Source organism: Vibrio sp. 5S239, assembly GCF_041439575.1.
Taxonomy (GTDB): Bacteria; Pseudomonadota; Gammaproteobacteria; order Enterobacterales; family Vibrionaceae; genus Vibrio; species Vibrio kanaloae.
Window position 1 is genome coordinate 346,029 of sequence record NZ_JBGOOM010000001.1, and the last position, 57,671, is coordinate 403,699.

42 protein-coding genes (1 of these 42 only partly in view) are annotated in these 57,671 nt (G+C 43.3%); 24 read left to right on the plus strand and 18 right to left on the minus strand.

Annotation, left to right across the window (positions count from 1 at the left end; all coding sequences use genetic code 11):
* From ACED48_RS01505 to deoD, 3 genes are all read right to left on the minus strand, one after another.
* On the minus strand, nt 1–1,120 hold the 5' portion of the coding sequence (locus ACED48_RS01505; RefSeq protein ID WP_017057883.1) for a hypothetical protein. 350 nt of this gene lie to the left of the window's left edge; the window shows 1,120 of its 1,470 coding nt (coding positions 1–1,120); it begins with the start codon at nt 1,118–1,120; the stop codon falls past the left edge of the window.
* 186 nt (nt 1,121–1,306) lie between these two features.
* Nucleotides 1,307–2,776, minus strand: coding sequence for a lactate dehydrogenase (locus ACED48_RS01510; protein WP_017057884.1), 1,470 nt, complete (start codon nt 2,774–2,776; stop codon nt 1,307–1,309).
* Nucleotides 2,777–2,894: 118 nt separating this feature from the next.
* Nucleotides 2,895–3,605, minus strand: a complete 711-nt coding sequence (deoD, locus tag ACED48_RS01515; protein WP_017057885.1) for a purine-nucleoside phosphorylase — start codon at nt 3,603–3,605, stop codon at nt 2,895–2,897.
* A 346-nt stretch (nt 3,606–3,951) separates the two neighbouring features.
* Between deoD and ACED48_RS01520 the strand changes: the two genes are divergently transcribed.
* Complete coding sequence (locus ACED48_RS01520) at nt 3,952–4,929, plus strand: L,D-transpeptidase family protein (RefSeq protein ID WP_017057886.1); 978 nt, start codon at nt 3,952–3,954, stop codon at nt 4,927–4,929.
* Between the two features lie 166 nt (nt 4,930–5,095).
* Here the strand turns inward: ACED48_RS01520 and ACED48_RS01525 are convergent, their stop codons facing one another.
* Nucleotides 5,096–5,362 carry an Lpp/OprI family alanine-zipper lipoprotein gene (locus ACED48_RS01525; RefSeq protein ID WP_017057887.1) on the minus strand — a complete coding sequence of 89 codons (267 nt, stop codon included), beginning with the start codon at nt 5,360–5,362 and terminating at the stop codon, nt 5,096–5,098.
* A gap of 362 nt (nt 5,363–5,724) precedes the next feature.
* Here ACED48_RS01525 and ACED48_RS01530 point away from each other — a divergent pair, with 362 nt between their 5' ends.
* Nucleotides 5,725–7,056 carry a DEAD/DEAH box helicase gene (locus ACED48_RS01530; RefSeq protein ID WP_017057888.1) on the plus strand — a complete coding sequence of 444 codons (1,332 nt, stop codon included), beginning with the start codon at nt 5,725–5,727 and terminating at the stop codon, nt 7,054–7,056.
* Nucleotides 7,057–7,222: 166 nt separating this feature from the next.
* Here ACED48_RS01530 and ACED48_RS01535 read toward each other — a convergent pair whose 3' ends face one another.
* Complete coding sequence (locus ACED48_RS01535) at nt 7,223–8,470, minus strand: SGNH/GDSL hydrolase family protein (RefSeq protein WP_017057889.1); 1,248 nt, start codon at nt 8,468–8,470, stop codon at nt 7,223–7,225.
* A gap of 372 nt (nt 8,471–8,842) precedes the next feature.
* On the opposite strand from ACED48_RS01535, the gene ACED48_RS01540 reads away from it, so the two are divergent.
* The 7 genes from ACED48_RS01540 to ACED48_RS01570 all read left to right on the plus strand — a co-directional run bounded on the left by ACED48_RS01540 (nt 8,843) and on the right by ACED48_RS01570 (nt 19,522).
* Nucleotides 8,843–9,784 carry a triacylglycerol lipase gene (locus ACED48_RS01540; RefSeq protein WP_017057890.1) on the plus strand — a complete coding sequence of 314 codons (942 nt, stop codon included), beginning with the start codon at nt 8,843–8,845 and terminating at the stop codon, nt 9,782–9,784.
* A gap of 38 nt (nt 9,785–9,822) precedes the next feature.
* Entirely contained in the window at nt 9,823–10,716 is an 894-nt protein-coding gene (locus ACED48_RS01545; RefSeq protein ID WP_017057891.1) for a lipase secretion chaperone, read from the plus strand.
* Between the two features lie 256 nt (nt 10,717–10,972).
* Nucleotides 10,973–12,994: a prolyl oligopeptidase family serine peptidase gene (locus tag ACED48_RS01550; protein ID WP_017057892.1), complete on the plus strand. Its 2,022-nt coding sequence runs from the start codon at nt 10,973–10,975 to the stop codon at nt 12,992–12,994.
* Complete coding sequence (locus tag ACED48_RS01555; protein WP_017057893.1) at nt 12,995–15,136, plus strand: TonB-dependent hemoglobin/transferrin/lactoferrin family receptor; 2,142 nt, start codon at nt 12,995–12,997, stop codon at nt 15,134–15,136.
* A 9-nt stretch (nt 15,137–15,145) separates the two neighbouring features.
* Complete coding sequence (locus ACED48_RS01560) at nt 15,146–17,473, plus strand: proprotein convertase P-domain-containing protein (protein WP_017057894.1); 2,328 nt, start codon at nt 15,146–15,148, stop codon at nt 17,471–17,473.
* Nucleotides 17,474–17,477: 4 nt separating this feature from the next.
* Nucleotides 17,478–18,962 carry a DUF1566 domain-containing protein gene (locus ACED48_RS01565; protein WP_017057895.1) on the plus strand — a complete coding sequence of 495 codons (1,485 nt, stop codon included), beginning with the start codon at nt 17,478–17,480 and terminating at the stop codon, nt 18,960–18,962.
* A 2-nt stretch (nt 18,963–18,964) separates the two neighbouring features.
* Nucleotides 18,965–19,522, plus strand: coding sequence for a DUF1566 domain-containing protein (locus ACED48_RS01570; RefSeq protein WP_017057896.1), 558 nt, complete (start codon nt 18,965–18,967; stop codon nt 19,520–19,522).
* Nucleotides 19,523–19,607: 85 nt separating this feature from the next.
* Here the strand turns inward: ACED48_RS01570 and ACED48_RS01575 are convergent, their stop codons facing one another.
* Nucleotides 19,608–21,251: a methyl-accepting chemotaxis protein gene (locus ACED48_RS01575; RefSeq protein WP_017057897.1), complete on the minus strand. Its 1,644-nt coding sequence runs from the start codon at nt 21,249–21,251 to the stop codon at nt 19,608–19,610.
* A gap of 462 nt (nt 21,252–21,713) precedes the next feature.
* Between ACED48_RS01575 and ACED48_RS01580 the strand changes: the two genes are divergently transcribed.
* The 5 genes from ACED48_RS01580 to ACED48_RS01600 all read left to right on the plus strand — a co-directional run bounded on the left by ACED48_RS01580 (nt 21,714) and on the right by ACED48_RS01600 (nt 27,835).
* Entirely contained in the window at nt 21,714–22,535 is an 822-nt protein-coding gene (locus tag ACED48_RS01580) for a phosphate ABC transporter substrate-binding protein (RefSeq protein ID WP_017057898.1), read from the plus strand.
* Nucleotides 22,536–22,658: 123 nt separating this feature from the next.
* On the plus strand, nt 22,659–23,588 hold the full coding sequence (gene pstC / locus ACED48_RS01585) for a phosphate ABC transporter permease subunit PstC (RefSeq protein WP_017057899.1): 930 nt from the start codon (nt 22,659–22,661) through the stop codon (nt 23,586–23,588).
* Between the two features lie 65 nt (nt 23,589–23,653).
* Entirely contained in the window at nt 23,654–24,517 is an 864-nt protein-coding gene (pstA, locus tag ACED48_RS01590; protein ID WP_029627204.1) for a phosphate ABC transporter permease PstA, read from the plus strand.
* A gap of 75 nt (nt 24,518–24,592) precedes the next feature.
* The gene (gene pstB, locus ACED48_RS01595; protein ID WP_017057901.1) at nt 24,593–25,342 is read left to right on the plus strand and encodes a phosphate ABC transporter ATP-binding protein PstB; all 750 of its coding nucleotides are present in this window, start codon (nt 24,593–24,595) and stop codon (nt 25,340–25,342) included.
* 348 nt (nt 25,343–25,690) lie between these two features.
* The gene (locus ACED48_RS01600; RefSeq protein WP_017057902.1) at nt 25,691–27,835 is read left to right on the plus strand and encodes a GGDEF domain-containing protein; all 2,145 of its coding nucleotides are present in this window, start codon (nt 25,691–25,693) and stop codon (nt 27,833–27,835) included.
* 121 nt (nt 27,836–27,956) lie between these two features.
* Here the strand turns inward: ACED48_RS01600 and ACED48_RS01605 are convergent, their stop codons facing one another.
* From ACED48_RS01605 to ACED48_RS01630, 6 genes are read right to left on the minus strand one after another with little or no spacing between them, the layout of a single operon-like run.
* Nucleotides 27,957–29,636 carry a BatD family protein gene (locus ACED48_RS01605; RefSeq protein WP_017057903.1) on the minus strand — a complete coding sequence of 560 codons (1,680 nt, stop codon included), beginning with the start codon at nt 29,634–29,636 and terminating at the stop codon, nt 27,957–27,959.
* A gap of 2 nt (nt 29,637–29,638) precedes the next feature.
* On the minus strand, nt 29,639–31,534 hold the full coding sequence (locus ACED48_RS01610; protein ID WP_017057904.1) for a VWA domain-containing protein: 1,896 nt from the start codon (nt 31,532–31,534) through the stop codon (nt 29,639–29,641).
* Complete coding sequence (locus tag ACED48_RS01615) at nt 31,527–32,534, minus strand: VWA domain-containing protein (protein ID WP_017057905.1); 1,008 nt, start codon at nt 32,532–32,534, stop codon at nt 31,527–31,529. The genes ACED48_RS01610 and ACED48_RS01615 overlap by 8 nt, the downstream gene beginning before the upstream one ends.
* Entirely contained in the window at nt 32,527–33,012 is a 486-nt protein-coding gene (locus ACED48_RS01620) for a DUF4381 domain-containing protein (protein WP_017057906.1), read from the minus strand. Before ACED48_RS01620 ends, ACED48_RS01615 begins: the two co-directional genes overlap by 8 nt.
* Entirely contained in the window at nt 33,009–33,935 is a 927-nt protein-coding gene (locus ACED48_RS01625) for a DUF58 domain-containing protein (protein ID WP_017057907.1), read from the minus strand. Before ACED48_RS01625 ends, ACED48_RS01620 begins: the two co-directional genes overlap by 4 nt.
* A 10-nt stretch (nt 33,936–33,945) precedes the next feature.
* Nucleotides 33,946–34,902 (minus strand): MoxR family ATPase, encoded by a 957-nt coding sequence (locus tag ACED48_RS01630; protein WP_017057908.1) that lies wholly within the window; start codon nt 34,900–34,902, stop codon nt 33,946–33,948.
* Between the two features lie 454 nt (nt 34,903–35,356).
* Between ACED48_RS01630 and ACED48_RS01635 the strand changes: the two genes are divergently transcribed.
* Together ACED48_RS01635 and ACED48_RS01640 are read left to right on the plus strand one after the other, a co-directional pair.
* Nucleotides 35,357–37,273 (plus strand): methyl-accepting chemotaxis protein, encoded by a 1,917-nt coding sequence (locus ACED48_RS01635; RefSeq protein WP_017057909.1) that lies wholly within the window; start codon nt 35,357–35,359, stop codon nt 37,271–37,273.
* 207 nt (nt 37,274–37,480) lie between these two features.
* Complete coding sequence (locus tag ACED48_RS01640) at nt 37,481–37,681, plus strand: hypothetical protein (RefSeq protein ID WP_017057910.1); 201 nt, start codon at nt 37,481–37,483, stop codon at nt 37,679–37,681.
* A gap of 215 nt (nt 37,682–37,896) precedes the next feature.
* Here ACED48_RS01640 and malK read toward each other — a convergent pair whose 3' ends face one another.
* A complete protein-coding gene (gene malK / locus ACED48_RS01645; RefSeq protein WP_017057911.1) occupies nt 37,897–39,009 on the minus strand; it encodes a maltose/maltodextrin ABC transporter ATP-binding protein MalK in 1,113 nt (370 codons plus the stop codon).
* A 664-nt stretch (nt 39,010–39,673) separates the two neighbouring features.
* Here malK and malE point away from each other — a divergent pair.
* The 3 genes from malE to malG all read left to right on the plus strand — a co-directional run bounded on the left by malE (nt 39,674) and on the right by malG (nt 43,413).
* Nucleotides 39,674–40,858: a maltose/maltodextrin ABC transporter substrate-binding protein MalE gene (gene malE, locus ACED48_RS01650; protein WP_017057912.1), complete on the plus strand. Its 1,185-nt coding sequence runs from the start codon at nt 39,674–39,676 to the stop codon at nt 40,856–40,858.
* 81 nt (nt 40,859–40,939) lie between these two features.
* Nucleotides 40,940–42,511, plus strand: coding sequence for a maltose ABC transporter permease MalF (gene malF / locus ACED48_RS01655; RefSeq protein WP_017057913.1), 1,572 nt, complete (start codon nt 40,940–40,942; stop codon nt 42,509–42,511).
* Between the two features lie 11 nt (nt 42,512–42,522).
* Complete coding sequence (gene malG / locus ACED48_RS01660; protein ID WP_017057914.1) at nt 42,523–43,413, plus strand: maltose ABC transporter permease MalG; 891 nt, start codon at nt 42,523–42,525, stop codon at nt 43,411–43,413.
* Between the two features lie 584 nt (nt 43,414–43,997).
* Here malG and ACED48_RS01665 read toward each other — a convergent pair.
* From ACED48_RS01665 to ACED48_RS01675, 3 genes are all read right to left on the minus strand, one after another.
* The gene (locus ACED48_RS01665) at nt 43,998–44,243 is read right to left on the minus strand and encodes a hypothetical protein (RefSeq protein WP_017057915.1); all 246 of its coding nucleotides are present in this window, start codon (nt 44,241–44,243) and stop codon (nt 43,998–44,000) included.
* Between the two features lie 247 nt (nt 44,244–44,490).
* Nucleotides 44,491–44,994, minus strand: a complete 504-nt coding sequence (locus ACED48_RS01670; protein WP_017057916.1) for an acyl-CoA thioesterase — start codon at nt 44,992–44,994, stop codon at nt 44,491–44,493.
* A gap of 657 nt (nt 44,995–45,651) precedes the next feature.
* Nucleotides 45,652–46,545, minus strand: a complete 894-nt coding sequence (locus ACED48_RS01675; RefSeq protein ID WP_017057917.1) for a DMT family transporter — start codon at nt 46,543–46,545, stop codon at nt 45,652–45,654.
* A 98-nt stretch (nt 46,546–46,643) separates the two neighbouring features.
* Here ACED48_RS01675 and ACED48_RS01680 point away from each other — a divergent pair, with 98 nt between their 5' ends.
* The 3 genes from ACED48_RS01680 (at nt 46,644) to ACED48_RS01690 (ending at nt 50,131) form a co-directional block, all read left to right on the plus strand.
* Entirely contained in the window at nt 46,644–47,432 is a 789-nt protein-coding gene (locus ACED48_RS01680) for a helix-turn-helix domain-containing protein (protein ID WP_029627205.1), read from the plus strand.
* Nucleotides 47,433–47,825: 393 nt separating this feature from the next.
* Entirely contained in the window at nt 47,826–48,806 is a 981-nt protein-coding gene (locus ACED48_RS01685) for an ABC transporter substrate-binding protein (RefSeq protein ID WP_017057919.1), read from the plus strand.
* Nucleotides 48,803–50,131: a GGDEF domain-containing protein gene (locus tag ACED48_RS01690; protein WP_017057920.1), complete on the plus strand. Its 1,329-nt coding sequence runs from the start codon at nt 48,803–48,805 to the stop codon at nt 50,129–50,131. The genes ACED48_RS01685 and ACED48_RS01690 overlap by 4 nt, the downstream gene beginning before the upstream one ends.
* A gap of 195 nt (nt 50,132–50,326) precedes the next feature.
* Here ACED48_RS01690 and ACED48_RS01695 read toward each other — a convergent pair whose 3' ends face one another.
* Together ACED48_RS01695 and ACED48_RS01700 are read right to left on the minus strand one after the other, a co-directional pair.
* Nucleotides 50,327–52,897, minus strand: a complete 2,571-nt coding sequence (locus tag ACED48_RS01695) for a hybrid sensor histidine kinase/response regulator (RefSeq protein ID WP_017057921.1) — start codon at nt 52,895–52,897, stop codon at nt 50,327–50,329.
* Nucleotides 52,890–54,125, minus strand: coding sequence for an acyl-homoserine-lactone synthase (locus tag ACED48_RS01700; protein ID WP_017057922.1), 1,236 nt, complete (start codon nt 54,123–54,125; stop codon nt 52,890–52,892). The genes ACED48_RS01695 and ACED48_RS01700 overlap by 8 nt, the downstream gene beginning before the upstream one ends.
* 418 nt (nt 54,126–54,543) lie before the next feature.
* Between ACED48_RS01700 and ACED48_RS01705 the strand changes: the two genes are divergently transcribed.
* Both ACED48_RS01705 and ACED48_RS01710 read left to right on the plus strand, forming a co-directional pair.
* The gene (locus ACED48_RS01705; protein ID WP_029627206.1) at nt 54,544–57,003 is read left to right on the plus strand and encodes a M9 family metallopeptidase; all 2,460 of its coding nucleotides are present in this window, start codon (nt 54,544–54,546) and stop codon (nt 57,001–57,003) included.
* A gap of 250 nt (nt 57,004–57,253) precedes the next feature.
* A complete protein-coding gene (locus ACED48_RS01710; protein WP_017057924.1) occupies nt 57,254–57,628 on the plus strand; it encodes a cystatin domain-containing protein in 375 nt (124 codons plus the stop codon).
* Nucleotides 57,629–57,671: the final 43 nt, after the last annotated feature.

The following is a 57,671-nucleotide window of genomic DNA, read 5'->3' on the forward strand; positions in this document are numbered from 1 at the left end:
CCCACCAAAAGGTTTCAGAAACGACATGAGAAAGGTGTTTTTCGGGGTCATACTCATGTTGGCCACGAATACGATTAATCAGCTTTCGAGCTCTCTGCTCTAATTGACGCTTTGAACTGCGTGCTTTATCTAAACCGACTCGGGTTGTTTGCTCTCGAAGCATATCGATAGAATACTGGCGATACTTTTTAAAAGCGATTAACGCCACTTTAAACTCTTGGTTTTCTTCTGCAACTAGAGACTGTTGGTAACAAATTTGACTAAGTAACTCACCGTTATCGAATTCGTTCGCAGATTGTTCGGCGAGCCTGAGTAGTTCTGCCGCTTGCTCTGGCCTTTTTCTTAGGAGCTCTAATCGAGCTCGGCTGATGTAGGAGTGTGCCTTCATCCATACTAGATTGTGTTTTACTGCCAAATTATGTGCTTTGGCTGTCGCGCGTTCTGCGTCATCTATACGTTCAAGGCCAAGTAGTGCTAGACCTCTGAAATCCCATACCTCTGCATGCCAAGTATTGTCTTTATGATCTTTTAATGCTTCTTCTGCACCGTCGAGTACCGACAGCATTTCAACATAGTTGTTGAGCAGATAGTAATCCCAAGCGAGCAGTATCCTGGCTTTGCCCTCTAACCAACCAATACGTCTGTTGTTAGCGACTTTCACGGCGAGCTGGTGGGTAGAGCGTGCTAGTTTATACTCGTGGGTAATTCGCCAAATGTTACCTAGGCCAATGAGACATTCAATTTGTATCTCCACTTCATCAACTAGCGCTGATTGTTCTAATGCATTGATCCAGAATTGTTGGGCGGAGTAGTACTTGGCTTGCCCCCAAAATTGGAGAGCGTGTAAATGGAGTATTTCAGGGAGAAAAAGATCAGTATCTAATCGGCTTTGTCGTTTGAGGGCTTCTTTGATGTACTTTAAACCTTTTTGGTAGTCCATTAGGTTCCAGGAGCATCTGGCCATTAACATCAGTGACTGGATCGCGCCCTCTTCAAACAGAACTTGCTCTGACCTAACGAGGCATTGCTGTGCAATCTCTAAGATCACCAATGGTTCAGAGTCGACGCGAGTTTTGAGTTGTTCTAGTTCTGTTTCAAGAAGGTACTGATTTTTGTCCAAGGCTTAGATCCATAATTATCGAGCATATTGATAGCACAACCATTATAAGAGTGTGATTTAGGATAAACACTAATTATCTTTCTTAGAGCATTAAAGGAACATCTATCTTTTACAATTATGGGGGATACATCATGTTGCTACTTTTAAATCAACGAGTTCCCGAATAAATCGCTACATGTTCTATTTCTATGAAAGCAGTTGCTTTAGGGTCAATGGTTGCTCCGCGACACCTAAACGTTGCGCTGCAGTAAGCCCTTGCTTATCTTGGTAGCACAGATTGTGCCAAGCTCTAAATATGTCGAGTAATGGAAGAATTCCTCCAGGACGAAGTTTACGTCTAGGTTCATTAATGAAGCTATCAAATAAGACTTGAAAACGCTGTTGATAGAACTTAGTTTGCTGTATTGAGGCGATGTTAAACCACTGTTTTGGCTCGGGATTACTACCAGTTAGGTAGCAAATTCCTTTTTGATTATAACCTTGATTTGCGATAGCCCAACGATCACGCCACCAACTCATATGAACAATGTCGATTTTTTCAAAACTTTGACCATCTTGCCAACCCGAATCTTCCTCTACATACATAAGGTCAATATTTTGACTCTGGATGCGCGGCAAACATACGCTTAGGGCGGCAGACCTTAGTAATGGGTCTTGTGGCATATAGATAGCGACATGTTTATTCTCATCACACATATCAAGTACATGTAGAAAGTGAGCATAGGAGGTGTAGGGTGGTCGAACTAATGCCCCTTTCGAAGGGTAGCTAAACGTGGTGAGGTTGCCCATAGGATCTTCAACGTTTCCTCTGGCAAGAATTACTTGGTATTGCTGTTCAATGCGCTCTTTCAGTTTGTCTGAGGACTGAGGTATTTCTAGGTTAGCTTCTGAAGAGTGTTCTTTGGATACAAAGCGCGCAACATCATCATAAGGGTTATGATCAATATTCCCTGACGGTTCTTCATTTTGAGAGTAATTAACGTGTTGGCAAAGGATATAGCCGGAATGGGCCTCGCCAGTCGCGATCCAAACGACGCCATTATTACTTTGTGGCTGCAAGCGCTGATAATGGGAAGCGAATTGATAGTCTTGAGCATGGTTAACCCATCGTGCATCTATCATCGCTAACTTGCGACGACAACGGCTCGCGATATGGTCAACATGATCGTAGAAAGTCTTGGGGTTGATATCAAGCTTTCTACAGATTTCACGTACGGAATAGCCCATGAACAATAAGCCCATAAGGTTTTCTTGAAACTGAAGTTTTTTATTGGATCCAGACCACTTGTCAACGAAGGTGGATTGACAGTCTTTGCATCGATATCTTTGCTTGTCGCCACTATAGCCAAAGGCATGATAAAGGTGCTTGTGGGTATGGACCGATAAGCCGAAATTATCGCAATCATCATTGCGACAAGCAGGAAGGCCATCGCTGTGAAGTTGTCGTAGGCGATGAAGTTCGCTTAACACTTCACGATTGTTAAGTAAGGGGGGGAAAGCTCCACACTCACGACAAACCATCGCTGGACGCTTAGGATTCGCATGTTGCAAAACATATCGTTTTGCATCGCTCAAGCCAAAGTTGTCACACGCCAATGTTTTACAAAAGTTGAGTTGTAATCCATCCGCATCTTTTGGCAGCTTGTCGTTGGACACAATCGCCCCCTCGGGGTTATTTAGGCAGCCAAGCGAACTTGGCTGCGTGGTATTGCGTTTCAAACTATCTATTAGCAAAAATACAGTTAGTGTTAGAAATGCATCTATTGTCTAATGATTAGATGTTGATTGCAGTCTCTAAAGCGACTTTCATCATGTCGTTGAACGACTTTTGACGCTCTTCTGAGCTTAGTTTCTCACCACGAATTATATGATCAGAAACTGTCAGAATAGTCAGTGCTTTAGCACCTAGATCCGCAGCAACACCGTAAATACCAGCCGCTTCCATATCAACACCAAGAATGCCTAGTTTTTCCATTTTTTCGAAAAGGTCAGCTTCTGGTGTGTAGAAAAGGTCTGCAGAAAATACGTTACCTACTTTTACTGGAACTTCCTGCGCTCGTGCTTGATTTACCGCTTCTTCTAGAAGATCGAAATCAGCGATAGCTGCGAAGTCGTGGTTGTTGAAACGAATTCGGTTAACTTTTGAATCGGTAGATGCACCCATGCCAATAACAACGTCCATTAGTTTAACGTCGTCACGTACTGCGCCACAGCTACCAACACGAATAACATTTTTGACGCCGTACTCAGCAATAAGCTCGTGTACGTAGATGCAACATGATGGAATACCCATACCGTGACCCATTACAGAAACTTTTTTACCTTTGTAAGTGCCTGTGTAACCAAACATGTTACGAACGTCACAAACTTGCTTCACATCATCAAGGAATGTTTCAGCAATGTATTTTGCGCGAAGCGGATCGCCCGGCATAAGTACTGTTTCTGCGAAATCACCAGCTTGCGCGTTAATATGAGGTGTAGCCATGGTCGTTCTCCAAAGTTTAAACGGTAATGATAGGAACTAGATTGAGTAAATTACCGATTCTGTTGAATTGAATTCATTTTGTTGAGGCAATATTAGCGAGTTAAAACGAGGCTCCATGAGATGTTTGTCACAAAATGGTTCTGCACTTACAGTTTTATTATTATAGATAACTAAATATGTTGAAATCGTAAAGGCAATCGATTTTGTGTGGTTAAATCGCTTGGAATCAAAAGAAGAACACGCATATTAAGAGCAAGATGGATATGCATTTACGTCAACTAATCATTGTAGAGACGTTTTATCAGCGATAATCTAAACTTTGATAAAAGACAAACCAAGGAATTGTATGTCCTATTGCGCTAACTCGACGCTTTTGATCTCTATGAAAACACAACTACGTAAGATCGCGCTGTTTGCCGTGAAAACGACTTTGCTTGTAGGAGTGACGACGGCTTCATCGTGGGTGTCAGCGGCGACTTTTGAGTTACCTTCTGCTGAAAGTCGCATAGTAGGCAGAATACAGCAACATGAAGTCGTTGAGGGTGAAACGTTAGCGATTATTGCCAAGCAGTACGATATTGGCTTTCTTTCGTTGATGGCAGCAAACAAAGGTGTGGACCCTTTTCTCCCAAAGGTAGGTTATGTATTAAGTATTCCTAGCCGTTTTATTTTACCGGACACTCCAAGGGAAGGGATTGTCATTAACCTTGCAGAGCTAAGGTTGTATTATTTTGAGCCTACTAGAAATCTGGTCCATGTTTTCCCTGTCGGAATCGGGCGGGTGGGGCGTGATACTCCAGAAATGATTACCAAGATAAGCCAGAAAAGACCAAACCCGACTTGGACCCCTCCTAACTCAATTCGTAAAGAGTATCTAGAGAAGGGAATTGAGTTACCACGAGTGGTTCCCGCAGGGCCGGAAAATCCGCTTGGTGAATATGCATTGAGACTTGCATATGGTATCGGGGATTATTTGATACACGGCACGAACAAAGATTTTGGAATAGGCTTGCGAGTCAGTTCTGGGTGTATCCGTATGGAACCTAAAGATATTGAGTGGCTCTTTGAGCAGGTTAGCCGTGGTGAGCAAGTCACAATAATTGATGAGCCGATTAAAGTATCACTCGAACCAGACAGAAGTGTGTTCGTTGAAGCACACGAACCATTGACGAGAAGTGACGGTTCTAAGAAATCTCTACAAATCCCGGTCGAATTGAAATGGTGGCTTGAAGATGCAGAGCTGCCTAACTCAAAAGCGAAAGCTGTTATCTTTGCTCAAAACGGTGTGCCTGTTGAGATAGCACCACCTGTGATTGAGTTTTAATTCGATGGCTCCTGTGGAAAGCGATACGGCTTTTCTCTCTCCTTGACCTTCATTTTTCTTATTTCAAATAAAAGCACCACTTCCGTCAAGAGGTGGTGCTATCTAATTACTGCTTTTTATTTCTACGACTTATTTGATTTAAAGCGCAATAGCGCTTGTATCTCAATTACTTCGTGTAAGACTCTGCAATGTTGTCGATACGGTCGTTAGCACGATCCGCTTCTTCTTTTGCTGCCATAGCGGCTGCAGATGCTTCTTGAGCCTTCATTTCAGCGGCAGCCTTGTCACTCTTAAGCGCTTCAACTTCGTTGCTTAGTTCAGCAACTTGGTTAGTCAATTGATCCATTTCTGACATTGCAGCCTCTTCTGGCTCAGAAGAACAACCAGCTAGAATGAAAACTGAGGCTGCAGCTGCGATTAATGTCTTATTCATAAGAACTCCTTGCTTATTTATCATCAAAAGATGCGCTATACATTTTTTATCATATAGTCGCTTCATTAATGATTGTAGCGACTAATTTTTTAAGCGCAAAATCAATAACTAAAGAAATTGTTAAATTTTTGAGGTAATTAGCTAGCTATCACAGTCTGTTTCATTTTTGAGATGGCGGTATTGGAATCAATTTTTGTCTCATTTAGTAGAGCTATCCCTTTGTTAGCAATGTATACAATGCTCTAGTGAACTTATAGATAACGGGATAAATTTACTGTGATCTCTATCCTTAGAAAGTACTTTCGCGGTATCATGTCACGTTAAAATAATTTTATTCAATACCATCATGACTGGAGAGTCCTTTGCACTTTAAAGATTTAGGCTTAGATAATCGCTTACTGAAGAACTTAAAACATTATGACTTTAAGAAAGCGACAGAGATCCAATCGAAAGCGATCCCTGTTGTTATTGCCGGTAAGGATCTATTGGCTTCATCAAAAACGGGATCCGGCAAAACATTGGCGTTTGTGTTGCCGATGATACACAAAGCATTAAAAACCAAAGCGTTTTCTGCTCGTGATCCTCGTGGTGTAATTTTGGCTCCTACTCGTGAATTAGCGAAGCAAGTCTACGGCGAATTACGTAGCATGCTTGGTGGCTTGTCTTATGAAGCGGCACTGATCTTAGGTGGTGAAAACTTCAACGACCAAGTTAAAGCATTGCGTAAATACCCTCGCTTTATCGTGGCGACTCCAGGCCGTCTTGCTGATCACCTAGAACATCGCTCATTGTTCCTCGATGGTGTTGAAACGCTAATCCTTGATGAAGCTGACCGTATGCTGGATTTAGGTTTCGCACCTGAATTGCGTCGCATTGCGAATGCAGCTAAGCACCGTCGTCGTCAAACGTTGATGTTCTCTGCGACGCTTGATCACGCGGAAGTGAATGGCATTGCAAATGAAATGCTAGACGCACCTAAGCGAATCTCTGTAGGTGTTTCTAACGAGCAGCACCTTGATATTACTCAGAAGTTTTACCTGTGTGATCACCTCGACCACAAAGAAGCTATTTTAGATCGTGTATTAGAAGAAGCTGAGTACCGTCAAGTGATGATCTTTACAGCAACTCGTGCAGATACTGATCGTCTAACAGAAAAATTGAACGAGAAGAAGCTTAAAGCGGTGGCCCTGAGTGGTAATCTAAACCAAACGCAACGAAATGCCATCATGAGCCAGTTCGAGCGTGCGGTTTATAAGATCTTAGTAACAACAGACGTTGCTTCACGTGGTATTGATATTCCAAATGTAAGCCACGTTATCAACTTTGATATGCCTAAGCACACGGAAGAGTATGTTCACCGTGTTGGCCGTACTGGTCGTGCTGGCAATAAAGGTGACGCGATTTCTTTGGTTGGCCCAAAAGATTGGGATAGCTTTAAGCGTGTTGAACTATATTTGCAACAAGACCTGACTTTCTCTGTGCTAGAAGGCCTAAAAGGCAAATTCAAAGGCATTAAACCACGTAAACCTGCTTTTGCTAAAGGTGCTCCAGCGAAGAAGAAAGCGAACACTCAAGCTAAGAAAACACCTAAGAAACCGGTTAAGCGCGATAAGAGCTTCCACCAGAATGTGGCTGTGGGCGATACTGTCTTTATCCCTAAGAAGAAAGTCGCACCAAAATTGGACGACGAGTAACCAATCAGTGTGAGCTAAACTGACGTAAATAAAAACCGCCGATAATGGCGGTTTTTTGTATCTGAAGCTTATTTGTATCGACTTTCGCTATTGAAGGCACCCCCAATTGAAAAAGTGAACTAAAACAGTAGAACCTTTCATTTACGTCTGACGGTCATTTCAATGATTAGAAATCGAACGTCGAGAATGAATACGCCAAGATATGATCTGCGATGTATTTGTGCGTTGCTGTCGTTGGGTGTGTAACTCCCCAAAATACATAACTGTCAGAACCATATGTAGCACAATCGTTTGTTAGGTTATGGCTTTGCAAATAGTCGGTTGATGAGCTTCTGCGAATATCCAGGCAAGCGTCACTCGCGTTTCGAAATCCATGCTGCTCTGGGTTATCAGTAATACTTGCGAAGAGTGCATTTGCGTCAAACAGTACCACGTTTTTTCCCATGCTTTGGTAATACTCGGCTTGGGTTTTGATAAATTTATTGAACTCCAAAATCTTGCCACGAACTTTGATAATTTCTTGCTCTGTCGAGTATTTGAATTGCGGAGCCTCTGTGGCATCTGGCAATGTGAACAGCAAGATATTGTTTGCACCAGACTCTGTTAAGCGGATCAAAGCGCTGCTGAAATCGGCTTTGACATCAGCGACTTCTCGGTTGTAATTCATGAAATCATTGAGGCCAAACTCTAGAGTAAACAGTGAATTCTCCGGACGATAGTTTTTCGCTAATTTCATATAGGTTAAGTACGACGTTACCTGGTCATAAACGCCAGTCAGCGCAACGTATTGATTAGTCCCGGCCGCTCCACCGACAGCCCAATTATACAACGGGACATCTTTGGCTTTTGCTAAATACTCAGTCCAGACGAGCCCGTTTGAAAAATGGCCTAAAAACCATGAGTTAGCATTGGGGAAAATCCATTGAGAGCCATTAAATAGGTTCCCTGTATCTGAAAGGCTATCACCAAAAGTGACAATGCGATTAATGGCATTGGATTGAACAGCGTTATCGTTGGTCCAGATGGAGTGGTTGTAAGAGAAGCGATTGTCTGCCGCAAAGTAGGTGATATCTGCGACATCATGTTGGATGTCGAGAGTTTGTTCACAACGCTCTTTGATTTCGGATTGAGGTACATCGCTGTAGAACATGTTTTTGAAGGAAACAGAAGACCACCAATATCCGTTAATCGTGTAATCATCGCCATTTTCTTTTTTTGCCCATTGCCAATCTGTACCTGGAGAGTCGTGCGATGCATCGGTTCGGTACCAACATCGAACATACGAATAGGTTTCTGAACCCTGTGTGCTGAGAACCTGCGCGGATGTGATGGATTGCGGTATTGGCACCGAATCTTCAGTTGCATAAGCACCAAAAGGTATAGTTAACGCGAGTATTAAAGCGGTATTTTTCATCACTGGATCTCTTGTTGTATTTAGGTAAGCCAAACAAAGACGTTGTTGCTTGTTTATAATTGAACATCTGTGTAACTGGTACGACCTATACCTAAAATCAATAACTTACGTCAATGCATTCGGGCTTGTTTCGATTCATAACTGGCATAAACATCAAATTTTCAACGAGTTTTCAGTTGTGCAATTACCAAGGTAAGAGACGCAATGTGCCAATTTGTCTTTTGTCTTACGAGTAACAATTATCGATGTTAATTGCAGCTGTTTAATTTAAGTTAGAAGTCACAAATATCGATCCCTTATTTTTTATTTTACAAAATCATAACCTACGGTTCTTTTACTCATCAGAGGTCTAATCTGTTTAAGGAAAGAACGTTGAAAAAGATATTCATTTGGGCAATTACCTACCTATTTTGCTTTAGTGCCTATGCTGGTACGAGTGCTTCGGCATTGGAAGCAAGCGGTTACACTGAAACGAAATATCCTATTGTGTTAGTACATGGGTTATTTGGTTTTGATACCTTGGCTGGTGTTGATTACTTTTATGGCATACCAGAATCTCTAGCAAAAGATGGCGCGAGGGTATACGTCGCTCAGGTATCGGCGACCAACAGCTCTGAAGTTCGAGGAGAGCAGTTACTTGCTCAAGTTGAAACGCTTATAGCAGCGACGGGGGCGAGTAAGGTTAATTTGATAGGGCATAGTCATGGAGGACCGACAGCCCGTTATGTGGCATCAGTTCGCCCTGATCTCGTTTCGTCTGTTACGAGTATCGGTGGTGTCCATAAAGGCTCAAAAGTGGCCGACCTAGTACGTGGAACTGTCGCAGAAGGTTCACCAACAGAAGATATTGCCGTTAAGCTAGCTGGTGGGTTAACGACACTTATTAACTTGTTGTCTGGTGGTTCAGACCTAGACCAAGACGGGCTTGCTTCCCTAGAAGCCCTAACGACAGAGGGCTCATTGGCGTTTAATCAGTTTTACCCTGAGGGGGTTCCTACCTCTGAATGTGGTGATGGTGAGTGGCAGGCGAGTAATGGCGTTTATTACTATTCGTGGACAGGGTCATCCACTTTTACCAACCTTCTTGATCCTACCGACGGAGCGATGACAATCCTTGGCTTAGCCTTCAATGAACCGAATGACGGACTAGTGGGAGCATGCAGCGCGCATTTAGGCAAAGTGATAGGGGATGACTACAAAATGAATCACCTCGATGAGATCAATGGAATGCTGGGTATTCATCACCTCTTTGAAACCGATCCGGTGACTTTATATCGTCAACATGCTAATCGATTGAAGTTAAGTGGCCTGTAGTTCGCAGTGTCATTGATCAAGATAACAAGGAAACCATGATGACAAAGACCGCCATTTTTTCGATAACTACGATAGCCCTGATGAGTATAGCGGCGGTCTTTTTATATGTAGAAAAAGACGATTTGAAATCAAATAATAATAGGGGAAAAGAGGTCTCTCCATTGAAAATAGCTTCGCAGCAAGATACCGATATTGATACAGCTTCAATCAAAGACATGATGGAATATTTCGTATCAGGTAATACACAGTTAACCCTTGAAGATATTCGGACTAACGTCGAGAAACACTATGCGCAATCACAAGTTGCAGTTGTTGATGAAGCACTATTTTCAAAATATATAGCGTATAAGTCGGCACTGGCTTCACTGGATGTGGGGGTTAACATTGTCTCAATTTCCGTTGAGGATTTACGTCTGCTTAATCAAGCGCTACTCGACCTTCAAGATCAGTTCTTTACTGAGGGTGAGATAAGTATTCTGTTTACGCATGATAATCGAATGAGGGAGATCGCTCTTGAAAAGTTGTTACTTAAACAAGAGGGTTTACAAGGGGAGGAATACCAGCAGCGGCTTGAGTTATATATGTTAGATCAGCCTGATTATGTGCAGTCGAGTTTTACAAACCAGAGATTACTGCAACAGCTATCAAATTCCGAGGCCATGGATCAGCAGGACAAATATTTGCTGAGAAATGAACTCGTGGGTGAAAAGGCTGCTCTGCGGCTTGAAGCACTTGATAAGCAAAGAGCGGACTTTGAAGGAACCTTAGAAATATATCTTACAGAACGAAATGAGATTTTGGATGATTCAGCACTCTCGGCACTTGAACAACAAGAGAGGGTTACTCAACTCAGGAATACACATTTTCTGCCACAGGAGTTTAGAAGAGTAAAAGCGATTGAAAGAATCAGAGCAGCAGAGCTTAGCCAGTAAAATTTTCCCAGAATCAAATAGTCACTATTTTTCCTAAATGTTAGCTAATTAATTGATTATAAAAGGAGTAACCTCCCAACCACGTAGACTCATTACCCCTCCAATATTTCAGTTCATTGCAAGCCCAACCGATCGTTAATTGACACACTCCCTGTGATTTACGTCACATAATCATGTAAATGATAATTGATCTCATTATCGTTTGAGTGCAGTATACGCGAAATTTATTAAATTAGCGTGTGGATTTGTTGTATTTATGAAAGCGTTTGTGTTGTTAGTTTTTGTTCTCGCACTCTCGGGAACGGTTAGCGCTTCTGATGAGTTCTCTTGGCTTAAGGATGATTCACGTAGCGCTAGCAAAGTCCTCGATTATCTCTATAAGCAAAATGATAGGACTCATCTGTATCAAAAAAAAATTCGATCTCTGAGTGAATCTCTACAACAAGATTGGCAAGACAAGCGTCCGGTACGTGCCGATAAACCATGGCAGGAAATCAGTGGGTATGAGTATGCGATCCTAAACCGGAATGGTAAAAGAACCTTACTGTCTCGATTAGTTGGGAGTGAAGATTCAACCGAGTTGCTTAACATTGATGCTCGAGCTGCTGATCTCGACTATTACCAGCTCGGTGCTTGGGCATTAGACCCAACCAGAACAAAGCTTGCAATAGCAGAGGATGTAAGCGGTGCAGAACAGTACCGAGTGAGTGTTGTCGATCTTGAAACTCATCAAGTGACACCCATTGCTCAAAATGCAGACAGCTCACTGGCGTGGTCGAAAGGCGGTCAGTTTCTGTATTTGATTGAACTTGATAAGCAAACGTCTAGACCTTATGCGTTAACAAAATACTCCTTAAACAAGTCAAAGCCAATTCGCCTAATTGAAGAGGCAAATTCCGCATGGTTGCTTTCGTATTACCTTTCCAGTGATAAGCAATTTGCTGTGGTTCAGGCAAACAGTGAAAACTCCAGCGAGCAACGCTTACTAAATCTTGATAACGGTGAGGTCTCTGAACCAATTTTACCACGCAAAGCAGGAGTGGAATACTACGTTGATGTTGCGGGTTCTATGTTGTTTGCCAACAGCAATCACGAGCGCAATGATTTTGCTTTTTACTCTGCACCACTTACTCAGGCTACACATATCAACTTTTGGCGAACGGTTTTTGAACCAACGGACGAATCTAGAATCAGTAACTTTTACTTGTTTGAGTCTGGTACCGTGATTATTAGTCAAAGTGGAGCAATTCAGTCTCTACACTTTTTCGATACGGATAACCGCCATCGAGCAAGTCAGCTTTTAGCAAAGCCGGGTCAAGTTGCTTGGGTAAGCCAAGTGGGTGACTATCAAAGTAATAAATTGCACATTCGTAGTATGTCGCTGATTCAGCCAGCAAAGTGGGAACGGTTGAACACTGACACTCTAAAACGAGAAGTCTTCTCTCAGGATCGTTATCCGGAATACCAAAAATCTAAGTATCACACAGAGCAAGCTATGGTGAATTCTGATGGGGTAATGATCCCGGTCACTTTGGCTTATCGTAAAGATAAACTTACCGATACCACGCCAGTGTTTTTATACGGATACGGGGCTTATGGCATGACGATGAAGCCCTACTTTATGCCTCAAATCATTAGCCTACTTGATGAAGGTGTAATTTATGCGATTGCACATGTTCGAGGTGGTGGCTTCTATGGTGACGCTTGGTATCAAGCTGGGAAAGGAATAAACAAAAAGAATGCCATTTCGGATTTCGTTGCCACTGCGCGAGATTTGAAAATGTATCACCAAGGTCAGCGAGCTATTTACGCGATGGGGGGAAGTGCTGGAGGCACTCTGGTTGCTGCTGCATTAAATGAGGCTCCTGACTTGTTTGATGGTGCGGTCCTGAAAGTGCCATTTGTTGATGTTGTGAATAGCATGTCTGACTCGTCGTTACCTTTAACTGCTCAGCAGTACGGTGAATGGGGAAATCCACACATTGCTGACGAATTGAAAGTGATGCAGCAATACGATCCTTATTTAAACCTTCGTGAAAAAAACTACCCACCGATATTGATTCAAGTTGGCCTTAACGACCGCCGCGTTCCCTATTGGGAAGGGGCTAAATATTACGCAAGATTAAGCGAGCTAACGACTGGAAGCGGGCCTTATCTATTGTCGACAAACTTTACTCAAGGGCATTCGACAGACAGGCGACAGTCCCAATCGCAACAAGCGTTTGAGTACGCATTTCTTTTATCACTTACCCTGAAAGACATTAAAGCGGAGCAGTAAATGAAGCTTTCCCCCCTATCAGTGGCAGTACTGAGTGTACTTGCTGCCAACCTCGTGCACGCTGAATCTGAGGTTTATCACTTTGAAGAAGTGATTGTAACAGCCAATAAAATAGAGCAACCATTATCTGAAGTCGCGGGCTCAGTTGCCGTGATTACTGGTGAAGATCTAGAAAGAAAAGGCGCAACGGAGCTTTATGACGCAATAAAGAGCGAGCCTGGAGTCAGTGTTTCTGGGGGAGCTGGTCGACCTCAAAACATTACGATCCGTGGGATGACAGGCAACCGGATTTTGATTGTGAAAGACGGAATAAAGTCTGCTGATGGCTTTGGCGCCAACGACATCAATGACAAGGTAGGGCGTAACTCGTTTGATATGTCTAACTTGGAAAGTATTGAGGTTATAAAAGGGGCGAGTTCATCCGTATATGGTTCAGGCGCTATTGGTGGCGTGGTGGTTGTTAGGACAAAAAAACCGGGAGATTACCTCGGAGATAAAGATTTCTACAGCGACGTATCTGCAACCTATACCGGTATCAGTAATAAATACAAAGGCGCGACAAACCTTGCCTTCCGTTCGGGGAAATTCGAAAGCTTGGTCAATCTTTCTTATTGGGAAGGTGAAGAAACCCGTAATTTTGATGAAGACCGATATAACCGAAGTATCGATGGCGTCGGTGGTGGCTATACCCTGAATTACTGGTCAAGTGATGCCTTGATGCTCAAAGGCAATGTTGAGTACTACAAAGATAATCTAAGTCGAAAAGAAGGATCCTCTAAGATCCAAAAAGACGGAAAATGGGACACTGAAGATTTTGACCAACAGTCTTATACCGAGACGTTTTCTGCGTATGCGGGGTTTGAGTACCTACCTGCCAATACTTGGTTTGAAGAATTAGATGCCAAGATCTATTGGCGTGATATGACTAATGAAGATACCACCAATCGTTTGATGTCTCGAACCAACAACAACGTTTCTGAGTTACGTAGAACGATTGATTTTCGTGGTTTTACGGATCAACTTCTGGGTGCAAACGCTGATTTTATTAGCGCATTTCAACATCACGACATGAGTCATACGCTGTCTTATGGTTTGAATATGGAGTCTAACCTTCATGAGCGCCCTAGCCAATCTTCTGTTTTAGACTGGAATGGAGTGTCACTTAACGCGGATGTGCCTTTTGCTCCAGCTCGTTCGTACAATTTTGCTACTTTTATCCGTGATGCGATTGAGATCGATGATTGGACTGTGACAGCAGGTGCCCGTTTTGATTTACACCAGTTGAAGCCTGAATCACAGAACTCGATTAATGGCTATGAAGTGAAGGAGCAAAATTCGAGTGAGTTTTCTCCTAGCTTATCGGTTGGCTATCAGCTAACGGAATCATTAAATACCTACCTTTCGTACGACCACGGGTTTAGAGCTCCAGGCTATGACAAAATTTATGGTTATCAGAACCATGATTTTGTCCCAATTACCCCATTTGTCATTGTGCCAAATATGGATTTAGAGGCCGAAACCAGTGATTCATTTGAATTAGGCAGTAAGTTTGACAATGGACAGACGCAATTATACGCCGCCGTTTTTTATCAGAAGTTCGATAATTTTATCGACGTGAAGCAGGTTACATTTGTCCCAGACTCAAATACGGGTAACTACTACAAGCAATACCAAAATGTAAATGGAGTCGAGACATATGGCATTGAGGCTTCTATCGCGCACCGCTTAAGCGAGTTTTGGAGTGTGGGGACCAAAGCCGGCTATGTTGATGGGGAAGATGAGGATGGCGAAAAAGTTCGCACACTAACGCCTTGGGAAGGCAATGCCAGCGTTACTTATGATGACAACGCATTATCAGCGTATGCACAAGTTAATTGGGCGCAAGCGATGAGCAGCGTGCCTCAATGTGAAAATGATTTAGGTATCGTTACTGACTGTGCGACTACTTCTGGTTGGGCGAGTGTTGACCTTGGCGTAAGTTACTCTTGGAACTCTGGCTTGGATATCAGCGCCAATGTGATGAACTTATTCGACAAAGAATATATTCGTTACCAAGACGTTGCGGGTATTGCGAACAGCAATAAAACCTACTCCACAGAACCTGGTCGTTACTTCACCGTCAACGCCAAGTATGCGTTTTAAGGAGGATATATGAAAAAGAGTCCTCTTTACTTAGCACTATTATTAGCATCAGTAACCAGCTCTGCTGCTGAGTGGGATTACCCGAGTGGCAATACGGTAGTGACAACGCAACAGGAAGCTAAAGCCTATTTAGAACAAGCTTACCCAGAGGTGGGTACTTTTAGGTTTCGCTATGAAACCCTGTCTAAATTAGGGCATCACTATAACTTTGATGTGCTAATTGAAGGTGAATATCAACCGCAACAGTCCGTTGTTTTATCAACTGACACAGATGAACAGGTCTCACGAGTTTTCAGAAGTTTAGAAAATACCGTGTTACTGAATGGAAAGCCAACAACGGCTGCTGAGCTGGAAGTTCCTCGTTTATTAGAAGCAGAGCGAGCGCCGAGCTTAAGCAGTGGACAAGTTGTGTCGACTCACGTGAATGTGTTCAGCCCTGATTTGAGAACCATGGACAGAGCGGCACCACCAGAAACTTTATTAACCGATGTCAGACAATACCCGAGTCTTCCACATTATGTACAAACTGATGTGGAGGTATTGAACCACAACGATGGTATCTACCTTACCAATGCTCGTGTATCTCAGGTTGATGCAACAGCCTTGTATTCACTTGACCCAGACTCAGGTGCGACAACGAACCGTGACTCTTCAAATTTTCTCGCAGCTGAAGGTCTCACAAAGTTTGCCGATCTGAACGAGCTGCAAAATGTGGATTGGCAAGATACTCGATTCTCGCAATTAATGGTTTTTGCTCATCTTGACCAGTCTTTACGCTATATCAGTAGTTTAGGTTTTGATGTGTTTGATTCACCTCTTGAGTTTGATGGCAGAGGCTTATCAGCTGACAATTCAACCTATTATTACGGTCCTAAAGCGGTCTTGTTTGGTATCGGCGGTGGCTCTCCAGATGCATTAGACGGTGATGTGATTCTGCATGAGCTGGGGCATGGGATTCACTATCACATCGTGAAAGATTGGGCATATGGGCATACAGGTGCCATCGGTGAAGGGTTTGGAGACTACTGGGCGGGGAGTTTTAGCTTTCGTACTCAGTATGAAAATGCCCAGACTCGAGGACAAGAGTTTGAGATAGATACTGTCTTTAACTGGGATGGTTACTTTGGCGTAAGGAATACCACTCGTAGCCTATGGAACCAAAGAGCACGTTACTTTAGACAAGCGGAATATCGCCCTCATGAAAGTGTTGCTGGTGAACTAGGTGATGAGCTTTGGTCAACGCCTTTATTCCAGGCTCTGAAAGCCTCGGTTGAGCAGTATGGTGAGAGCGCTTTTAAAGAGTTTGATTCAATCATACTCGAGTCTATGTACGGGTTAGGTCGTGGATTGAAAATGCACGACCTAGCTGAGAGCACACTGTTTGTGGCTCAAAAGCTGTATCCGAATCGAGATTATGCAGAAATATTGAAGCAAAAGTTCGATGTGCATGGATTGATCATTGAGCCATTTAAAGTAGAGGTTCCTGATCGTTATGTTAATCCAAAGAAGCCGTTGACGATGGAATTGTACCCGACGTTAAGACAGGCTCAAGTGGATGGCCAAATCAATATTTCAGAATTAGTGAAGTCGTTCGTTAGCGAGCCTGTTGATCAATTGTCGATAGAGGCGACACTTCCAACAGGCGAGATGTGTGGTTCTTCAGTCATCATGAATACGAGTGTTGACTATCGATACAGCGACGAACTGAAATTACAAAACTGGCAACATGATTTGTCACTTGTTTATGGCTTACCTGTATTCGAATCCGATATTAAAGAAGTAAACAGCTACCTTCCCGATAGCCGGTTTAGCTCAACCAATCAGCCGATCGTTGGCTTTAAAACATTCAATTTCATTCTAAATGGAATGGGTCAGATCGCAGACGAGAATTTCGGTCTGTATTTAGATATCGACCACCCTCGGTTGAGCGATTTAGTGGTGACCCTTATTTCCCCGAAGGGAACACGAGTTGATTTACTTAACCATAAATCGACGCGATTTTCTGGCTTTGATGGTTATTTCACACTTAAGCATGACTCGGTTCTTGATTCGTTTAAGGGGGAGCCTATTAACGGGTCTTGGCGTTTAGAGATCGCCGATTATGTGAATGGTGAAACTGGGAACCTAAAGCGTTGGGGACTCGGCACTATTTCGAAATACGAATGCGGCGAAACGACGGTTCCACCTCAAGAACCAACAGTTACCAGTGGCTCTTCTGGTGGTTCAGCTTCACCCATATTGATTCTATTCATGTCCTTGCTCTCGTTCGGCAGGTCATTTGGTACGCGTTACTTGTCTTTAATGGCAAGGCTCTTTAAAAACAAAACAAGAAGATAACTCTATGAAACCTCAATTGACAATTTTGGCCATCTCTTTGGCTCTTGCTGGCTGCGGTGGTTCAGGCGGTTCCGATACCTCTGCATCAGCAGCACCAACCTATACAGTGTCAGGTACAGTGACAGCACAGAATATAGATTTACAAAGTAAGGTCTGCGCAGACTTAAATCAAAACTACATGTGTGATAGTGGGGAACCAAGTTCGACGGCAAACACGAGTGGCGAATTTAGTATCACCAGCACTAAGAAATCGATTTTATCGGTTCCTTTATTAGCTCAAGTGGATTCGGGTATAGCAGCCAATAGCTCAGGTGGTTCTGCATCGTCTTACGCTTACATTGCCGCTCCCGGTCTTCAAAAAAATACGGGGAATCAGATTAATGGTATCAGTTCACTATTGGCGGGTTATGTTGCTGACGGATTGACGGTAGCTGAAGCTAACAAAAAATTAAAAGCGCAGTTGGCGAAAAGTGGCATCACTATATCTGGCGATATTCAAGACGATTTATCTGCGTCTGAACTCGCGAGTCTGGAACAAAATATCGTATCAACAATTAAGGCGTTTAAGCACTCTAATCGTGCGTTCATGTTGGCTCAATTGAGTGCGAAATTTGATAAGAGTGCGTCCGATTATGTGGGGGGAATCCTAGATACTGACCAAATTACGGCTTTTGCAAATTTCCTCGAAGGAGAGCTAAAAGCTGCGACAGCATTGAATGATACGGGTGTTTTACGCTATTTCTCAGATATCGATGACACACAAAATGTCGTTGAACCACAGAGTTCATTCCCAGGTCAAGATGCAGAATACGGCTTTGATAAAACAGAGCTGAATGCCAATACCGGTAATGGTTTCCAGTTCGCAAAGTTAGATTCAAGTGGTCAGGTGCTTGCTGATGATGCGACCCAGTGGTCTTGTGTTCTGGATCAACGCAGTGGTTTGGTGTGGGAATCTAAAACGGACGATGAAAATTCACTGCAATACAAAGACCGTCTATTAGCACTTGAATTACCTGGGTTAGTAACACCTTATGATCAGGATGTTGCCCTAGCCACGTGTCACACAAAAGGCGATCACGTTTGTACTACCCAAGACTATGTTGAATATATTAATTCCATTAATTTGTGTGGTAAGTCAGACTGGCGTTTGCCAAAGTTCCATGAGTTCTACAACCTTCTCGATTTTGGCGAAACCGAAAAAAATAAAGATGGTGAAGTTTACGGTTTAACTTACAAGTACTTCCCACATCAGACTCTTGGTATTGAAAATACGACTTATACTGGCTCGGTATGGACTCAATCCATTACTTATAACCTATATACGAACACTGCCGTTGAAGGTGGCTTCTATTATAACGAAATTGGTACCCAGGGAGCCGATAGAGGAAACGTTGGTCCTGTTGAAATCTATTCAGGTGATGTTGATTCTTCAGCCAATAATGACTCGTACCAATTCCCTGCTCGTCTAGTTTCACTACAAGGTAAATAGCGATGAAAAACTTACTAACTATAACTTTACTTGGTCTATTTTCTGCGGGTGTAATGGCACAAGAGTGCAGTTTAGATATGGAGAAATCTGCGGCTAGTTCGCGTTACATCGCGAATGATAACGGTACGTTTAGCGATGAATCGACGGGGTTGACTTGGATGCGTTGTCAACTGGGAAAAACCTGGGATGCAAAGTCTTTATCCTGTGAAGGAACTGCCGAAACGTATCACTGGCAGAGTGCTCTCGTGATGGTCGAATCTATTAATGATAAGAGCGGTCATCATGCTTTGCATCAGTTTGCTGGGCAGAAAGAGTGGCGTATGCCAAATATTAAAGAGTTGGTATCTTTAAAAGAAGTGGCTTGCCATTCTCCTGCAATGAGTACCAAAGTGTTTGGTGATACGTTCAATTTTGAAACAGGTAACCTAGCCGCTTATTTATGGAGTTCGACTCCTGCGGGTGATGGACAAAACATAGTGACGCTTGATTCAATTAATGGTGAGGTTTACCAGTACAACGCTGCGGAATATAAGTTTAGTGTTTTGTTGGTAGCTGAATGATCATCGAGTAATGTTCTACTACAGAGGCCGTGGTTTACCACGGCCTTTTTGTTCTATAGGTTTGGCTACACCTGAGCCTCGAATTTTATACTTTAAAAAAGCCTAACTGCTGCTTCTGCTGTTCAGCTAGGTTAGACAGCTCGTAGCTTGCTGCTGCGGCTTGAGTAATACCGGTTACGTTTTGGCTCACCAAATTATAGATGTTTGAGATATTGCGGTTGATGTCTGACGTCACCTGGCTTTGCTCTTCGGCAGCAGAGGCTACTTGAGTGTTAATTTCTGTCATGTCGGTTACTGAGTTGGCAATGCCTGAAAGCGCTGTGCTTACTTCCGCTGCCAGTGTTTGGTTGTGCTCTAGCATTGCCAGTGAGCTGCTCATGCTCTCGTTAGCGTTGCCAGATTGAACCTGCAAACCTTCAATAATGGTTTGGATCTCTTTGGTTGAATCTTGAGTACGTGCCGCTAGCATTCGAACTTCATCAGCAACCACTGCGAAACCACGACCGCTTTCACCTGCACGAGCGGCTTCAATTGCTGCGTTAAGCGCCAGCAGGTTAGTTTGTTCAGAGATACTTTGAATCACCTCAATCACTTTACCAATCTGTTCAGAGTGCTCTTTTAGCGTGCCCACAACATTTGCAGCTTCGCTGAGTTGAATCGCCATTTGCTCATTAGCTTGGTTGCTCTCATTAAACAAGCTCATGCTATGTGTCGCCATTTCGTCGGCTTGCTTGGAAGCTGAATCGGCTTGTACCGCATTCTCGTTTACGTGCGATGCTGTGCTCTCAAGTTGGTTCACGGCAGAAGCCACTTGCTCCACTTCTTGCTTCTCTTGATCTGAGTTAGCACTTGATTGAGTCATCACAGTTGCCAATTCCGTCGATGCTGAGGCGACCTCGATACTGATTCGAGACAGTGAGCTGACGGTTTCTCTTAATTGTTCAATGGATGTGTTTACGTTTTGTGCAAGGCGTGATACTTCGTTATCTCCACACTCTTCGGCTTTAACCAGTAGGTTGCCTTTGGCTACTTCGCGCATGGTTTCTTGAATATTGCTAAGCGGCTTAACAATGATGCCAGCTAGCGTCCAACTGATGACCAATGCGATAGAAAGAACCACTGGCAGGGCTATGGTCGCGGTATCCAGTGTGTTGGTGTGTTGCTGACCATTCACGCTGATTGCTTGAGTAGCGAGGTGGTTAAGTTGTGTTGAAAGCAGGTTGATTGATTTGACCATTTCATTGCCAGCGTGACGGTATTGGTCAGTGGCAGCTTGATAACGAGCATCGAAATCGGAAGTCTGGGCGTCAGTATTGTGTTTCATTCTTAATAGAGGAAGCATCGTATTACGTGAGAAATCAACGTAATGTTCCATGGCCTTACGCATGCCCGCGACTTCGTTTTGCATTCCTGGTACGGTGTCCAATGAATCCAATAGGCGAGTATTCTGATCACGCTTTTGGTTAAGCGTTTCTACTAGAGTTTTTACATCATCGGCGTTAAATAAACTGTAAATTGCTTTAATGCGCATACCGTAGCTGTTGTCGACGATTTCGCTAAGCTCTTCTTTATGTAGGATGAGTTGGTCCGTTGCTGTTGATACATCTTTAAATGCGCTTTCCAGCTTATCACCACCGATAATGACGCCCGCTAAAAGTACTACAACGGAAAATAGCACTGGAATAAGAATCTGTATTTTTATAGATAAGCCACTGAGTAGTTGGCGCATGTATTGTCCCTCTTTGAATAAACGAATAAATGAGAATTGTTCTTATTAGAATTGATTGGCGATTTTAACTAATAAGATTGATAATTCAATCAGTAATGGCTTCTGCTTTGATAAATGCGATAGATATTTGATATGTATTATTATTTCTCGTTTTAAATGGCAGTTTGGTAAATCTTTCCATCATTCATGGCTGTTTAGTAAGAAATAGTGGCAGCGTTCGAGATAAGTCAAGCCGTTACTTGAAGTTGAGCGCTTAAATTTTTTGTGAGGAGTGGATGGAATAAGTGAATCAATGGCTATGACTATCAAGTGGTGGAGTAGGGGAGAAATTAGTCATTCATCTGTAGTTGTCATATAGGCTTCAATTTAGTGAAACACAACTGTCACATTCAGATTCTAAAGTGGGCACCGTTCAAGCAAAACATAACATTACGGCAATAACGCCACTAAAGGAAATTTGTGATGAAAAAGACAGTTATCGGTGCAATCGCCCTTCTAGGTGCACTAACAGTGACTCCGGCTTCAGCTAAAGAAACTATTTCAGCAGTTGGTTCAAGCAGCGTGACTCCACTGATGGAAGTTTTCTCTGAAACATACATGAAAACGAATTCAAATGTATTTATTGAAGTGCAAGGCCCTGGTTCTTCCGCTGGTGTTAAAGCGGCTAAGAACGGCAGTGCAGATTTAGGCATGTCTTCTCGTAACCTTAAAGACAGCGAGAAAGAAGCAACTTTAGTTGAAGAAGTGGTTGCTCGTGATGGTATTGCAGTCGTCGTTAACCCTAAGAATAGCCTTCCGGGTCTAACCGCTGAGCAAGTTACAGCTATCTACAAAGGCGAAGTAACAAACTGGAAAGACGTTGGTGGTGCAGACAAGCCAATCGTAGCAATCACTCGTGACACAGCATCTGGTACTCGCGGTGCATTCGAAGACATCATGTCTCTTAAAATGAAGATTTCTGGTAAGAAAGTGTCAGCAATCTCTCAACGTGCTCAAGTTGCTAACGGTAACGGTGCACTAAAAACAATGGTTGCATCTAACCCTTATGCAATCGGCTACATCTCTCTAGGTACAGTAGATAACTCAGTAAACGCGCTTGCAATTGACGGTACTGAAGCATCTGTGGACAACGTTAAGAACGGCTCTTACAAAGTAGCTCGCCCTTTCTTAGTTCTCTATAAAGAAGGCCAACCTTCTTCTGAAACTCAAAAGTTCCTAGATTGGATGCTAACAGACGAAGCTCAGTCTTTAGTTGAGAGCAACGGCTACATCTCAATTAACTAATCTAAACCTAAATTAATAATATTGCTCAGCCTACCTTTTCAGGCTGAGCCTTTTCTATCCCACTTCGAGTTAACCCGGTACCTCATGTTACGTGCTAGGGATTATCGATATGTGAGACTTGTTATGACCATCGCAACGAATAGTGAACAGCTTATGAATAGCGAAGCGACTCAACTGAAACGCAGCTTACGTCAAAAGAAGCGTGTAGATTGGAAAGAGCGTATTTTTCACGGCTTATTTCTTACAAGTGCAATTATCGGCATCGTATCTCTTGCTGTTATTGCTTACTTCATCGTTAAAGAAAGTATCCCCGCATTCCAAGAAGCGGGCCTATCAGGTATCGTTTTAGGGCAAAACTGGTTACCACCTGCACTTTACGGCGTTGCTACCATGATTGTAGCTTCTGTTGTGTCGACATTAGGTGCGGTCGTTGTTGGTGTCCCTATTGGTGTACTAACGGCAATATTTATTGCGGAAATTGCACCAAAGCGTCTCGCGGACATCATTCGCCCTGCTGTTGAATTGTTAGCGGGTATACCATCGGTAGTTTACGGCTTCTTCGGCCTAGTCATTATTGTCCCTTTGATTCAAAACGTCTTTCAAGTCCCTGCGGGCAACACCATCTTGGCGGGAATCATTGTACTCGGCGTGATGATCCTTCCGACGGTAATCACGGTGTCAGAAACGTCCATTCGTGCAGTGCCAAGAACATATAAAGAAGGATCTTTAGCGTTAGGTGCTTCAAAGATCTTTACCATCTTTAAGTTGCTCGTTCCTGCTGCTCGTTCAGGCATTATGACTGGTGTTATTTTGGGTATCGGTCGTGCGCTAGGTGAAACGATGGCAATCATCATGGTGATGGGTAATGCGCCAGCTATGCCGGAAGGTATTTTGGATTCTGCTCGTACACTTACCGCGAATATTGCGATTGAAATGTCTTACGCAAGTGGTGTTCACGCAAGTGCGCTATACGCAACGGGTGTTGTTCTTCTTATTTTCATCATGTCTCTAAATGCGATTCTCCTTTACTTGAACCGTGAGAAGGCGAGGTAAACATTATGTCTTTAGAAAATAACGTAACACCTCAAGCTAAAACAATAATGTCACAAGGTAGCAAGATGGATAGAGTCGCATTGAAGAAAGCACGTGTACGTACAGATGTCGTTCTAAGTGGCTTTATTTGGGCGGCAGCCGCTTTAACAGTTGGCTTCCTGTTCTGGATTATGTGGTACATCCTTTCTAACGGTTTACAACACGTAGATTGGAAGTTCATTACTGATGACTACACTCGTACTGGCGATGAGCACGGTATTTTCCCGATGATAATCTCTACGATTTATATGGTTATCGCTTCGATTGCTGTTGCCGCTCCACTTGGCATTATGACGGCAATTTATCTAACGGAGTATGCAAAAGTTGGCAGTCGTTTGGTTAAGATCATTCGTTTTTGCACAGAATCGTTAGCGGGTATCCCGTCGATCATTTTCGGTTTGTTTGGTATGACATTCTTCGTAGCTATTTTAGGTTTAGGCTTCTCTATCCTATCGGGTGCGTTGACCTTGAGTATCCTGATTCTCCCGGTGATTATTCGAACCACAGAAGAAGCGTTGATGGCTGTTTCTCAAACTTACCGTGAAGGTTCGTATGGTTTGGGAGCTTCTAAAATATATACAATCTGGCGTTTGATTCTTCCAAGCGCAATGCCAGGTATCTTAACTTCGGTCATTCTTAGTATTGGTCGTGTAATTGGTGAATCTGCGCCAGTATTTTTGACCGCAGGTATGGTTGCTCGTATCCCAGATTCATTATTGGATTCTGGTCGTACACTAACGGTTCACTTATATAAATTAACGACCGAACTGTTTACCATTGAAGAATGGAATCAAGCATACGGCACAGCAACAGTACTGATTGTTCTTGTACTGCTGATCAACACACTCACTAAGTTGATCGCAAGACGTTTTAATACTGCAACTTACTAAGCAGGTTTTTCTAGAGCTAAATGAGCTCATAAAACAAACACAGTACAGACTTTGACGAATTACGAGATTACGAACATGAACAAATTTAATATTAAAGATCTAGACCTTTTTTATGGTGACAACCAAGCACTTAAGTCAATCAATTTACCCGTACCTGAGCGTCAAGTTACCGCGCTTATTGGCCCGTCTGGTTGTGGAAAATCAACGCTATTACGCTGTCTTAACCGCATGAATGACCTAATTGAAGGTGTTAAGATTACAGGCCTTCTTGAGATGGACGGTACCAATATCTACGGTAACATTGATGTTGCAGACTTACGCATTAAAGTGGGCATGGTATTCCAAAAGCCAAACCCATTCCCAATGAGCATTTATGAAAATGTAGCTTACGGGTTACGTGCTCAAGGCATTAAAGATAAAAAGCACATTGATGAAGTTGTTGAAAGCTCACTTCGCGGTGCAGCATTGTGGGATGAAGTAAAGGACCGACTGAAGTCGCACGCTTTCGGTCTATCTGGTGGTCAGCAACAGCGTCTATGTATCGCTCGTACCATTGCAATGGAACCGGATGTAATCCTGATGGATGAACCAACATCGGCTTTAGACCCAATCGCGACACACAAGATTGAAGAATTGATGGAAGACCTGAAGAAAGATTTCACTATCGTAATCGTAACGCACTCAATGCAGCAAGCGCGTCGTATTTCAGACCGTACAGCTTTCTTCCTAATGGGAGAGCTTGTAGAGCACAACGAAACAAGTGTTATCTTCAGCGAACCCAAAGATGATCGTACCAAAGGTTACGTAAACGGTGACTTTGGTTAATTGAGTATTTAAGTGTTGTATTTGACCTTTTGTTTCCGCTGTCAAATACCCAAGCACGCTAACTGAAACGCAGGCTAGATAATCGAATAGATCGACAGAATTATCACTATAACTATAAGCGATGGAAGTTTTGCCCCACTTTGGTTGGGGCTTTTTTGTGCTTCTAAAAAAGCACCAATGTCGATGTAACTTTGGGCAAGAAATCCCATTTTTGTAGTGCTTCTCATGTCTGTAATAATGTTAAAAGTGAAATTGCGATCCGCTTAACATCTCATTTTTAGTTATATTGATTGCATATTAAGGCTTCGGTATTTTTGCTTCATTCTTAATAGCCAATGGACGATCGCTGTGTCTGTAAAAGCCTTTGCAAAGCAAATATCTGCTATTCGTGATCATCGTTTATTGGCTGAATCTCTTTTTGAGTACCTTGTTGAAGTGCTTATTCCCAAAGGGATTGGAATATTTTCTGAGCCGAAACCGGAAAGTGAATCGTTGCTGCTATTTTCTTGCGGTAACCTAACTCCATTGTCGAGCTACCCCGCGCCATTTTGGTCATGGATTTCACAATTTGATACTGCTGATGGAATGTTGCCTATGGCCGCTAATCCATGTCAATGGGAGCATGTGGACGTATCGAGTCGTGAGTCATTCATCATGGTACTCGACAATGCTCCTGATTGTAGAACTTATTTAATGGTTCAGAATTGCAATACTGAAACACTCAATCAGGCTTTTGAGCAGAAGTTTGATGTTCTTCAGTTAGCTGCAGCCCGTTGGCAGTGTATTCGCGCAGAAAAAAATACGGCGATTGAGATGAAGCACAGAGATATTCGTGAAGCTCAATACCTTGATGAGATCAAGCTACGTGATCTATTTGTCGATAACATGAAGTTAGTCCATCAGGTGGCGTTAGAGCTTTCTAACCCTGAGTCATTGGATGCGTTGTACAAGGCTTCAGTTGAAGCGGTTCGCGACCGATTAGGCTTTGATCGTGCCATTTTCATGCTACTCGATATGAAGAAGCGTTGTTTCAGTGGTACTTATGGCACTGACGAATCTGGTAAAACAAACAGCGAACACCATACTCAGTACGATTTACATCAATTAGAAGCTGAATACATCGAGGCGTTGTCAGATAATCACACTAATCTGGTTGTCATCGAACAGGCCCCCTTATATACAGAAGGAAACGTGGTCGGGCAGGGATGGAACGGTATGCTTATATTGCGTGAAGGGGACAAACCTGTCGGCTGGATCGCCATGGATAACTACATTCACCGCTCGCCAATTACTAACTATCAAAAGCAGATGCTCGAATCCTTCGGCTCTCTGTTGTCTCAGATCTACATTCGCAAACGCCAAGAGCAGAACATACGCATGTTGCATTCGAGTATGGTTGAACTGTCTCGTTGCGACAGCGTCAGTGAAGTGTGTAAATCAGCCGTCAGTTTTGCGATTCAGCACTTAGGCATTGACCGATTAGCGGTTTTTCTCACGGATAAAAACTGTAGCTATATGCAAGGCACGTGGGGCACCGACATTAAGGGCGATATTGTCGATGAATCCTATTATCGTTCAGAACTGGTGGAGCGTGACATCGTAGCTGCGGCTCGTGCTTGTCCGAATCAAGTCGCGTTCGAAGAGTCTGTACCTATTTATCACGATTTCAATATTGTCGGAGTCGGTTGGACGGCAATGACCATGCTCACCACAAACACCGGTGAGCCGATTGCGTTTATTGCCGCCGATAACTTGTTAACACGTAGCCCTTTAACTTCTCAACTACGCGAAGTGATTCGTATCTTTGCCTCTAGCCTAGCAGAGGTGTTGCAAAGAACTATGGCGCAAGAAGAGCTCAAAAAGCTCAATGAAACGCTAGAGCAAGAAGTCAGTAAGCGAACTCAAGAGCTGGAATTAGCCAATGAACAGTTGGATATCATTTCTAAATTAGACCCACTGACTCGCCTTGGCAACCGCCGAATGTTGGCTCAGGTTCTAGATGATTTAAATTGCGACGATCAAGGCGCATTCGCCACGCAATGCGAAGTCACATTTGGATTAGTTTTAGTCGACCTCGATCACTTTGGTTTGTACAACAGCGTATATGGTCATACTGAAGGGGACGCAGCTCTACGCACCATTGGCAAGATACTTAATGCTCATGTTCATAGTGACAAGGAAACCTTCTGTCGTATTGGGGGAGAGGAGTTTATGTTGTTGATGATTGGCACCAACCACTCTGAGACCAAGCGGCGAGCAGAGTCGATCAGAAAATGCATTGAAGAGGCGAAGATCCTCCATTGTGAAAGCAGTATCAGCCAGTATTTAACTGCGTCTGTCGGGTATGCCTCGATAACTTCTGATCAGCACCAGTTTGACTTCGACTTACTGTATGGCAAGGCGGATAAAGCTTTGTATCAAGCCAAAGACTCAGGGCGAAATCGGATCGTTTCTGCGTTGAAACGTAAAAAGGTCGCAGTTTCAATTTCTTAGTGCGGTATTTGTTTCTTCCTAGCGTAAAAACGAATGAAGCCGTGATGGTCACAAGGTGGTCATCACGGCTTCGTTCATTTTTATTTACTTAGATTTTCTGCTTACTTAGATTGCTGGTTAACTAAAGCGTTTCTAGTGAGCTTTTACGCGTTTTGCTTGTGACTCGCTTTGGTTTTTTAACTGCTTTGAGCACCTCAGAAGGGTCCCATGACTGAATTGGTGAACCTGCTTCACCATAGAGGCTCTGATTGAGCTTCGTTAGCTCAGTTTCAATCACTTCTATTGTCTCGTCACTCAAGTCTGGATTTTCTGCTTTCCATTGATCAAACAAGGTTCTGGTCATCACACCATTTTTCGCCTTCAGCGCTTCAATAAGAGCGTCTGCCGTATCTGATTGATGTTGAACTGGGCGCTTTGGTTTTACTGCTGCGCCGCGGCGTGACCAGAAGTAGAAAGCAACCGCAGAGCTGATTACCCATAAGACTGTAAATAGCGCGGTTAGGTAAGGCCATATCCCAGGGCTATCCACAGTAACAACCGTCGGGCTTACTTGTTGGGCGGGCGTAGCAGTAACTGGTGGAGTGCTTGACGCTGTGCGATCACTTGCTTTTGCAGCTAACTCTAGCCCCTGCGCTTTGCTGGTTTGTTCTGATTGCGAATCGGTGTTAAACCAAGTTTGAGACACATCAGGGAGCGAGATAGTTCCCGCCTCTTTCGGAATCAGGACTTGCTTGTAAACAACGACAGCATCACCTGACTGAGTTGTGCCAAATTGCGGCTTTTCTTCATAAACACGTACCGAATTAGGGTACGTGATATTCAGTTTTGGCAGCTGGTGTTGCGTTAAATTGCTAGCGGTCATGGTGATGGTTCGAGTTAACGAATCACCGGCTTCCATTTCAATGGTTGGGTTACCGCCTTCTAAACCATTACTATTTCCCAGTTGATTGCCTTGGCTATCTGACCATTGTTGAATCAGTTTAAAGTTTGATGTTGGTAACCACTCACCTTGGTAGCCTTTTGGCACCTCTTTGACGGTGACATCTAAGGTTTCAACAGGTGTATCGAGCTGGAACAGACGCGTTGTACTGGAGTTGTTGGTTGAGTAAACAACGGCTCCAGTCAGCTTCGGTCCGTTCAACATAAACTGTCCGGCCTTTTGTGAAGAGATACGGAAAGACTGTTGAACTACCGTCACCTCTTGTCCATTGAGAACATCTTGAAATTGCTTCGATTCACCAATAGGTTCCACATCTAAACCCGGCGAGCTCGGTGGTGCTATTTTAGGATCTTGCAGCCTTCTTGGGTCAGCTTTGATGATGAGTTTTACATCAAGCTCTGCCACTTCTTGTGGGTAGAGCGAGTCTTTACTCAGATTAAGTTGGAACTCAGCCATATCATGTTGAGTAGGCGCAGCTTTATTAACGGCAACATTGATGGTGATTGGCTTGGTTTTCGCCCCTTCAATATCGAAGCTAGGAATTTGTATCTTGCCCAAGCGCAGTGGAGCAAGGCTGATGTTCCATTCACTTGACACCGAACGGCTGCCATTGACGATCCGCATCGACGACCCAAAGTTTGGTGTGCCGACATAGAAATCCTGCTGGAGCGCTGTTAGATCTAGAGCATTAGAAGATACCTTTTCATCGGTTGTGACTCTAAGAAGGAATACTTCATCTTTGGTGACACTGTTATGTGAAACACTCGCCACGGCGTTTGCAGCCAAGGCTGAGAAGGACGAGAAAGCTCCCAACAACAATGTTAGGAGGACGGATAAAAATGGCTTGTTTAGAAATCGCATGGTTACCACTTTTTGTTCTGGTTGTTAGGAGCACTTTTTTGTTGTGCTTGTAAAATCATTTGTGCTTTAAGCAGCTGGCTTGGGTCACGGGCGCTTTCTACTTGCTCAAGCTTTCGCATATCTGGGTCACTCGATAGCGGTTGCCCCGAAGTTTGTGCTACAGCTTGTTGACCATTTTGCTCACCATCTTTTTTTGAAGCTTGTTGTGCGCTAGCATTTTGAGGTTTAGCGCTTTCTTGGTCACTCTGTTTCGGCTGATCACTCTTACTTTGTTGAGCGGCTTGCTTGTCGTCTTGTTTAGACTTTTCAGAGTCAGAGTGATTTTCAGGTTGGCTTTGAGATGAGTTTTGGTCTTGGCTATCGCGCTGCTCTTGGTTACTACTTTGATCTTGTGACTTGCCATTGTCAGCAGGGCTTTGTTGTTGATCCTGAGAGCTTTGCGAAGAATCATTTTGCTGACCTTGCTGACCTTGCTGACCTTGCTGGTTTTGGTCTTTCTGGTCTTTGGAGTCAGAATCGCCTTGTTGTTGTTGTTGTTGTTGTTGTTGTTGTTGTTGCTGTTGCTTCTTCTGGGCTTGTTCGACGACCTCTAAGTTCTTCTTGGCATAAGCATGCTCAGGGTTGCTTTCGAGAATACGTTGATACTCTTTTATCGCTTGGTCGAACTTGCCTTGTTTGGCTTGGGCGTTAGCAAGGTTGTAGCGAGCATCTTCACCAGAAAGCTCTTGCAGCGTCTGTTCTGCGGCTTCGAAATCACCGGCTTTATATTGAGCAATGCCTTTCCACTCTTGCTGGGTAAATTGTTCAGCAGCTTGTTGGAAGTCCTCGTCCTGATACAGCTGGTAGCCTATTTGATCATCGGTTTTCCACGGATTTGCAAACGCAGTATTTGGTTGGCTGAAAGAGATAACCACGGCTAAAGCACACCAAATAACCCCTTTTCTGAATAATCCAAGAGCCGAAAGTAATAGCAAAGGCAGTAACCAGAAACCGTTGTTCACTCTGGTGTTGAGTGAGTTATTGGTCTTGGTTACTTCCGATGTTGTTGCCACTCGATCGAGGTAGTTCGCGATATGCTCAACATCTGAGTTATCGAATTGCACCTCAGTGAACGTGCCACCATAACTGCGAGTCAGGTCGCTCATGTTCTCTAAGTGGGTTCTCGCGACCACGGTTTGCCCGGAGCCGGTTAGCAGCATCGACCCGCTTGGCAAAGAGATTGGGGCACCGCTTTCAGTACCGACGGCTAAAATTGACAATGTCCAATCGTTGCCAGAGAGTAGGGAATCGATCGCTTCCTTCTCTTGAGCATCAATATCGTCAGCAATCAGCACTAGATCGCCTTGGTAGATATGAGCGCGAGTCATCATATCAATCGCTAGCTTAACGGCTGATGCGGCATCACCGCCTTGGTAAGGCATGATATCCGGAGACAAGTTTGGTACTTGGCTCTTGATAGTGTTGATGTCGGACGTTAGCGGGCTAATGGTGTAAGCATCTCCAGCATATGCCACCATGCCTGTTAGCCCCTCCTTCCATAATGAAAGCAGATCCAGAGCCTTGTATCGGGCTTGCGTTAAACGATTCGGCTTAATGTCGGTGGCATACATAGACATCGACATATCCATGATCACAACTCGTGCCTGCGTTTTTTCGAAGCTCGGCTGTTCGTTTTTCTCAAAGCTTGGTCCAGCTAATGCAATAACGCCGACCAGCCACCAAATACCGAAGTAAGTACTGCGATTTTTCGATGGCTTGCTTGATTCTGGCGCCAAGTAACGAGCGATATGAGAGGCCAGTAACCCTTGTTTAGATTGCTTCCTACTAAGCCACCAAATCGCGGGCACCGCGACAAGCGCCAAGAACCAATATGGGTAGATAAAAGTAAAGTTAGACATTGCTTCTCCTAATGGCTAACAGCATAAATGCGAAGAACATTGCCGCAGACAAAGGCCATACAAACCACTCTTGTTGTGGTCGCCAAACCTTGGTGGCATTTGTCACGGGTTCTAATTGATTGATGGTGTCGTAAATGGTCGCCAGCTCTTTACTATCACGCGCACGGAAGTACTGACCGCCAGTGCGTTTGGCAATTTCCATTAGTGTGCGTTCATCCAAATCTTGAGCAGTATTGACCTTACGCGTCATGAAGAACTCTTTGACCATCATCTCGCCTGCACCGACACCCACGGTGTAAATCGTCGCGTCGTATTTTTTTGCAATATCCGCCGCTTCTAATGGGTCTAATACCCCAGCAGTATTACTGCCGTCGCTGAGTAGAATCATTACACGTTGGGGCGCATCGCTATCGACAAAGGTTTTGGTGGCAAGGCCAATACCATCACCAATCGCGGTTTGAGTACCAATCAGCTTTAACACCGCTTGATTGAGTTGTTGTGAAAGCGTATCTCTATCTAGCGTAAGTGGGGTCTGCAAGTAGGCGTGATCGGCAAATAGCACCAATCCGACTCGGTCGCCTTTTCGTCGCTCAATAAAGTCACTCAATACGCGTTTCACAGCCGACAAGCGGTCGATGTACTCGCCATTGAACTGCATGTCTTCTTGGCTCATCGAGTAGGAGAGGTCGACAACCAGCATCAAATCACGATGTTTCGGTTGAAACTCCACCGGTTCGCCATACCATACAGGGCGTGCGCTCGCCGTAACCAGCAGAAGCCAGATAATCACGGACAACGCCTTTGGTAAGCGACTGCTCGGTGTTTTGGTATTGCTGTCTTCGGGCAGAAATGGAAGCCTTAGGGCATTGCTTGATTCTGACTTTGGTGAGAACAAGTAAACGAGCAACGGCAGTGGCGCGAGGAACAACATCCACCACCAAACGAACTCGATGTTTAACAAGTCCCTGCTTAGAAACATAGGGCTTAGAAAATCACTCATAACGACCTCGCTTAGGAGGAAGGGCTTTACGAAGCCATATTTCGCAGTCATTAATCAATTGCTGCTGAGCCTTTTTCTGTTCGTCGTTCATTAGGGCTACATCTTGATAGAGCGCTTGTTGCCACTGGGATTGTTTTGCGGCGAACAACGGCTTCGCCAATTGCGCATCTAAGAACGTCAACCAATCATCACCAGACAAGCCTGCAATTTTTTCACGAGGGAAATAGCTCAGTGCTGCTTGACGAACGATGTCTTGAGCTTTGCTCGGAGACAAGCCATCTTGGGACTGACTATTACTAAAGTAGGACAGCGCTTCTTGCTTCGCCTGTTGATTGTTTTTTCTACGTTTTACAATGAAAAATACCAAGGCAATCAGGGCAATGGCTGTGATAATCACGGCCCACCAACCCCACGCCAAAGGCCACCAAGTCGGTGCGTCTGGCGCAATAACCGGACTTAAATCTAAGGGCTGTTTCATGACTGAGCTCCTGATATCTGGCTCATGAGTGACTGCGCACTCGACAGCGAGCTATAAGGTATCGCGAGAGACAACCCCATCTGTTGCAGCTGCTGTTTCTTAAGCGAAAAAGCATGGTTAAGCTTTTGCTTTTCTTTATTAGAAGAGAAATTAAACCATTGAGTTTTGCTGCCATCGGTGACCTGTTTAGAACCTTTATAGGAGGTTTCACCTTGCTCTAGCGGATCGTAGAAATGCACCAGACGTACTCTGTTGTGTCGGCGAATTTGACTGATAAGTGAGTAGTCACTTTCTTGGTAACGCACAAAGTCACTGAGCATAATAATATCGCTTCCTTTAGGGCAAAGCTGGTGCAGAGATTTCAGCCCATGCTCTAAGGTCGTGTCATTATGATTGTCGTGATTAGATAGTGCCGCATTATTGATTTCTATGACTTTTTGCAAAATACGCAGTGGAGCATGGTTGCTTGCACTTGGCTTAATCTCAATGATCTCTTTGCCCGTATCAATCACAGCACCAATTCGGTCTTTTTGAGCCACAGTTAGCCAACACAGTTGACTGGCAAAGTGCGCAAGTTGAACCGATTTAAGCAACAAGGTTGAACCAAAAATCATACTGCTTGATAGATCCAAGAACAAAATGACAGGCAGCTCCCTTTCTTCAGAGAACAATTTGGTATGCGCCTTGCCCGTTCTGGCTGTCACGCGCCAATCAATGCTACGAATGTCATCGCCCGCTTGGTACTGACGAACTTCCGAGAAATTCATCCCGCGACCTTTGCGGTTGCTTTCGTGTTGACCATTGAGCTGTGACCATAGGCTCTTCGCCGGAGGCAACCATCGAACAGACTGCGCCTTGTATTGCAGCAGCTCATCCAGATTCAGCATCACGCCGTCACTGTGGTTAGGTAGTTGATTATTCATGCGCGTATCCCTATGCGCTACCAACCAGTGAAATAAGGTGTGCGATCACTTGGTTTGCAGTGACACCTTCAGCTTGTGCGTGGTAGCTACGAAGTAGGCGGTGACGCAGCACAGGGTATGCCATCGCTTGAACGTCTTGTGGCGTTACATAATCGCGGCCAGCAAGCCATGCGTGAGCACGCGCGCAGCGATCCAAAGCAATAGTTGCGCGTGGGCTGACACCCATATCTAACCATTGATCAAGTTGATCGCTGTATTGCTTAGGTTGGCGAGTCGCCATAACCAGTCTGATTATGTACTGCTCAATGGTGTCTGCCATGTGAATATTGAGTACTTCTTGGCGAGCTTCAAAGATCGTTTGCTGGGATATCTCTTGTGGCTGAATCGACTCGTTGCCTTGAGCTTCACCGCGGTTGAGTCGCAGGATATTAAGTTCACTTTCCATATCTGGGTATTCAACTTCTAGGTGAAGTAAGAAACGGTCTAACTGAGCTTCCGGCAGCGGATAAGTCCCTTCTTGTTCAATCGGGTTCTGTGTTGCCATGACCAAAAAAAGTTCAGGCAGAGCATAGGTTTTTCGACCTGCAGTGACCTGTTTCTCTGCCATTGCTTCTAGCATAGCCGCTTGTACTTTCGCCGGAGCACGGTTGATCTCATCCGCTAGAATGAGTGAGTTAAAAATCGGGCCAGATTGGAAGGTAAACTCTCCTGTCTCTGGCCGGAAAATGTCGGTACCCGTTAAGTCAGCAGGCAGTAAGTCAGGGGTAAATTGAATGCGGTGAAAGTCGCCCTCGACACAGTCTGCCAGTGATTTTACCGCACGGGTCTTTGCTAACCCGGGAGGCCCTTCGACTAGGATGTGACCATCCGCCAGCAGGGCGATCATCAGTTGTTTCACTAGTTCTTGTTGACCAATGATTTGAGACTCTAAATAGCTTTGAAGGACTTCGAAATTTGTTTTGTGCATTTTGGACTCTCTGGGTATCCATTTGATTTTTATTTTGAGTATTAGTCACTGATTTGTTGGAAAAAGTTCCAGTACATTTGCGGAATTTATTTTTCCAAAATTAGAGTGGTTTAAGCGCGGTTAGCTAAAATACCGTTAGCAATGATTTTTATCATATCAATCGCTTTTTATATACTAAAGCTCAAAAAAGTGCATCGTTGTGTGAGTTAGGTGAAATCTAAAGTTCAGATTAGAAATTCATAACAAAAATCATTATATTTGCCTTGGTTATCATAACTTAAGAATAAGCGGAGCCTGTTGTTACATCATATTTGCAAATTTTTGCGAGAATCCTCTCCAGTTTTATAGGCTTTGGCCGATATATTGCTCAGGTTGTGCATTGCTTATTGGAGTGCACTAAACAAGTCCTGTTCAGGGTATACCAATAACGAGCGATTCTTTTAAAGGTCCAAATATGTTGAAAACTAACTCTCTGAGTATCAAACAAAAAGTTGTACTTGGAATTACCTTTGCGGTTCTTGCATCGACAGTGATTGTTGGTGCGATGGCCCAGCAACAAGCAAGAGATGTATTGAGTCATCGATTGATCGATATTGAGCTTCCAGGGATGCTAGAGCGAATCAATGGTGAAGTTGATCGCGAAGTCTCTCAGCTGTTGTTGGCGGCGGAACAAATTGCTTCAAATGAATTTGTTTCTGATGCTATCGAATCGACCGATCGCGATGCAGCATTAGAGAATAAGCTGGTTAAACAACTGAATAATGTTCGTAACCAATATCAGTTGAACGATGCCTCGGTAGCTAACCGCGAAACGGCTTACTACTGGAATCAAGATGGTTTTTTACGTCAACTTAATCAACAGCAAGATGACTGGTTCTTTGGCTTTACACAATCTGGTCAGAAGACAATGGTCAGTATGTTCCAAGAAGCCAATGGTGATGTGAAAATGTTCGCTAATTACCAACAGCCTTCAGGTTTGGCAATGTCTGGCTTATCAAAATCGATGGATGACATGGTTAGCCTACTTAACAGTTTTAAGATTGAAGATACAGGTTTTGTGTTTTTAACGGATAGTCAAGGTGACGTACAAATTCACCGCGAACGTTCTCGTAGTGATTCTTCACTCCAACAACTTTACGGTTCTCAATCAAGCCAATTATTGAACAAGTCGGGTTTCAACCTGATTACCACTGAAAGCCAGGGACAAGAGTTGTTCGTTGCGAGTTTATACGTGTCGTCAATGGACTGGTTTGTTGTTGGCGTAGTACCAACCGATGAAGTCTTTGCTGAGCTCGATGCCACCGCGCAAAAGATGCTGATCATGACTGCTATCGTTGCTTTAGTCTTTATCCTAATGGGCGTAGTGCTAGCAAACAGCATTACTCAACCGATTAAGCTGTTGGCTAAGCGTTTTGGTGATCTTGGTGAAGGTGATGGCGATCTTGCACAGCGTATTGAAGTGAAAGGCAATGATGAAATTGCACAGCTTTCTGCTGGCTTTAATGGATTCATTGAAAAAATCCATGAGTCGATGAAAGAGGTATGCTCAACCAGTCAAGCACTTCAAGTGGCGGCGGAGAGCGTTTCTAACAAAGCACATATCACTCATGACAACAGCCAAGAGCAGCGCGACCAAACCCTTCAAGTGGTTGCTGCTATTAACCAAATGGGCATGACCATCAGTGAGATTGCATCAAATGCAGCAACAGCAGCAGAAACAGCCACGCAAGCTTCGGGTAATACTGAAGTGGGTCGCTCTGTTGTGAACAAAGCAAAAGACGCGATTAGCCGTTTAGCTCAAGACATTGAAAGTACAGGTCAAGTGGTTGAGCAGCTTGCTTCAACAACGCAAGACATTGGCTCTATTCTGGGTGTTATCCGTGATATTTCAGAGCAAACTAACTTACTTGCACTGAACGCAGCGATTGAAGCAGCTCGTGCGGGTGAGCAAGGTCGTGGTTTTGCCGTGGTAGCAGATGAAGTACGAAACCTAGCAAGCCGTACTGCAGATTCAACGGAAGAGATTCAGAAGATGATCAACCAATTGCAAAGCGATGCGAAAGATGCGGTAACTGCAATGAGTGCAGGCAAGGTTATTACTCTAGAGGGTGTATCTGCATCGGATGAAGCGGTAGACGTGCTGGGTGGTATCTCAGACCGTATCGTTGATATTACCGACCGCAACACGCAAGTTGCTACGGCAACGGAAGAGCAATCGACTGTGGTTCACACCATCAACCAGAACATTGAAGAGATCAATGCGATCAACGAAGTGACGACGGGCACTGCTGAGCAACTTGCAGAAGCGAGCCAAGAGCTTCGCGACCTTTCTTCTCGTCTAGATAAGATGGTTGGTTCATTCAAGCTTTAACCCCTTAGGTCATAGAATGGCTTAGATAGTTACATAGACGAAGAGCTGGATTCATTTAATCGTGACTCCAGCTCTTTTTATTTACGGGCTTGTTTTCTTCTAACTGGCCTTAGCTTGATCTGGTTTCGGGCTTTAAACTCAATCACCCTAGCATCACAGGGCGTAAATGAGTAAAATCTGATTAGGTTTAATATTTAGGTAAGTATCATGAGCGATTTTGAAAAAGAACTAGAGCAGATGACTCAAGAGATGGGCGATGAGCCCGAAGTGAAACTGCCATCACTTGAAGAGCAAAAAGCGATCGTTGCTGAATTTAAGCGACTAGAAGCGGAAGGCAAGCTAACACCTGAAGTGTTAGAAAAGCATTTTGGCCAGTTCAATAAAAAAAGTGATACGCCAATCCACTAAGCTCAAAACAAACCATAGTGCTTAAAGTACCTGGTTGTGCTGAAGCTCAAATTAAACAGATAAAGGTCTAGCACATGCTAGACCTTTTTTATTGCCGTTATCAAAAACCGCCTATTCAATGAAAAAGAAATGAGTTTTAGAAAATGAAAAAATCCCCCTTGTACTAAGTAAGAGGGATTTGATATGGGCAAGTTATATCTTAAAAGGCGAACTGGTTAATCTGTACCGTACTCTTTGTACAAACGACGACATCCGCGGCCATCGCTGTGGAACAGGTGACAACGGTGCGCTGGAATACCAATCGCCAACTTGTCACCTGATTCGATTGTTAACGTGTCTGGCTGGCGATAGATAACGTCAGCATCGGCACTTTCAAGGTTTAGGTAAACCTGAGTTTCGTTACCTAGCTTCTCAACCATCATCACTTCAGCTTCAATTGTCGCATCACCAGATTCAGCAGACATCAAGTGTTCAGGACGAACACCCAGAGACATACGGTCACCAGCATTAACGGTTGTACCATCAACAGGGACCCAGAAAGTCATGCCGTTTGAAAGCTGTACCAATACGCGTTCTGCTTCAGCCTGTTCAATGTGTACAGACATAAAGTTCATCTTCGGGGAACCAATAAAACCAGCAACGAAACGGTTTTGAGGGTAGTGATAAAGGTCTAGCGGCTTACCTACTTGAGATACGGAACCACCGTCAAGAACAACGATCTTATCTGCCATTGTCATCGCTTCGACTTGATCGTGGGTCACGTAAATCATGGTACAACCAAGTTGACGTTGCAGCTTAGTGATTTGCGAACGCATTTGAACACGTAGTGCAGCATCAAGGTTTGATAGCGGCTCATCAAGTAGGAATACGTTTGGTTGAGAAACCAGAGTACGACCAATCGCAACACGTTGACGTTGACCACCAGAAAGTGCTTTAGGTTGGCGCTCTAGTAAGTGACCAAGCTGAAGAATCTCAGCAGCATGTTCAACACGCTTATCAATTTCGGCTTTGTTAGCGTTTGCTAGCTTCAGGCCAAAAGACATGTTGTCGTAAAGGTTTAGGTGAGGGTAAAGCGCGTAAGACTGAAACACCATACCTACGCCACGTTTGGAAGGTTCAACGTCATTCATGCGTTGGTCACCAATGTACAAATCACCAGACGTAATGTCCTCTAGACCTGCGATACAGCGTAATAGCGTCGATTTACCACAACCTGATGGTCCCACGAATACTACGAACTCACCTTCGTTGATGTCTAAGGTTACGTCCTTAGAAATCTGTACATCACCATATGATTTATAAACGTTTTTTAACGTGACATTCGCCATCTAGCTAGTCCTCGATCGATCAAATTTTAAGTTTTACTGCTTATCATTATAAGAAATTTTTGGGTCAGCAGTAACTGTAGGAATTGGTAAGTATTGAATGAGTAAGAAAAAAGTGGGTGAGACTTGGATTCTGTAACCAAGCCCACCCGTCATAGCCAAACTGGTGCCTATTTCCCCCACATCCAGCTAAATCTCCCCCGTGATTCAATCACAGATTTAGCTCGATGCTTAATAAAGACACCAGCGGGCAGTGAAGCCAACTAAATGAACAATGCTTAAACGCATAACATCTGCTGGTAAAGGGTTCTTACTATCCACTCTTGGATGAATGCAGTTTCGGTGAATTGGTGCAATCGTACATCCTCCCAATGAAAATTTAACGAGGGGGAGTAGGAGGGGAGGAGTAGATAAATGAGGTTATTGATAATAGCCGATCCAGTTCAAATAAATCCACGGCATAACGGTGACTGTGATCACGATGAGTATGTGTTTTGTGATTTTAGTCTCTAATCTGACCGGATGATGATCACGAAATTAAGCCATAATAGCTAGGGCGTAGTGGCTAGGATGATGAGTTAAAGTCTATTTTCTCAGATCATAAGCGCTGAAAACTGGCTCGTCTTGGTTGATGTGCCCTACGTATAAATATAAAAAGGATATTCACATGAAAAACGCTCTAAGCGCTGTAGCTCTAGGTACATTAGTTGCTCTGGGTTCTTTTGGTGCAAATGCTGCTATCGAAGAAGGACAACTAACAATCTGGGTAGGTGGTGACAAAGCTTATGAAGGCATGGCTGAAGTAGGTAAACGCTTCGAAGAAGATACTGGTGTTAAAGTAACAGTGGCTTTCCCTGACAAACTAGAAGAGAAATTCTCTCAAGTTGCAGCAGCTGGTGATGGCCCAGACATGATCTTCTACGCACATGACCGTTTTGGCGGCTATGCAGAAGCAGGGCTTCTTGTTGATATTAAACCTTCTAAAGAAACGAAAGAAGGTATCGTAGATTTCGCATGGGACGCTGTTTCATACGAAGGTAAAACAATCGCATACCCTGTAGCGGTTGAGTCAGTTTCTCTAATTTATAACAAAGCGCTTGTTCCCAACCCACCTAAGTCTTGGGAAGAAATTCCAGCACTTGATGCTGAGCTTCAAAAAGATGGCAAAAAAGCGATCATGTGGCCTCTACGTGGCGGCGCTTACTTCACATGGCCTCTACTTGCAGCTGACGGTGGTTACGCATTCAAACAGACTGCAGAAGGTTATGATATTAAAGATGCGGGCGTAGCGACTGACGGTGTTCAGAAGTCTCTAGGTTTCATCGAGAAGATGGTACAAGACAAAGTTATCTCTGCAGATATGGATTACTCAGTTGCTGAGTCTGAATTTGTAGCGGGTAACGTTGCAATGACAATCAACGGCCCTTGGGGTTGGGAAAACATCAAGAAAGCTGGCGTAGATTACGGCGTAACAACTTTACCTAAGTTCAACGGTAAAGCGTCTAAACCTTTCGTTGGTGTATGGGCGGGTGGTATCAGCACGGCGTCTCCAAACCGCGACCTAGCTGTTGAATTCATGGAAAACTACCTACTAACAGATGAAGGTATGAAGAGCCTGAACGACGACAAGCCACTAGGCGCTGTTGCTCTTAACTCTTTCCAACGTCAACTAGACAGCGATACTCGTATTGCAGCAACAATGGACAACGCGATGAACGGTGAAATCATGCCTAACATCCCTCAGTTCACAACATTCTGGTACAGCATGGAAGAAGCGATCGGCAACGTAGTTGACGGCCGTCAATCAGTAGACCAAGCACTAAAAGCTGCTGAAGGTCGTATGGTTAAGTAACACCCAAGTACTACCTTTTAAGGAGGGGGTAACCTCTCCTTACTTTTCTATTTTTTATCTATATCGCTAGCAGGTTCCTCTATGCAGTCAGTTCAAGGTACAGATGCTATCCCAGCACCATCAAGCCTTCCAGGCAGTAAAAGCGTCTTCATCAAATGGGGGTTGCTTGGTAGCGTTGGCTTAATAAACGGCTACGCTACAATTCTTATGTATTCTCGCGGTGAGCTCGCTTTTGCGCTGCTTACAGTGATCTTAACGGCTTTGGCACTTTACATTTTTGGCAGTAAAAAAACTTACGCCCACCGTTATATTTACCCAGGTATTGCCGGAATGATCTTGTTCATTCTTTTCCCTTTGGCATACACCGTAGGGCTTGCGTTTACTAACTACAGCGCGAAAAACCAGCTTTCTCTAGAGCGTACTCAAACCGTTCTTTTAGACCGTTCTTTCCAAAGCGGTGAGAGTTACCCATTTACTTTGTACAAAACAGGTGATGGTCACCAGATCGTCGTAAAAGATGGCGACCAGCTATTAGCGACTGATGTATTTTCTCTAGACAATATGACATCGTCAGAGATGGACCTATCTGTCATCGAATCTGCGCAAGGTGAGAAAGAGAAGATCAAGGCGATCATCCAAAACCGAGCAGCGATCAGTGGTGTTGATTTTAATTTACCAAACGGTGATGACATCCGAATGAGCGGCTTACGTAAGTTTGCTTCTGTTGCTCCGCTTTACACGCTACAAGACGATCAAGAAACGTTAATCAACAATGAAACGGGTGAAGTTCTCAAGCCAAATATGGATGTGGGTTTCTACCAGCCTGTTGATGCAAACGGTGAGTTTACAGGTAATACAATCTCTCCTGGTTTTGTAGTTAGCATTGGTACGCATAACTTTGAACGTGTGTGGAAAGATGATGGCATCAAAGAACCTTTCATCAGCATCTTTATTTGGACGGTTATCTTCTCGGTATGTACCGTAGCGTTCACGCTTGTTATCGGCCTAGTGCTAGCAAACATCGTGCAATGGGAAGAGCTGAAAGGTCGTTCTATCTATCGTGTTTTACTGATTCTGCCTTACGCCGTACCCGCGTTCATCTCGATTCTTATCTTTAAGGGTCTATTCAACCAAAGCTTTGGTGAGATCAACATGGTGCTCGAGAATATATTCGGCTTAAGCCCGAACTGGTTCTCAGACCCTATCTTAGCGAAAACCATGGTGTTGATGGTTAATACATGGCTAGGTTTCCCTTACATGATGATTCTATGTATGGGTCTGCTTAAAGCGATTCCTGATGACTTGTACGAAGCGTCAGCAATTGATGGTGCGAATTTCCTTGATAACTTCAAGCGCATTACGTTCCCATTGATGATTAAGCCGCTAACACCGCTATTGATTGCAGCGTTTGCGTTTAACTTCAACAACTTCGTAATGATTCAACTATTGACGAATGGTGGACCGAATATGATTGGCACTTCTGAGCCTGCTGGTTACACAGACTTGCTTGTAAGCTACACGTACCGAATTGCATTCGAAGGTGGCGGCGGTCAAGATTTTGGTCTAGCAAGTGCAATCGCAACGCTTATCTTCCTATTGGTTGGTGCACTCGCGTTACTAAACCTTCGTTTCACTAAACTGTCTCAAGATTAAGGAGCACGACAATGGCTATGGTACAAGGTAAAGGCCTTAAATACCGAGTGTGGGCAACGCATGCAGTGTTGTGGTGCTTCTTGGCAATGATTATCTTCCCGCTATTGATGATCATCGCGATCTCGTTCCGTGAAGGTAACTTCGCAACCGGTAGTTTGATTCCAGATAACCCATCATTGGAGCACTGGAAGCTAGCATTGGGTATGTCAGTGGTGAACGCAGATGGCTCGGTAACGCCACCTCCATTCCCAGTACTGACTTGGTTATGGAACTCGATTAAAGTGGCAGGTGTTACATCGATTTTAATCGTGGCACTGTCAACGACATCGGCTTACGCATTTGCTCGTATGCGCTTCAAAGGTAAAGAAACTATCCTGAAAGCGATGATGATTTTCCAAATGTTCCCAGCAGTACTGGCTCTAGTAGCAATCTACGCGCTGTTCGACAAACTTGGTCAATACATTCCGTTCTTAGGCTTGAACACACACGGTGGTCTAATCTTCTCTTACCTAGGTGGTATTGCACTGCACGTATGGACGATTAAGGGTTACTTTGAAACGATTGATAACTCTCTGGAAGAGGCTGCAGCTCTTGATGGTGCAACGCCTTGGCAAGCATTCAGACTGGTTCTACTACCGCTGTCTGTGCCAATCCTAGCGGTTGTGTTTATCCTATCTTTCATCGCGACAGTGGGTGAGGTGCCAGTAGCATCTATCCTGTTAACCGATGTGAACTCTTACACGCTAGCGGTAGGTATGCAGCAGTACCTATACCCTCAGAACTACCTATGGGGTGACTTTGCGGCAGCGGCTGTACTTTCAGCACTTCCGATTACTATCGTGTTCTTACTTGCTCAACGTTGGTTAGTTGGCGGTTTGACGGCAGGTGGTGTAAAAGGATAAGCTGTAGCCTATAAGAAAGAAAAGAGCGACCTTTAGGTCGCTCTATATTGGCATTTTTATTACATCATTTGGTTTGGCCGCCGATCAGTAATAAAAATAACCCTCAGGTTACGCATAGCTGGCTACTAATCAGGTTCCTTACGCTATTAATGATTAGTGGTTTTTGTAACTCTAACCCAGGTACTTACTTGGGTTTTTTTATGCCTGCTACTTTTTGCTTTTTATGTCAGCTTTACTCGTCAAAGCTTCGAGTCATCTCTCTTTCAACTCTTTCCTACTTCAATCTTCTTACTTGAAAAATGAACGAGTCTCACAAATCAGGCTCATCAGTATAAGGAGCTGTTGTTATATTGACATATTACTAATAATCCAATGCGTGATACTTCAATTATTTGCATGCAACGAATCCCCAGGTTGCATAGAAAGTGTGTATAGAGACGGAAGGCAGTTGTGAATCTTAAGGAGTTATAATTCAGGGTTATGGAATGGAGCTAAAGCAATAGTGAATGGCTAATGGCCGAAACTCAGCGCTCAGGCCAACTTAAGATTGATAGTTATAGAATATGAACTTTGAGCTTTCGAAGCTAAAACTCTCGACTCGAAGGCGCGCAACCCAAATGTTGCAACAACACATAGATGCTTTCTTGATCGAGTGCTACGCGACGAAATAAATCCGCAAACGTTGGGTCACCGCCGAAACAAGTCTGGATATAGTGGTTAATTTCACTGTTGTCGTAGCCTTCGACGTACAACGTTCTAACCCATTGATACTCAACCGCCTTCAAGTTGTTCAGTGTAGCTTCGCTAAGAGTAGGGGGTGTCACGCTCAAGTTTGGCTCCGGGGAAATAAAATACAATCTATTATGAGTGGTGGTATTTAATCAGAGCAAAATGACGACTTTATTACAGTCAAAATAAATCAGTGAACCAGCGTTAAATCATTCCAACCTTTGGCTGAATATCACGCTTTATCGACAACATTGAATTTGTAGCGGTTTTATTTGTGTGGGGTATTAGATACACAAATGCCAAGCATGTGCTTGGCATATTAATAAATCTATGTAGGGTAGCATGACCTTATTTAAGGTACTTCACGTGCGCTTCCATCTCTTCGCCAATTTGTTTTCGCATTTTCATTAGGCGAATAGCAGAATCTCTTAACTCGATGTCTTCTGGTGTTTCAGGAACCCATTCAGGCACTTTAGTTGGAGTGCCATTTTCATCTACAGCCACCATTATAACAATACAGTGAGTCGTCAGGCGGTTGTTAAGGTCTTTTGGATCGCTCGCTTGAACGTCTATTGCAATATGCATTGAAGATGACCCCGTGTAGATTACCTTCGCGCTGACCTCCACCAAGTTGCCTACATGGATTGGTGCGACAAATCGAATACCGCCGGCATAGGCTGTTATACAATACTTACCACTCCACCCTGCAGAACAGGCATAAGCCGCTAAATCGACCCATTTCATTACTGCTCCCCCATGAACCTTACCACCAAAGTTCACGTCCCCAGGCTCAGCTAAAAAACGCAGTATAACGTCTCGTTTACCATTTTTTTGGCTATTGTTACTGCTCATCTATCTTCCTTCCTTCCTTCCTTCATTATTATTGTTCTGCATAACATGCTTGTTACTTGCCAGTAACAATATACTTAAGATGACATAAGTTAAAGCGGATAATTTCACGGTTAAGACTATTTCTTCAAACAGATGACAAACCGGTGAATATTGATGTCTATTGGGATGGGAGGCGAGAGGTAAACGCTAGGTGGCTATCTTGTGAGTAAGCTGAGAAGAAGAAAAAACACCTAGCGCGATGCTAGGTGTTTTTAAGCCGTTAGATACTCATATTGGTACCTTTTTATATTTGCCAACTAACCGCTGTTTGTCTGGTTTAGTTTAAATGATTCTAGCTTATTTACCACTAAAGTGGTAGTCAGGTTGTTTTGTTAATCAGCTCATCTTTTACTCTTTTACAAAGTATAGATCCTTTACGTGAGTTTTGCCTTTCGGAATATTGATTGGTAATTACTTATTTACACTTGGTACTAACTTCAATCTTGTAAAGGTATTCATGTTAAAAGTACATTAAGTGATTTCTTAATTACGTTACACGTTCAAGTTGATTCTCCCACCTTGTGAACTTGTTGCAAAAGCTCACTGTGGCTAACGGAGCAGGTACTGAGGAAATGTCGATGAAAGTGTTTTCACTAATCTAACCGAGCTAAAACGAGCTTAGCTTTGTTGTGGCAAAGGCGCTTCAAGTATCGGTTTTCTTTTAATTTGCGCGAGAATAACACCAGAGATCACCATCACACCGCCAATGATATGGAATTGATTAATCTCTTCACCTAACCATGTAGCAGCCAGTACAATCGCGACAACAGGCATTAAGTTCATAAACATCGCACTGGAATCTGCTCCTATGGTGTCAATCGCCTTCACCCACATCCATGGCGCGAGAATAGAAGCAGCAACCGCAGCGTAAGCTATGAGCGGGATGGCTTGCTGTGATGGTATTAGTTGCTTACTTGTCAACCAAAGTGGAGTCAACATCGCTACGGCAAACAAACCTTGAACATAAATCACAACTCCGCTGCTAACTGGCATTTTCCAACGTTTTAGCAAAACACAATAAGAAGCGTAAACGAGTGCTGCAATCAGCATGTACCCATCACCTTGAGTGAGTTCTTGGTGAATGAAGAACAGAGGGTCTCCTTTACCAAGCATGAGTGCCAAACCCGACAATGACAATACACCACCAATAATACTTAAGCGCGAAATCGATTTGTGTAGCAAAGGAACGCTCAAGAAGACACTGAACAATGGTACCAAAGAAGTGATCAATGCCATGTTAGAAGCGGTTGTCGTTAAACCCGCGTAATAACCCAGAGATTGGTTCATCGCCATGCCTAAAAAGCCAAGGAAAGCAAGCTTAGGTAGGTTAGGTTTGATTATTGCCCATTGTTTTATCACTGAACGTATACAAAAAGGAGTAAGGATTAACATCGCGATGAACCAGCGGTAAAAACTCATTGCACTAGGTTCAATGGCGCTTGCTGCAAGTTTATTGACGATTGCATTTGCGCCCCATATACAGACCGTAAAAAATGGTAAGAGGTAATACATGTTAGTTCCGTTGCAAATGATTTGATGTGGCTAGTTTGACAGGTCGTTATACTTATAGATATCTTTAAAAAGACATCAGGCGCGATAGGAAGACAAGATTGAAAAAACACTCGAGAAACCTTCACCCATCCTTATCAATTGATAAGGCACCATCCAACGTATTTATGAATTTCGAAGCGTTCTTATCGAACACCGAAACTCGTGTACATAGCCACCCTTGGGGGCAAGTGCAGTTGATTAGCGGTGGAATTCTTGAAATGGAAGCTGAAAATACTCGCTTCCTAGCACCACCACATTTAGCTATTTGGGTACCTGCAGGGGTGACGCACTGTAGTTACAACCGTAAGCCATTGGACTACTGTTCACTGAACATCGCTCGTGAGTTAACTCATCACTTGCCTGAAAAAACAAGCTTAATAACAATCACTCCCATTGTGTCTTCGATCATTGATGACTTTCGTCAGAGAAGCATCAATATTGCTGAGAGCGAGCAAGACCAAAGACTAATCCAAGTCTTACTGGATCAATTGGCTGAGCGTCAGGTTGAGCATCATTTTTTACCATCGACAGACAACAAATACTTAGCGCCGATCCTATCCGCTATAGAAGAAAACCCGACTGATGATATTTCCTTAAAAGATTGGGCAGAAAAAGTACACACGACAGAGCGTACTTTGTCACGACACTGCCAGAGTGAGTTAGGGATGAGTTTTACGGAGTGGCGATTGAGAGTACGCTACTTGTACTCTATGGATTTGTTGAGAAACGGCCAATCAGTCAAAGAAGTAGCACTAACTTTAGGTTATAACCAAGCGAGCCCGTTCATTTCAATGTTCAAAAAGTATTCGGGAAGTACCCCTGAACAATATAAGAACCGGTTGTTGTAATTCACTTATCTCGCTAAAACTGTATATTTTTCTGCTTTCTTTGATATTGAAGTATGCGTAACACAATTTTGCGTCATCACTTCGTATACCAATAGTTCATCGACATCTTCGAGCGATTCACCTAGGCGGATATGGTGAAAACTATCGGTATTCTGTTTCTGAACGATTTCGGCATTTGGTCTTGAGATTGGGGTGTTTGGTATACATCTACCCTCAATAACTGAAATCTGTGATGTGCAAGTCAAGCCGCCACGTTATTGAGGGTTATGTTCATCAATTCTCACAACTACATAGCCAATACAAAATCTAATCTAGATTTGGGTAGATATAGCTTCCTCGTTTTTTGTAGTCTAAGATTGAAATTATACGATAAGTTACTGCAGGGCTTTAAAAATGAAAGGGATTATAGTTGCTGTGATTGCCACCTTAATCTGTGGATGGTCGAGTTTTGCTGCAAGCAGAACAATCCAAACAGGCCATATTCCCAAGGTAAAAATTGCCGTTTCTTTAACTCCGCTTAGTACACCTTTGTTTATAGCAGAAAGGTTGGGCTTTTTCGTTGATAACGATATCGATGTCGAACTCATCCCATGCGAAGGTGGCGTAAATTGCGCAAATTTACTTCAAAATAATACTGTGGACTATGCGACGGCGTCTGGAACTGTTGCTCTATTTAATCAGCATCAATACAATAATATATTAATACTTTCAAGCTTCGTTACTTCGAGCAATGATATAAAACTACTGACCCTTGATCAATTGAAGATAAATAGCCTTCAAGAATTATCAGGGAAAAAAGTTGGAATTATCAAATCAAGTGCCAGCGAACTGTATTTTGATTTTCTCTTAATATCAAATGCACTTCAGGATCTCGATGTTGAAAGAGTATATCTTGAACCTCATGAAATGGTACCCGCTTTACTTTCTTTTCAAGTTGATGCCATATCCGTCTGGGAGCCATATGGATATAAAGCTTCGTTATTATCGACGACGCCTGTCATTGATTTAGGATTAAAGGGTATTTATCAACTTTCTTTCAATTTACTCGCAAAATCGCCTAGAACCATATTAAGCTCGACAGATAAAGAAATTTTATCTGCAATTTACCAAGCTACTCAATGGATTGAAAAGCATCCTAGTGAAAGTATTTCGTTGATCTCAAATGAATTAGGAGTTGACCCTCAGCAGGTTAAGTGGGCGTGGGGGGATTACATATTTGAATTAACTAACGGTTATACTTTGCTTTCAAATCTACAGCTACAAGCGAGGTGGGCCTCAGAGAGAAAAATAATAGAAGGAGAGCCCATAGACGTTAGATCATTTATTGACAATACCGCGTATATTGATCTTCAAACAAGTGGAGTCATTGAATGATTCATTCTTTAATATTTAAGATGAAAATTTTACTCGGTATTAGCGTGGTGATGGCTTTTTCGACGGCATGGTTGCTTTATGACCTCTACAACAGCCATATCGTTGCTACTAATAACCAAAACCAGCTTGTTAATCTTCAAAGAGAAGTCAGTTCTCTACAAGGGCAATTATGGCTATTCTTAGAGTATCAAGACAATAAGAGTTATAATAACTTAGTTAATCAGCAGGCCAAGTTTTCTCTTGGTATAGAAGAATCTAATATCCCAAAACCTCAAATAAAAAAAATCAAATTGCTAAATACCCAACTTGAAGAATTGATAGAGCAAGACAAGAAGTTTCAAATAGTTGTAAAAAATTCGATTCGAGATTCAAACTCCCTGATGCAAAGGCGTGCATTACTAAACGCTCGATATAACATGTTAATACAAAACATACATGAACACTTAGCGACCCAGCAAAAAAGAGAGTTATTACAAACGGAGAAGAGGACCGAAAATACAATCATTGATATTACGCGATTACTCGCTCTGTTTTTTTTCGCTATCACAGCAATCTCTTACCGTTTGCTTAGAAAGTTCCGGACAGGATCGACAGCTATATCTGAAGGGATAATGAAGATCAAGGCTCGCGATTTTTCTCATCGGATAGAATGTACCAATATTGACCTAGAATTTAGTTCTTTAGGTGAAGCTTTCAATACTATGAGTGAAGAATTAGAGCAAAATGTAGTGACAAAATCTGTATTGGAAAATGAAGTTAATAAACAAACACTAGAGCTTAAACGGCAAAAGGTTGCACTGGAATATTTGTCTGGTCACGATTCCTTAACCGGAGTGATGAATCGACGTTCCTTTGAAGAGAACCTTAAGGCGATGATATCAAGAGCCCAACGAACGGGAAGAATTATAGGAGTTCTGTTTATAGATTTGGATAAATTCAAATCTATAAATGATAATCACGGACACCGAATTGGTGATCAAGTTTTAGTTAAGGTAGCCGAACGCTTGCGAGAAAATACTCGATGTACCGATCTTGTCAGTCGATACGGAGGTGATGAATTTGTTATTGGTCTAGATTTGCTTGATGATAAAGAGTCAGTATTAGACAAAAAAACACAATTAGTTAGCGCTATAATGCGAACAGTTTCTATTGAAAGTAATGATTACCAAGTGGGTGCAAGTATCGGTATATCCTACTATCCCGATGACGGTGATAGCTACGAGCAACTTATTAATTCAGCTGATAAGGCCATGTATGTAGCGAAAAATAAAAAATTGGACTCTGCTTTATTGAAAAGTTATCAAGTCAATAACAAAGTAGTGTAGTTAATGTTAAGTCATGATATATATTTTAATCATAATATATATATCGGCCTTAACATGAAGGCTATCTTGTTGTTACTTAAATTAAATCCCTTCAAGTAACACTCTCGAAGCTTGAAGGGATGTTAGCTAACCACTGGATCGTTCATTAAGTCATGTATTTAATTGGTTACTTGTGCCAAATGATTAGCGCCATCACTAATCACTTTCTGTGACTTTAAAAGCGTCGGGCTTAACGTAATTGCTTAACCACTTGTCGAGCACATGTTGTAGTGCACCTAATGAAGTAGGTTTTTCTAGGCGGCCATCCATCAATTTACGTATCATATCTAATTCGTATTGTCCTGACTCTCCAGAAAGAGCAATGATAGGTACATGGGGCGAACGAGCCTTTATTACTTGGCTTGCGTCAAAGCCATTCATGACTGGCATTTGCACATCCATTAAGATCAAGTCTACTTGGTTCGTTCTACACAGCTCGATGGCATTTTCACCGTTTTTTGCTTGTATGCTGTTAACCCCAAGTCGAGTTAAATACATTTGAACAAGCGTACGTTGTACTTCTTTGTCGTCGACAATGAGTACTGTCGGTGCTTGGCTACCACTTCCGGCTTGTTTTACTAAGTGAACGTCGGCTTTGGCTTTATCTTCTGCTGTTGTTTGGTTTTGTTTCCAATCATTGAAGTAAGGTGTACGCAGCGTTGCTGCTTTGGGAGCGTTAGGCACAACCGGGAAATACAACTTGAACTCAGTAAACTCACCAAGTTTAGATTGACATTCAACTCTGCCACCAAATGAGCGCATAACGCGTTGGCAATAACCTAAGCCTAAGCCGCTACCACCGCTTTTTTGGTGAGAAAAAAAGTCATCGAAGATCTTGTGAGAAATGGTTTCGTCAATGCCCGGGCCGGTATCACGGAATGTGAGGACGTTCTCGTAAGCCCCTGTTTTGGTGCTGATCTCAATTTGGCTATCTGGATAGGAGTCAAAGTAATAGATCGCATTACGTATTAAGTTAAAAATAACGAAGTTAAATAAGGTCTCATTCAATTTTACAACAAAATCATCATGTTGTGGCAAACGAATCCGCTCAATAATATTCTCATTTTCGAAACCATAGTGGCTTACAGCCTGATCTACGGCTTTGTGAATAGAGGTCACCGTAATTGGTTCATGCTCTGGTGAGCTATCACTGACTTCGCGTAAGATGATGTCAATCAACTGTCGTCCACGTTGGATGGCAGCTTGACCACTCTCAATATCAAGTTGGATTTGTTTAGCTGGTGCTTGATTATCAATGTGCTGTTTTAATACTTCAAAATGCAATTGTACTTGGGCGAGTGGGTTACGCATTTCATGAGCAATTGAATTAGCAAGTGCACGGCTTTGTCGGATGCGCTTATCTGCTTCGATGGTACTTTGTACACGAGTTAATAAGGTCTGTAGCGCAGAGATCTCTTCATTAGAGAACATCTGATCATTGCTCTTGTGTGAAGAGACCAATAAGTGTGTGACCGACTCACCCTGGCCAAACAACGGCATCACCAAGGCGGTGTTGTTGGAACGCATTTTTTCATACAGTGCTTTTATTGAGCGTTTCATCGGCGCTGTGTAACCTAGCTCCTCAGAAAGTTCATCGAACACCAAAACTGACTTGTTTGTCGAAAGGTAATCCTCGTAGAGGGTTTCATTGTAGTTACTGTTAATTAGCCGCAGCTTGTCCTCTGGAATTTGTAGTAGGTGGCCTAAGCGACGCATCGCATCATCAATAGAGAGCTTGAAATCTTCTTCCAGAGCTAGGATTTGCTGGACTGGTGTTTTTGGGTTTCCGTAAATCAAGAAAGAGGCATAGCGACTCACGCGTTTGTAGAGAACATGCCAGGTGATACCAATAAGTGCGCAGATTGGGACTGCTACTAGCCATTGATTGTTGTCGGTCAATGGGATGAATATAGCGCCGAAAGGTATCACTAAAATAACACAAGCCAACAGCGCGTTGAGGCTCATGTAGGCGAGATACTTCACACTGTAGAAGCGCGAGGTTAGCAGGGCATAACCAACGAATAACATTTCACTAATAGACAATGCTGGAGGCAACCAAGTGAGTGAGAAATCACGCAAAAAATAGGTCATACCGAGGTGAATTGTCGCGGTAGACAGCATGAATACCAAGATACCTGCAATCATGTAGCCGGTTTTAGTTAATGTGAGCTTGCTACTGTTGGCGCGCATGGCCATTAGGTTACTTAGTGTAAGAACAACAAAACTAATCATTCCAATGAAAAAATATGGCGTATGCGGACCGAATTCAATAACGAATTTGCTAGGGCCAGTAATGGTGACATCTTCAACGGTTAACCCCGGACTTAAGTTAATAAAGAAGGAGTAGACCGTAAAAGTAACGAAAATAGCTTGTTGCCACAGGTGGACCTTACCATTACGTTGTTCTGCAGCGAGTTGGCACGAAAAGTAGTAGGCGAAGGCAAATGCAAAGAACGAGGCAAGATTAGCAATTTTTGCGGCCAATATTGCGGCTGAAGTACCAAGACCCGGCAACAAGTCGGAATGGAAGTAGGCGTTACTGCTGATCCACGCAACAATACAAACCGAGTACGCGATGTAAGGTGCATGGTGTGTACCTGCGATCACTTCGTTCTTTTGTTTAAGGCGATAGCAATAGTAGAGTAACCACATCACGACTACAGCAACCGTCGCAAGAAGCGTTATCGCTTTGGCGTGGATGACCGCTTCTAAGCCGAAATCAAACATGTTCATCCTTATTTACCGAGTTTGGTTTATGTACAGAGTTTGGTTTTTCTATCGAGCCAAGTTTTCTGCTTTCACGAACTCGGTGTTTGTAACGGCGAAAATCTGTGTCACTGAACACTTTTACCATCATTTCGAAATTCCAGAACCCGCGATAAATTGTTGTACCATCACCATTTAACTCGCAATATCCAGAGTGGAAATAGGCTTTTGGGTCGATAGCTTGATAAAACTGAAGCATGAAAGGTTGCTCAATAATGGTGAAGCCGATTTTGTAGCCAACTTGGTGTAATACGCTCATCAACTCTTTTTGAGCGAGATAGAGGAAGTAGAGCTTTTGTTGGGTATTCCCGCTTACTGTTAGGCGGAGGATTTCACAAATAGCGCGCTCATCGGTCAATTGTAATTGGAACTGGTTATCAAATTCAGGCAAAGAGTAACATTTTGAGAGCGTCGATGGCGTGAAAAGCTGTAACTTTACTAATTGATCGTAACCATGACTTGGTAAACAGTATTGCCATTGCTCATTACTGAACGGCGGTGCGTAACTTAACCAAGTTTCATTTTTTGACCAATCTTGAATGAGCGCAGAAGAAACCAGTGTCGGAAAGGCTTCGCTGGCTGGGTGCTTGAGTAGAATAAAGTGCTTACCCGTTTGAGATAGGTGCAGTAAAGGCAGCATCTCAAACCATTTTTCACCCTTGATGAATACCTCAAGATTGCTCAAAGCGATAGCATCGCATATTGGCATTCCTTGTGGGTGACTCGGTGTTTGTACGATAAGTTGATCATTCTCTATCTGTTCAATGATCGCACCATAGTAAGCACTATCTTCAACGGGGAGATCTACAGAAGAGTGGAGCGGGGCTTTTAATGGTGACTTTGCTTTTATTACGGCAATTTCACACTCACACCAAAATTCTAACCAATGCATGTAGCACTGGCCTACGACTGCTTCAAGTTGAATTATCTCGGATGATAAGGTGCTTGGATAGCGCTGAATGAGATCTCGATAATCCATTAAATCAAATAATACAGAGAAGCTCTTGTTTTGGTGTTCAGAGAAGAGTGATTCTAATTGGTTTCTACGATAGTTTGTTACGGTATGGAAAAGAACTGTGCGCTCTTGTGGCTGATAAGCACCAATAACGAGTTCTATTAGCGCTCGTTGTTTTTTTTCGATAGACAGACTGCTAGCTAACAGTGAGCCTAAAGACGACGTTAATTTCATGTAGTTAGCCTAGCCTGGGTTTATTGATTATTATTCGATCTGGCACCAGTCACCGGACATTTATTTTAAGTATTTGATGTAACGTTACATAGAGTGAGCAACAACAACTCTCGTCTATTGCGTGAACATAAGCTGCACAATCGGGCCAAGTTTACTACTTAAGCTTACCCTTAACAACAGCGCTTTATTATATGGATGTTAATTTATAAATTACAATATTATCAGTATCTTGCGTGAGTTTTTGGTACGTTTAGCCTGACGTATTCAAGTCGATCATTAACTTTTTGGTTCGATAAATGAGTGTGAAATATCTATTTTTTGAACCAACCTCATAATTAATACGCAACTGAATTCACCTTATGAATTACAAGGAATATAACGGCGGCCTTAAATATATAATCAATTCATGAGTGTTGTTATGTCTCATACCCGTTTATTCCCACGTCGTCGTTTGGCACTGGCACTGGCTCTTGTTCTTGCCAGTATTTCCAGTTTTACTTTTGCTCAACATCCGTGTGATGTTCCTGACCTTCAGCGATCTCCTGATCTCGCTCTCGCTGTATCAGCTGCGGATAGCAGCTGCTATAGCTCTTGGTTCTCAGCCCCGGATAATTCACTAGACAATATCTACAGTGAAGCGAGTCTAAGCCGTATTCAAATTGCACTTGACTTAGAAATTGCCCGTTACCGAGGTGAAGCTGAGCAAGCACGTAAACTGGAGAACTTTGGCGAGTTTATTCGTGCGGCTTATTACGTCCGCTATAACGCGCAAGTACAAGACTTCAGCGAAGCGTTGAGTCAGCGATTTGCTCAATCAACCAACGCTTTTTTAGCTAACCCTAACGCGCTAGATCAAGGCCGTGAACAAGTGGGGGCAATGAAAAGTCTGACGTTGATGGTCGATAACGTTAAGCAATTACCACTGACCATGGATGCACAACTTGCGGCACTTCGTCAATTCAACCGAGAAACCGCACAAGACACTCAATGGGTTGATGGTCTCAACAATCTATTTCGCGCAATGGCAGGACATGTTGCTCGAGATGACTTCTACGATTACATGGCTAATCATACACAACACATCGATACGTTGGCGGCATTCGCGCGTGATAACATGTGGGCTTTGGACACGGATGCGAGCTTTCTGGTTTATAACGCAGTTCGTGAAACGGGTCGCTTGTTGGCAAGTCCAGATAAAGCAACCAGAGACAAAGCACTGCGAGTGATGCAACAAGTGATGGCACAAAACCCACTGGGTAGCGAGCACGATAAGCTTTGGTTAGCGGCGGTTGAGATGATGGGGTATTACGCACCTGACGGCTTGAATGGATTGGATCTAGAGCAAGCAAAACGTGATCTAGCAATGCGTATACTTCCTAACCGTCATGAGTGTCAAGGGCCTGCGATTATTCGCTCACAAGATTTAACGCAAGCACAATCACTTGAAGCGTGTGATGTGCTCGCGGCGAAAGAGGTGGACTTCCATCAAGTTGCGAACACAGGTCAACAACCTGTGACTGACGACAATAACGAACGAGTAGAAGTCGTTGTGTTCGGCAGCAACGGCAGTTATGTAGATTACTCCTCTTTCTTATTTGGTAATACGACTGATAACGGTGGTCAGTATCTAGAAGGCGACCCTTCACAGGTGGGTAATGTTGCTCGTTTTATCGCTTATCGTTACGCCAATGGCGATGACCTTTCTATTCTCAACTTAGAGCATGAATACTCTCACTATCTCGATGCACGCTTTAACCAATATGGATCGTTTAACGACAATCTGGCACACGGTTATGTGGTGTGGTGGTTAGAGGGGTTTGCCGAGTACATGCATTACAAGCAAGGCTACGATGCAGCGCTAGGCCTTATAAGCAAAGGAAAAGTGAGCCTGTCGGATGTGTTCGCGACTACATACTCTCACGACACTAATCGTATCTATCGCTGGGGTTACTTAGCGGTGCGCTTTATGTTGGAAGAACATCCGCAAGACGTAGAAAGCTTATTGGTATTATCTCGTTCTGGTCAGTTTGCTGAATGGGCGAAGCAAGTGAAATTCCTTGGGTCGCAATACAATGGTGAGTTTGAGCGTTGGTTAGACACAGTTTCAAGTGAGCCAACAGATCCGGTTGATCCTACAGAGCCGACGGACCCTACAAAACCGACAGAACAAGTCAAAGTACTTGCTGAAAATCAAAGTGTGGTGTTGAGCGGCGAGGCGTACAGCGAGCAGTTGTTCTATGTTGATGTGCCAGAGAACGTAACGCATTTTGAAGTTGCTATTCGGCGCGAAGGTGAAGGGCACGGCGATGCGGATCTGTACATGAGTTACAACAGAGAAGCACATTACTATGACTTTGAGTTTAGCCAGTATCGAGACGACAGTAATGAGTTAGTGACGTTTGACCCTGAACCGTCAGGTTATATTAAATCAGGTCGCTACTACATGAGTATCACAGGTCGATCTGATTTTAGTAATGTGACATTGGTGGCATCTCTGGAGACAGAAACGCCAACACCACCAACACAAGATAAAGATGATTTAACACCGGTAGTATTGGAATCAGGTCACGCTCAAACCCTTACCGTTCATCAACGACGCTACGCTGCAGTCTATGTTCCGCAAGGTGTACAAGAAGTTCGAGTGTGGCTGAACGATAAAAGTAACAATGCGGAAAATGGACAGTCAAACACAGGCAACGTCGACTTATACGCAAGCAATTCATATTGGCCAACGGCAGGGCAACATGAATATCAGTCTAACTCCAATGGAAGCAATGAATATTTACAAATACCGGTAACTGAAGCGGGTTATCTGCACTTCTTGCTCGATGCAGAGCAACAAGGGGATGAAGTCGAAATGTTGGTGTATTTTCATTAATAAAACAGACATTAACACAAACAGTATTAACTGAAACGTCACCTACTTAAATGGTTTAAATATCAGGTAGGTAGACAGATAAAAGCCGGGCATCAGTGTCCGGCTTTGTATTTTTTAACAGTGTTCTGTGTTTATGGGTTAGTTACAGCGTCATCTCTGATGAAGTGATGACATTCGAGGTTTAAGCTTTCCTGCATATAAAACATCATTTTGAGTAACCTCTCGTGAATGATAGATGTAGAGAGAATTTATGAAGAAAGTACTATTGGCAACCTTGTTTAGTGTTGTTGCGTTAGCTGGATGTAGTCAGAAAGCTGAGGTTTCTGAACAATCACAAGAGGAAATGAATCCTATTTGCAGCACTAAGAACCTGACCGGCGGTTGGTCACAAAGTGACATCACGCGAGAAGCTAAGCAAGCGTTAGATGTGGTTCTAGGGCAAATGAATACCACTGCTAAGCTCAAAAAAATATTAGGTGTTCGAACTCAGGTAGTCGCTGGTTTAAACTATGCTATCGAGTTTGAAATGGATAATGGTGAGGTGTGGAATACCATCGTGTACCGCTCTCTTCAAGGTGATATCGAAATGATGCAAGCCGCACAGCAAGGTCGTTTGTGCTCATAGTTTAGTTTTTTAAGACCTGATATTTTTAGAGAATCTATATTTA

Coding starts and splice junctions, on each gene's coding strand:
- ACED48_RS01525 (WP_017057887.1), bottom strand. CDS start 5,362: ATGAATAAGACATTAATCGCAGCTGCAGCCTCAGTTTTCATTCTAGCT.
- ACED48_RS01605 (WP_017057903.1), bottom strand. CDS start 29,636: ATGCGATTTCTAAACAAGCCATTTTTATCCGTCCTCCTAACATTGTTG.
- ACED48_RS01575 (WP_017057897.1), bottom strand. CDS start 21,251: ATGCGCCAACTACTCAGTGGCTTATCTATAAAAATACAGATTCTTATT.
- ACED48_RS01705 (WP_029627206.1), top strand. CDS start 54,544: ATGTCTCATACCCGTTTATTCCCACGTCGTCGTTTGGCACTGGCACTG.
- pstC (WP_017057899.1), top strand. CDS start 22,659: ATGACCATCGCAACGAATAGTGAACAGCTTATGAATAGCGAAGCGACT.
- ACED48_RS01520 (WP_017057886.1), top strand. CDS start 3,952: ATGTCCTATTGCGCTAACTCGACGCTTTTGATCTCTATGAAAACACAA.
- malK (WP_017057911.1), bottom strand. CDS start 39,009: ATGGCGAATGTCACGTTAAAAAACGTTTATAAATCATATGGTGATGTA.
- pstB (WP_017057901.1), top strand. CDS start 24,593: ATGAACAAATTTAATATTAAAGATCTAGACCTTTTTTATGGTGACAAC.
- malF (WP_017057913.1), top strand. CDS start 40,940: ATGCAGTCAGTTCAAGGTACAGATGCTATCCCAGCACCATCAAGCCTT.
- ACED48_RS01555 (WP_017057893.1), top strand. CDS start 12,995: ATGAAGCTTTCCCCCCTATCAGTGGCAGTACTGAGTGTACTTGCTGCC.
- ACED48_RS01640 (WP_017057910.1), top strand. CDS start 37,481: ATGAGCGATTTTGAAAAAGAACTAGAGCAGATGACTCAAGAGATGGGC.
- malE (WP_017057912.1), top strand. CDS start 39,674: ATGAAAAACGCTCTAAGCGCTGTAGCTCTAGGTACATTAGTTGCTCTG.
- malG (WP_017057914.1), top strand. CDS start 42,523: ATGGCTATGGTACAAGGTAAAGGCCTTAAATACCGAGTGTGGGCAACG.
- pstA (WP_029627204.1), top strand. CDS start 23,654: ATGGATAGAGTCGCATTGAAGAAAGCACGTGTACGTACAGATGTCGTT.
- ACED48_RS01630 (WP_017057908.1), bottom strand. CDS start 34,902: ATGCACAAAACAAATTTCGAAGTCCTTCAAAGCTATTTAGAGTCTCAA.
- ACED48_RS01610 (WP_017057904.1), bottom strand. CDS start 31,534: ATGTCTAACTTTACTTTTATCTACCCATATTGGTTCTTGGCGCTTGTC.
- ACED48_RS01710 (WP_017057924.1), top strand. CDS start 57,254: ATGAAGAAAGTACTATTGGCAACCTTGTTTAGTGTTGTTGCGTTAGCT.
- ACED48_RS01570 (WP_017057896.1), top strand. CDS start 18,965: ATGAAAAACTTACTAACTATAACTTTACTTGGTCTATTTTCTGCGGGT.
- ACED48_RS01695 (WP_017057921.1), bottom strand. CDS start 52,897: ATGTTTGATTTCGGCTTAGAAGCGGTCATCCACGCCAAAGCGATAACG.
- ACED48_RS01670 (WP_017057916.1), bottom strand. CDS start 44,994: ATGAGCAGTAACAATAGCCAAAAAAATGGTAAACGAGACGTTATACTG.
- ACED48_RS01580 (WP_017057898.1), top strand. CDS start 21,714: ATGAAAAAGACAGTTATCGGTGCAATCGCCCTTCTAGGTGCACTAACA.
- ACED48_RS01625 (WP_017057907.1), bottom strand. CDS start 33,935: ATGAATAATCAACTACCTAACCACAGTGACGGCGTGATGCTGAATCTG.
- ACED48_RS01560 (WP_017057894.1), top strand. CDS start 15,146: ATGAAAAAGAGTCCTCTTTACTTAGCACTATTATTAGCATCAGTAACC.
- ACED48_RS01615 (WP_017057905.1), bottom strand. CDS start 32,534: ATGAGTGATTTTCTAAGCCCTATGTTTCTAAGCAGGGACTTGTTAAAC.
- ACED48_RS01550 (WP_017057892.1), top strand. CDS start 10,973: ATGAAAGCGTTTGTGTTGTTAGTTTTTGTTCTCGCACTCTCGGGAACG.
- ACED48_RS01700 (WP_017057922.1), bottom strand. CDS start 54,125: ATGAAATTAACGTCGTCTTTAGGCTCACTGTTAGCTAGCAGTCTGTCT.
- ACED48_RS01685 (WP_017057919.1), top strand. CDS start 47,826: ATGAAAGGGATTATAGTTGCTGTGATTGCCACCTTAATCTGTGGATGG.
- ACED48_RS01565 (WP_017057895.1), top strand. CDS start 17,478: ATGAAACCTCAATTGACAATTTTGGCCATCTCTTTGGCTCTTGCTGGC.
- ACED48_RS01635 (WP_017057909.1), top strand. CDS start 35,357: ATGTTGAAAACTAACTCTCTGAGTATCAAACAAAAAGTTGTACTTGGA.
- ACED48_RS01620 (WP_017057906.1), bottom strand. CDS start 33,012: ATGAAACAGCCCTTAGATTTAAGTCCGGTTATTGCGCCAGACGCACCG.
- ACED48_RS01545 (WP_017057891.1), top strand. CDS start 9,823: ATGACAAAGACCGCCATTTTTTCGATAACTACGATAGCCCTGATGAGT.
- ACED48_RS01690 (WP_017057920.1), top strand. CDS start 48,803: ATGATTCATTCTTTAATATTTAAGATGAAAATTTTACTCGGTATTAGC.
- deoD (WP_017057885.1), bottom strand. CDS start 3,605: ATGGCTACACCTCATATTAACGCGCAAGCTGGTGATTTCGCAGAAACA.
- ACED48_RS01535 (WP_017057889.1), bottom strand. CDS start 8,470: ATGAAAAATACCGCTTTAATACTCGCGTTAACTATACCTTTTGGTGCT.
- ACED48_RS01675 (WP_017057917.1), bottom strand. CDS start 46,545: ATGTATTACCTCTTACCATTTTTTACGGTCTGTATATGGGGCGCAAAT.